Consider the following 56,868-nt stretch of genomic DNA (forward strand, 5'->3'; position numbering starts at 1 on the left):
GCACGGCAACGCGTGCGGTGTCGGGATCGACGCCTCGCCCGTGCGGGCGGTGCAGCGGATGCTCGAGGGTGATCCGCGCGCGATCTTCGGCGGCTCGGTGATGCTGAACGTCGTGGTCGACGAGCAGCTCGCCTCGGTCCTCACCGATCACGCGACCGAGACCAGGCGCCTGCTGGACGTCGTCGTCGCACCGTCGTTCACGGATAAAGCGGTCGAACTGCTCGCACGCAAGCACGGGAAGTGCCGGCTGCTGGCCAACCGCGCGCTCGGGTCGCTCGATCGCGGATCGGTGGACGACGCGACCCGGACGCGGTACGTCCGCGGCGGGCACCTCGAGCAGCCCAACTACACGTTCGTCCTCGATCTCGACGCGCCGGACGTCGAGCGTTCCGGGACGCTCACGGATCAGCACGCCGAGGACCTGTTGCTGGCCTGGGCGATCGGGAGCACCAGCAACTCCAACACCGTCACGCTGGTCCGGGACGGTCAGCTGCTGGGCAACGGTGTCGGGCAACAGGACCGGGTCGGCTGCTGCACCCTCGCGGTGCAGCGCGCGACGACGGCCGGTCACCGGACGGAGGGGTGCGTCGCGTACTCCGACAGCTACTTCCCGTTCCCCGACGGTCCGGAGGTGTTGATCGACGCGGGGGTCTCTGTGGTGTTCTCCACCACCGGATCGGTCCGCGACGAGCTCGTCCGCCAGACCTTCGCCGACGCGAACGTCGCGGTCCGCCAGCTCCCCGACGCCCTCGCGCGGGGATTCTTCGGCCACTGACTCGGCCGCGCGGCGATCGGCGGGCCCCGACTGACGATCGTCTACTGGTGCACCAGCGTCGTTCCGCGGACGGGTTCGGGCGGCAACGGCGTCGCGTCGTCTCTATCGGGGGGGTAGTCAGTAGGAGATGTCCGGGGCGCGGAGGACAGCGCTCTCGACGGGGTCGTTGGGAACCGGGGTCACGGATGCGGTGCGGACGCCACCCGTTCCGGTCCAGGTCACGGTGTCCGCGTTGAGCTCCAGGTGGGCGGGGTCGAGTCCGTAGAGCGCGCCCGTGGGAATCGTGTCGAGCACGCGCGCGCCGCGCGAGTCTGCGAGCCAGACGTCGATCGTTGCGGTTCCGCGACCCGTCTGGGGGACCGGGGCGCCGAACCACGCCACGGCACCCGGGATCAGCCGGGCGGTGATCTTCGGCGCCGGAGGATCGGGCGTACTGGTGGTCTGCGCCGGGGCGGTGTCGGGTGCACCGAGGGCGATGCCCGGGGCGTACGAGAGGACGTTGGGGCGACCAGCGGGGTTGACGGCGGTGGTGTAGCTGCGGGCCTGGGGACTCGAACTGGAGGAGGCTTCCTGGAGCACGGTCGTGCCGGCGGTGCGCGCTGCGAAGTACACGTTGCTCTGGCCGTAGTCGTGCAGCGTCCCGAAGCCGTTCGTCGTCTCGACTGCGGTGTAGTCGCCGATCGTCCGGTCGCACACGACCGTCGTGCCGACGTAGTCGGAGGCGAAGGCGTGCTCCGGGTATTCCACGAGTGACAGCGAGGTGACCGTCGCGGACCCGACCGTTCGCGGAAACGCGCCCTGCGGGGAGGGGCACCGGCCGGGTGTCGGGCGCCCGTGCCGCAGGAAGGTCCGTGCTCCGCCGACCTGCAGGTGCGTGGCGTCGATGATGCGGAGATCGCGTGCCCGCGTAGTCGCGCTGCGCGAGATCCGCAACAGGCGCTGCGGGGTCTGGGTGCGGGGCCAGAGCCAGACCCCCAGGCGCCGGCCTTCGCGCGCCATCCACGCGGCGTCGCCGGCGTCCGACACAGCGATTCGACCGGATTCAGAGGCCCGATGGGTGCTCGTCGGCACCCCGGTGCGGCGCACGCCGATCAGACGGCTTCGACGCTTCTCGCCGACGACGAGCAAGCCGCGGCGTCCGGGTTGCCAGACGCGAAGCGCGATGAACGACCCCGATGCAGAGAGTCCAACAACCCGAGAGCGACCGGTCGCCCCCGGCACGGCCGCAACGGGTTTGGCGTCGTCGCACACCGTGGCGGTGACGATGCGCCCCGACGAGCTGCGGCGCGTCACCACTCGCAGCCCGCGCCGTGCCAGCCCGGTCGGGCGCCCCACGTTCCGCGGCGTCGTGTCGTCCCCGTTCTCGTCGGGATCCTCGAACCCGCTTGCGTACCCGGAGGTCGCCGGCAGCTGCTCGAGCCGGGGCGCGCACCTCGACGAGACCGGGGACGGCGCCGCAACGACCGCTTCCGGCGTCGCAGCCACGGACGACACCGTCCCGACGAAGACAACCACAAGGGCCCGCACACGCCGCACGCTCATCTGGCGACCGTAGCGCGACACACCGCAGCGGGCTCCGATTTGCGCGACCGACGCGCGATGCAAGCGTCTCGTTAGAGGAACGGCAGCCGGACGCGATCGGAACGGGGCGGTGAGCGCCCAACGGCCACCCGTTCCGCCCCGCAGACGATCGGCTATCGGGTCGAGCGTTGCCGCGTGGGGATCGGGGCTGGGAACGTGCCGCCGTCGGGGTCTGCTGAGGACCTTCCGTGGCGCCCGCCGTCAGTCGATCTGCGCGGGCTTCTCGCGCAATAGGGTGTTCTGTCCCGCGGCCAGCCACCAGCGTCCGTCGCGACGGACGAGGACGTAGAGCGCCATCTCGTCGAAGCCCGGTGCGGCCGACGGGTCGAGCGACACGCGACGAACGAGCCCGACGGCGAGGTCCGCGGCCGGCGCCTGCACCCGTACGACCTCGTAGCGAGACCGGCCGCCGTGACCCCGGGCCTGCATCTCACGATGGATCGGGTGCACCGTGGCGTAGCCCTCGACGACCGCCGACACGGCCCCCGACCGGATCAACCTGGCGCAGACCAACCCGAACTACATCACCACCAGCTACGGCGGCACTCCCGGCGCGGTGACATCGATCGCGTTCAACGCCGAGAAGACGGTCTTGACGCTCACCGCCACCGACCCGGCGCTGAAGGGCTACAAGCCCGACTACGTGCACGTCACGACCGCCGAGCGAGGCGGCGGCACCGAGTACAGCACCGCCGACGCCTACCTCGGCCCCGTCGCCCCGAAGACGACGATCCCGTCGAAGGCCCGCCAGCTGACCGCCTCCTCCGCCGGCACGATCAAGGTGCCCCTCAGCGCCCTGGAGGCCAAGGCCGACCGACGGATCATCATCAAGCTCGGCGGCCAGCAGCTGGGACTGAGGTCCCTGCCCGCGAAGTACAGCTCCCGCCGCGAGGCGGTGATCCGGCTGTCGAAGACCGGACTGCGGCGCCTCGGTCGCGGGAACCGCACCGTCGTGCTGCAGGTCGAGACCCGCCTGAAGAACCGCTCCAGCGCGTACGTCCGCAAGACCATCAAGCTCCGGCGACGCTGAGCGACGGGTCGGCCGCGCCGCCCGGCGCGGCCGGCGCTCCGTCGGCTGTCGCGCCTGCGCTGGTGCCGGGCGTGAGAATCTTTTCGAGAACGTGCGTGCGTTCTGGCGGCCCCGGCCGTCTCACCCTCGACGGCGCGAAGAACGCGCCGTCGAACCGTCCCCCAACACCAGAGGTTCCCCATGTTCGCCACCCTCCGCTCGACCCGTGCGTCGAGCGTCGTCCTGACCGGCACGATCGCCCTGGCCGGCCTCGCCGGGCCCGCGGTCGCCGCCGACGCACCCGTCGTCGGGGCCCAGCAGACCTGGACCGGCGCCAAGGCCCCGGTCTCGGTCCCCGGCAACCACCTGCACAAGGGCGACACCATCCCCAAGGGCGCGGTCCTCATCTACCGCCAAGTCACCGTCGAGGGCGCGACGGCCAAGCGCCGCCTCACCCTCACCCTTCCGCGCGGCAAGGGACTGACGGGCATCGCCGTCTCCGAGGGCGGTGCCGTCAGCGTCCAGATCGCCAAGGGCCACGAGCAGTACGAAGGCAAGCGCCGCGCCGTCCTGACCGTCCAGGGACGCACCGGGCACAGCGGCAGCGTGAAGGTCTACGGGTACGGCCGCTGAGCTGCCGATGAGTCCCCGCCCCTCGTCCCGCGACGATGCGCTGCTCGCACGCCTCACCGCGCAGGACGAGGGCGCGTGGGAACAGCTGGACCGTCGGTACCGCCCCGCGCTGCGCCGCTGGGCCGCCTCGTTGTCGCGACCAGGACAGATCGACCCCGACGACATCGTCCAGGACGTCCTGCTCCGCGCGCACCATCGACTCTCGAACGGCTTCGCCCCCGACCACCTCTCCGCGTGGCTGCACCGCATGGTCCGCAACGCCACGATCGACGCGATCCGCGCCCATGCCCACCGCGCGACCGAACCACTGCGCGACGACACCGCACACGTCGACGGTTCACCCGACGTGTTGATCGTCCGAAAGGAACGGCTGCGTCGCCTGATCGACGACGTCGCGAAGCTGCCGGACCCGCAGCGCCGCGCGCTGGTCGCTGTCGCCGTCGACGACCGTCCGGTCGACGACGTCGCCGACGAGCTGGGCATCAGCGGCCCCGCCGTGCGGATGGCCGTCCGGCGCGCACGCGAGAACCTCGTCAGGACGGAGGAGGCGAGGGACGCCACGTGCGACCGGATCCGCACGCTCCTGCACGACGCCCACGACCAGGGCCGACGGCCGTCCGAGCACGCCCGTCTGCACCTGCAGCACTGCGCGGAGTGCCGCGAGTACCGCAAGGCGCTGCGGCGGAGCGATCGGCGCCTGAGGATCCTCGTTCCACCGGTCGTGCCGCTTGCCGGACTGCTCGGCGGTGGAGGTGCCACGATCGGCGTGGTCGGCAAGTCGGTCGTCGCCGGTGTGGTGGTGCTCGCCGTCGCGACCGGAGGGGTCGTCGTCGAGCGTGAGCACCACCGCGGCCCGGGCGACCCGTCACCGGTGACGCTCCCGGCGGGGTTCGTCTCCGACCGCGAGGTCCGTCGTGGAGGGTCGCTTCCTCCCGGGGCGTGGGCCGTCACCGCCCGCGTCCGACTGCCCGCCGGCAGGCCTCCGCCGGGACAGCCACGTGCCGTCGTGCTGCACTGCCCGCGAGGCACGCGAGCGGCCGGATTCATCAACCCGCCGAATCCGAGGTCGTTCACCCTGATGGTCCGCGAGGACCCACGACGCGATCTCGGCGGCCCCGACGTCCGGCTCCGCTTCGAGAACACGCCGCTGCGCCGACCGCAGACCGCGCGCGTTGGTGTGCTCTGCCGCCGTCCCGACCACCAGGGATCCCTCGAGCTGCACCCCCGACGAACCCGCCATGGGGAGACCGCCATGATCACCACGGCGGGCCGTCACTACCTCCACAGCACTCCCGGCGGCGTCTTCAGCGGCACCCTCATGAGCAACCAACCCGTCTCGATGATCCGGACATCGAAGAGCCGCCTCTGGGCCTACGTCGTCTCCGACGCCGACCACCGAGGATGGGTCCGCCGATCCAATCTCCGGCGACCCGCACCCCAACACCCGTGAGCTCCCCCGACGGGACCCGGCGACGGTATTCAGCTGCGGCGTCCTTTCTGAGCCGTGGTACCGGTGTCGGAGGATGACTCGGCCCGGGCCCCGGAGTGGTCAGCAGAGAACGTCGTAGAGGTCGAGGAGTTCGCCCATGCCGCACGTTCGAACACCCTGACGCTGACCGGCTGCGAAGGATACGAGCACTTACCGTTCAGGATCGGACGACTGCCTGCACACCTCGGCGCGGGGTCTTGATTGCCACGGCCACCGGGTCCGGCGGGCCCTCGGCACCCCGCATGTCGACGCTCCGACTGCGGTGACCGGGTTGATCCTTTGCTGGGGCAGGTCCGGGCGGCGGCCTCCTCACGACTCGGCCTCGGCCCGGCGTGCCGAGCCGAGCCGCGACCAATGAACTCGCGGGTGTCGGCGGGCCGAGGATCGCTGTTGTCTCCCGACCGAGCGTCGGATAGAACGCACGACGTGGAGATCCGTCGCGCGATGCCGGTCCTCATCACCGACGATCCGGACGCCGCGCGTGCGTTCTACTGCGGCGTGCTCGGGTTCCGCGTCGCCATGGACGAGGACGGCATGCTCATGCTGGCCTCGACGAGCGCCCCGACGACGCAGATGATCATCGCCTGGGAGAGCCCGACAGCGGTCGACCCCGAACTCCTCGGCGTCGACGTGTCGATCGAGGTCGAGGACGTCGACCGCGCCTACGCGTCCGCCACGTCCGCAGGCCTGGAGATCGTCCGCGAACCACGGGACGAGGTATGGGGCATCCGCCGGTTCTTCGTCCGCGATCCCACCGGGAGCGTCGTCAACGTCGCTAGTCACCAGTAGAGGTACCGCCCGCCCCGAGGCGGGTGTCCGCGAGTCTGCCGGCCACCGTCGCCGAACTACCCAACGACTGGCGGCCCGTTGCTGAAATGCCATCCCGGTAGCCGATCGGCGGATTCTGGCGGTCAGCGCAAGATGAGTGATCCGACCTGCTCGAGGGGCGTCGCGAACGCGAAGCGTTTGCGAGGCCGGTCGTTGAGCTCGTCGGCAACGAATCGCAGATCGGCGGGGGTATGCAGGGAGAGGTCGGTGCCCTTCGGGAAGTACTGCCGCAGGAGCCCGTTGGTGTTCTCGTTGGTGCCGCGCTGCCAGGGGCTGTGCGGGTCGCAGAAGTAGATGTCGATGCCCGCGTCGATGGTGATCTGCTGGTGGTCTCGAAGCTCGGGGCCCTGGTCCCAGGCAAGTGATTTGCGGAGCACCTCGGGGAGGGTTTTGACGCTGTCGATGAGGGCGTCGCAGACCTGTTCGGGCTTGTAGCCATCGGGGAGGTGGACGAGCATCGTGTAGCCCGTTGTGCCTTCCACGAGCGTGCCGATCGCGCTGAGGTTCCGCTTGCCGATGATGAGGTCGCCCTCCCAGTGGCCGGGCACCGCGCGGTCGTCGGCCTCGGCCGGCCGGTCGACGATATTGAGCATGTTCCTGGCGCTGTTCTTGCGTTGCCCGGGCTGCCGGCACGGCTTCCGGAGCGCCCTTCCGGTCCGCAGGCACGTCGTCAGATCGCGTCGAAGAGCACCCCGGGATTGCACGTAGAGGGACTGATAGATCGTCTCGGTCGACACCCACATCTCCTGTCGTGACGGGAACTTCCGTCGCAGTCGTCCGGCGATTTGCTCGGGCGAGAATCGCCGCTTGAGGTCCGCCTCGACGAGGTCGCGGAGCTCGAGGTTCATCGCGAGCTTCGCCGGTTTGGGTCGCGACGCGGTGAAACGCAGAGGCGTGCGCTGAGGTCGCGCGGTAGGTGCCGTTGGCGGCGGTGTTGCGCTGCAGCTCGCGGGTGATCGTCGACGGGCTCCGCCCCAGGCGCGCGGCGATCGAGCACTTCGTCTCGTTGGCGGCGATGCCGATCGCGATCTCTTCGCGTTCCGCGAACGTGAGACAGCGGCCCTTGAGATCGCGCCCGCGCCGGAGCCGCACGCCGCCGGCTTCTTGCACCCATCTGCGCGATCGTCTGCGGTTCGTTCCAGCGGCCGCGGCGGCGTCGGTGAGGAACGCGCCGGCTTGCAGCGCGTCCCAAAACGGTTGGGTCGTCTCGGCGACCATCTGTGGTGAGAACCCGATGGTCATGCGCGCCTGCTCGGTCGGTCCTATGGGCCCCGCGGCGACCGGGACGACGGTGTGGGGGTCGTCGCTCCGGCTCGCCCTACGGGCAAGCCTCCACGACGACCACCACACCGAGCCGCCAAGCGCCTGGCCGCACCCTCGCAGACCTTAGCGTTGCGATCACCGCGAGAACCCAAGGAACGTTCAGCGGGTGCCGTGGCTGGCTATGCGGTTGCGGCTGCGAACGCCAGCTCGAGAATGATGCTCCGCCGAAACGATGCGTCGTCGGACGCCGTCTCGTGAGCGAAGTCAGCGACGTCCTCATCGATCGAGGCAGCTACGAGGACGTCCGCGTTGGTCAGATCACCGCGGATCTGCGACATCAGCAGTCTTCGCGCCGCGAGCAGCCTCGGGTCTGCGTCGTCCGGGACGATGGTGCGAATGTCACCGGCCAGGCTCGCGGGGAAGTACGTCGCGGCGGCAAGAGCCGCTGCCCTCACCGCCGGCTCCGGGGTGCTTCGCGCCCATTGCTCGAGTTTGGGGACGATCGCTTCAACCGCGGCACTGCAGCGCTCGACGGTCTCCCAGGACACGTGGCCTTCCCAGGCCGTGTCGTCGCCGCGGCCGATGTAGACGACGAGCATGAGAAGCGAGGTCCGGTCGGTGACCGACAGATCGTGGAGCTGCGCGAGCGAGAAGAGCGTCGGAACGGCGACCGCCGACGCCTCGTAGATGGTCTCTTGGTGGCAGAGCGCCGACCACAGATCGTTGATCGCTTCGTCGCGGTCCGCCGGTGCCGTCCGAATAAGGTCGAAGAGCGCGGGAAGGTCTCCGGCTGGCCCGTACGCGTGCTGCACGTCGGACCAGTCGATCTCTTCGGGGAGTTCCACTCGCTCGACGGTAACGACAGCGACGGCGACGCCCACGAGATCGCAGCCCGAGCCCACGGCGAAACGACGCCGGTCCGTTGATTGCACCGTCCCGATAGTCAAACGTGTAGCTCTCACGCCCAGCGCGACGCCTCCCGTCCGGGCGTCGCCGACGAGCCGCCGTCCCGAGAGACCCGTCCGAAATGCGTTCCGGGACAGGGGCGTCAGACGGGGCACCGCCGGGACCGCGGCGACCTCACCCCTCGCCGACCAGTGGCAGCCGCAGGCGGAACCGCGCCCCGGGTTGTCCGTCGATCGGCGGCAACAGCTCCAGCGACCCGTCGTGGGCCTCGGCGACCAGTCGGGCGATCGGCAGGCCGAGGCCCGAGCCGCCCGCGGCGCCGCTGGCGCGGTGGAAGCGGTCGAAGACGGCGCCGTGCTGCGCCGGCGGGACACCGGGACCGCGGTCGTGGACCTCGACGACCGCGTCGGGACCGTCGACCGAGAGGTGGACCGCGATCTCACCGCCGTCGGCGCCGTAGCGGATCGCGTTCTCGACGAGGTTCGCGACCGAGCGGCCCAGGAGGCGCTCGTCGCCGCGGACCACGACGTCCGGCGCCGCGGTCAGGGAGAGCTCGGCGCCGGCCTCGCGGGCGCGGTCCTCGTACTCCTCGACGAGCTGCTCGAGCTGGAGGTCCAGGCGCAGCTTCTCGCGCTCCATCCGGCCGCGGCGCGCGTCCAGGCGGGCGAGCTCGAGCATGTCGGCGATCGTGCCCGAGGCGCGCTCGGCGGCCCGTTCGATCGCGCGCAGCGCCGGGCCGGCGGGGCCGTCCTCCCCCAGCTCGCGCAGCCCCTGCTCGGCACGCGCACGGATCACGGCGACGGGGGTCCGCAGCTCGTGCGCGGCGTCGGCCAGGAACGCCTCCTCGCGCTTGGCGACCGCCGCGGCGGGCCGCAGCGCGCGACCGGCGAGGATCCACCCGGCGGCGATCGTCAGAAGCCACAGCCCGAGGACCGCGGCGGCGATCAGGAACCCCGCGGTGCGGACGTCGTGGGCCGCCCCGGCGAGCGGCTCGACGGCGACGATCGCGCCGAGCAACCGGTCTGAGCCGTTGATCGGGTTCGACGCGACACGGACCCCGTCGCCTCCGGAGACGTCGTCGGTGACCCGGAGCAGCCGCCCGTCCTGGATGCGCGCCAGCGCGCGCTTCGCGGCCGCCGCGTCGAGCTTCCCGGCCGGCCCGGCGACGACCTTGCCGTGCTCGTCGACGACGAGGACCGGGGCGCCCGGCCGGCGCGCGGGCCCGAAGTAGCCGTCGGGCTGCCGGTCGACGATCAGCTTGCTCGGATCGCCCTCGGGGTACGCGTAGCCGGACGCCGACAGCGCGGTCCGCTCGACGAGGCGGTCGAGCTGCTCGTGCCGCCGGTCGTGCGCCTGCAGCACCGCGATCACGGCGATCGCGACGAGGACGACGAGCGAGACCGCCGCGTAGGAGGCGGTGAGGCGTCGGCGTAGTCGGCGGAGCTGCTCCTCGCTCATGCGCCGTCCGCCAGCCGGTAGCCCGCGCCGCGCACGGTCTCGATCGCCTTGGAACCGAGCTTGCGGCGCAGCGCCGCGACGTGCACGTCGATGACGTTGGAGCCCGGCTCGTACGCCTGGTCCCAGCACGACTCGAGGATGTCGAAGCGGTCGACGACCTCCCCCGCCCGGTCGGCGAGGAACGCGAGGAGCGCGAACTCCTTCGTCGTCAGCGGCACGATCACGCCGTCGCGCTTGACGCGCCTGCGGGAGACCTCGATCACGAGGTCCCCGGCCTCGACGACCTCCATCCGCCGCGTCGGGCGACGCCGGAGCAGCCCGTGCACGCGTGCGACGAGCTCCTCGGTCGCGAACGGCTTGGTGAGGTAGTCGTCCGCGCCGCCGGAGAAGCCGTCGACGACGTCGCCCGTCTGGTCCATCGCGGTCAGCATCAGGACGGGGAACTCGAGGCCGGCCTTCCGCCACTCGCCGCAGAGCGCGAGGCCCTCGCCGTCGGGCAGCCGGCGGTCGAGCACGACCGCGTCGTACTCGTGGAGGTCCGCCTCGGAGCGCGCCGCCGCGATGGTGCCGGCGACGTCGACGCCGAACGACTCGGCGCGCAGCCGCTCCGCCACCGCCTGGGCGATCTCCGCCTCGTCCTCCACGACGAGGATCCGCATGGCGGCAGCATAGACCCGCTTCCGTCCCTGGGCGAGCGTCGGGTGCGTCGTCATGGCGGTCACCCCTCAGCGCGGCTGGAGCGCCGCGAGCAGCAGGATCGAGCCCGCCGCGTAGTCGATGGCCGGTTCGGAGGTCACGTAGTCGTCGACGCGGTCCTCGTAGGTCGCGCCCGCGGTGCTGAACGGACCACCCCGAGGCGTGCCGACCTGCTGCTCGCGGATGTCCTTCGACGGAGCGGGCCCGCCGACGACCGCACCGACCGGCCGACCGCTGCCGCGGGTCGACGCCCAGTGGTGGATCGCCCGCGGTGCGTGCGGCCCGAAGCCGGCGACGAAGCTCGCGCCGAACGGGTTGCGGCCGAGGAGCCAGTCGCGGGCCGTGACCCCGACGCGCGCGGCGCCCGGGACGGACCCGCGACCGGCCAGCGCGGCCAGCGCGACCGCGCCGCCGTTCTCACCCGTCTGCCCCCACGCGAACGCGCCGGGCGTGCCGAACGCGTGCCTCGCGGCGCGAGCGACCGCGGCACGGCCCTGGGCGTCGAGCGCGCGGCACGCGGAGGCGCGGGCCGCGGCGTCGTCGACCGCCGGCGCGCCGAGGCGCCCGCAGAGGTCCGCGGCCGCGAACCCGGCCAGCGCGTCCCAGCCCAGGCGGCCGTCGGGCGTGGTGCGCCCGAGGAGGCGGACGGCGTCGTCGAGGTAGGCGCGCTCACCCGTGACGCGGTGGAGCGCGGCGGCGCCGGCGGCCAGCGCGTCGTCCTGCGTGTCGCCGTCGTAGAACTCGCCGACGGGCGGCCCGAGCTTCGGCGCGACGACGCCGGAGGCCCGGCCCGCGGCGTACCACTCGCGGGCCTGCCGGACGAGCGCGGCGCGGGCGTCGCCCTCGGGGGTGCGCTCCGCGGCCAGGGCGAGCGCGAGCGCCGCCTTGCCGCCGAGATCGCCGCCCATGTTCGGGTACGCCTTCCGGACCGCGATCCCGTCCTTGCCCGACGCGTCGTCGGTCGCGGGATCGCGGAAGCCGAGATCGTGGTCGCGCTCGTCGCCGACCTGCGCGACGAAGAGGCCAGGTGCGGGGTGCGCCTTCACGAGCCAGCGGACGCCGACGTCCGCGGTCGCGCGCAGGGCGGGGGCGTCGGCGGCGTCGAGCCGCGCGGCGGCCTGGAGCGCCGCGGCGGCGTACGCGGTCGTCTGGGTGAACTTCAGCGTGTCGCCGGCGTCCATCCAGCCGCCGGTGAGGTCGAACCGCTCCCCGGCGTGGGGGCCGGAGGCGATCTCGGCGTCGTGCAGGTGCGCGGGCCCGTGGGCGGGCGACGGCTCCCGTCCGTCGGCGTTCGCCGCGAAGGACCGCAGGATCGTGGTGATCGGCGCGGACGACGGGCGGGCCGCGACCGTCCAGCCGCGGGAGGTCAGCCCGGCGGCCCGCACGCGGTAGACGCCGGGGGCCGTGACGCGCGAGAGGTCGGCGCCGAGCGCGCGCCGCCACGGCGCCGCGGCGCCCGGGAGCTTCCGGAGGCGTCCCCGCAGGACGGTCCTGCCGCGGGCGTCCACGACCGTGAAGCGGGCGCCCCGCAGCGCCTTCGTCGTCCCGACCACCGCGACCTTCGTGTCGGCCGGGGCGGACGGGCCCCCGATGCGGATCGCGTCGGGGACGGCAGTGGGGGGAGCGGTCCTCGCGTTCGCGCCGGAGACGGCCGCCGCGCCGGCGCCCGCGAGGACGACGCCGGACGCGAGGACCGCCGCCGGGGCGCCCGACCGCATCAGCGGGTCTTCCGGAACGTGACCCGACGGACGACGCTCGCGTTGCCGGCGTTGTCGGTCGCCTGCACGGACACGCGGTAGAGGCCGCGGGGCAGCGCCTTCTTCGTCCCGTCGACGAGGCGCAGGTCGAACGACCGCGCGCCCTTCGGGGCCACGCCCGTGGCGGGCGACTGGAACGGGACCGTCTGGACGCGCTGCGCGTTCCACGTCACGCACGAGGGCTTGCGGCGGTTGGAGGCGTTCTCGGGCCGGCACTTGCCGAAGGACTTCCGGCCGACGAAGCGCTTCTCGATCGTCATCCGGATCCGGGCGGTCTCCGAGACGCGGATGCTGAGCGGGACGACCGTCCGCGTGACCCGTCCGCGTCGCTTCGCCGTGAGCACCGGCTTCGTCGTGTCCTTCGTGGTCGTGCCGGTGCCGCCGCCCCCGCCGGTGCCCGGGGCGATCCCGCGGCGCTGCTGGAAGAGCAGGACGGCCGCCTGGGCGTCGACGACGCCGCCGCTGACCGACTTGCCCTGCCACGCCGGGACCTTCCGGGCGCTGTCGACGATCGCGGCCTTGACGTCGGCGGCGGACGCCGTCGGGTCGATGCCGAAGAGGATCGTCGCGACGCCCGCGGCGGTCGGGGCGGCGTAGCTCGTGGCGCAGCCGGTCGGGCCGAAGCCGCCGCCGTTGGTCGTCGTGATGCTGTTCTGCGTCGGGACGGCGACGTCGACGCTCCCCGGGCCGTACGCCCCGCAGTCGAGGCCGTCGTCGGGGGCGGAGGTCGAGACGCAGAGGACGTTCGGGGAGTCCAGGTTGCAGGGCTCCGGGTCCTCCGGGTCGGCGTCGTAGGCGCCGCCGTTGCCGGACGGGATCGTCACGAACAGGGTCTGCGGGTGCTTCTTGATCGCGTCCCGCAGGCCGTCCTCGAGCGGGCCGGAGAGCCAGCTGAAGCTCGCGACCCGTGCGCCGCGGTCCGCGGCCCAGTCGATCGCCGGCGCCTGGACGGACTGGTAGCACTGGTCGCCGTCCCAGCAGGTGCGCAGCGCGACGAAGCGGGCGTTCGGGGCGACGCCGGCGCCACCCTGGCCGTTGTTCCACGCGGCGCCGAGCACGCCGGCGACCGCCGTGCCGTGGCCACTGCCGCCGGCGGGATCGCTCGGGTCGGCGTCGGGCTTCAGGGCGCTCGGGGCGTCCGTGCCGATGAGATCCCAGCCGGCCGCGCCGGCGGAGACGTTCCCGAGATTGCCGACGCCGTCGGCGTCCGGGGCCGGCACCGGCGCGGGGAGCGCGTAGAGCCGCGACGCGATGTCGGGGTGGTCGAGGTCGAGGCCGGTGTCGGCGACGAGCACCGGCACGTCTTGGAGCGGCCGCCCGGCGACGTCGAGCGCCTGGGGCACCTTCATGATGCTCAGCGGTTGCTGGCCGGCGGCCTGGGGGTCGGTGGGCGCCGCGGCGTGGGCGGCTGAAGCCCCGAGCGCGAGGGCGGTCAGGGCGGTGGCGACGGCGGTGGTGGTGACGCGGCGGGTGGACATCGTGGGCTCCTCGGACGACGGGGTCGGTGGGTGAGGAGCACTCTGCCGGGGGCCGCATGAAGCGAACATGAAGCCCCCGGAGCCCGGTGGGTCAGGTGGTCTTGTTCGCGTCCGCGGGCGCCTCCTCGCGGTCCTCGCTGCGCGAGTCCGACGCCTTCGGCGCGGCCCGGACGACCGTCTCGCACGAGCCGTTGGGGTTCTCGGGCGTCGCGTCGGTGATCACGTCGACGAGGTCCAGGTCGGCCCGGTCGGTGCCGTCGCCGCAGGTGATGCGGTCGACCTCGCCGTCGCGGGTGCGGAAGCGGTCGTTCCCGGCGCCGCCGTCGAGGGTGTCGCCGGTCTGGTCGGTCTCGCCGTTCGGGCCGGGGGTGACGTCCTTGCGGGCCAGGGCCCAGAGGGTGTCGTTCCCGGCGCCGCCCCGGATCGTGTCGACGCCGCGGTTGGCGAAGATCGTGTCGTTGCCGGCGCCGCCGTCGACGGTGTCGTCGCCGCTGCCGCCGGCCAGGCGGTCGTTGCCGTTCTCGCCGAGGACGCGGTCGTCGCCGGAACCGCCGAAGACGCGGTCGTGCGAGTCGCCGCCGTAGAGCTGGTCGTCGCCGGAGCCGCCGAAGATGCGGTCGTAGCTCGTGCGGTCGCCGGTGTCGTTCGCGTCGCCGTGGACGACGTCGTTGCCGGCCCCGCCGTTCAGCCAGTCGTTGCCCGGTCCGCCGAGGATCGTGTCGTCGCCGGAGGCGCCGAAGATCCGGTCGTTCCCCGAGCCACCGTCGAGGCGGTCGGAGCCGGCGAGGCCGAAGATGCGGTCCTTGCCGCCGAGGCCCTTGATCGTGTCGACGGAGGACGTGCCGGTCAGGCGGTTGTCGCCCCCGTCGCCGGTGACGGTCGCGGCGGTCGCGGCGGCGGGGACGAGGAGGGCGGCGCAGACGGCGAGGGTGCCGATGCGGCGGGTGGGTCGAGAGCTCATGGGGGATCTCCGTGGTTCGGGGGGATGGTCGTGCCGAGGTGCGACGGCCGCCCCGTACGGGGTCGCCCATCGCTCGGCACCATCAGGAACCCGGACCCCGATCCGGAGTCGCGAACATAAGACAGGTCTCACGGACGCGGCCCGGGACGAGGCGCGTCCGGCGTCGCCGCGGCCCGCGTCTACGCCCGCAGCAGCGCGTACCTCCCGAGCCCGTCGGCCCCCGGGATCACCGGTCCGGCGTCGTGGCCGAGCCACTGCTCCAGCAGCGAGCAGTAGAGCGCGCGGAAGTCCGTCGTGGCGCGCAGGTTGCCGTCGGGGTCGAGCGACCCGAGGCCGGGGTGCTCGCCGATCCGCCCGCCGCGGACCGCGGTGCCCATGAGCATCGCGATGCCGCCCGCGCCGTGGTCGGTGCCGGCGGAGCCGTTCTCCTCCGGCCGGCGGCCGAACTCGCTCCACACGAGCGTCAGCACGCGGTCGGCGATGCCGCGCCGCTCGAGGTCGTCCTGGAACGCCTGCAGCGCCGTCCCCGTCTCGGTGACGTGGCGCTCGAACGTCGCGGCCTGGTTCGCGTGGCTGTCGAAGTCGAGGCCGGAGTCGATCGTGCCGCAGCGGATCGGCAGGCCCGCGCCGAGGAGCCGCGCGAGGTCGGCGAGCCGGTCACCGAGGCGCCCGGCGGGATAGCTGACCGCCGGATCCTGGAAGCCGCCGACGAGCTCGGCGTGGACGTCGGCGGCGTCGCCGTGGACCGCGCGGGCGGCGCCGAGGACGGGGTCGGTCGACGTCAGGCGACCGAGCTCCGTCATGCCGCGCACGAGCTCCGCGTGCCACGCGCCGCCCTCGATGCCGGGCGTGGTGACGCGGTAGTCCGCGGGCCGGTCGGTCGCGGCGACGGCGACCTTCGCGGCCGCGAGCATCGGCGAGATCGTCTCCCCCAGCGTCAGGCCCTGGAGCGGATTGTGGTCGGTGCCGACGAGGTCGAGCCACCGGCCGAGCCAGCCCGTCCGGCCGTCGGGGTCGGTCGCGCCGACCTCGTAGAAGTGCCGGGAGGTGAAGTGCGAGTGGTTCGGCCCGGCGTAGCCGATCGACGGCAGCACGGTCAGCCGGTCGCGGTCGTGGAGCGCCTTCAGCCGCGCGGCGGCGGGGTGCCAGCGCAGGTCGGTGGTGCCCTTCATCGCGAGCGTCGTCGCCGGGTCGACCCACAGCTCGGGCCGCAGGCGGCGCGAGTAGCGGGCGTCGTTCTGCGGTGGCAGCAGGCTGAGCCCGTCGACGCCGCCGGAGAGCGAGACGCAGACGAGGACGCGCTGCCCGGGGGTCGCGGCGGCGACGGCCTCGTCGAGCGCGCCGGGCGCGAGCGCGCGGCCGCCGAACAGGGTCAGGCCGAGGCCGACGCCGCCGAGGACGACGGCCCGGCGCGACATACCGGTGCCGGCGGGGACGGGGTGGCCGGTCTCGGTGGGCCGGCAACAGGCGAAGGAGCGCATCAGGAGACCTGGCAGTCGGGAGCGGTGATCACGAGGTGGCGCAGGACGTCCTGGCGCAGCGCGTTGCGGGCGGCGTCGGAGACCCCGACCATGCGGCCCAGGCGCTGGGCGACCTCGACGAGCGCCTCGGCGGTGTCGGCGCGGATCGGCGGGTCGTCCCAGTGCCGGAGCGCCATCGCGACCGCGTACTGCGGCGACTCGACGGCCGGGTAGGACTCCGACGCGCCGAGCTGGTGCTCCTTCAGGGCGAGGAACGCGAGCTGCCAGCGGGCCCGCCAGGTGGCGGTGTCGAGCCAGCGGTCCTCCCGCCAGCCGGCGATGGTCGGCGGCTGGAAGAGCCGCTGTCCCGCCTGCCGGCCGACCTCGGGCCAGCCGATCGACTCGATCCCCCGCCCGAGCGCACGGAGCATGCCCGCGGCGTAGACGACCGGCGGCTTCACGAGCGCGGGGCCCTCGTAGACGGCGGGGTGCTTGAGGATCGCCTCGACGACGGGCAGGACGGCGTAGTCGCCCTCGACGTACAGCCGCTCGAGCGCCTGGCGCTGGGCGGGCTCCGGCGGGCTCGCGACGAACGCCTGCCAGAGCTTGAGCACGAAGAAGCTCGGGTGCAGCGGGTGCTGGAGGCACGCCTCGACGACCTGGGCGGGCGTGTGGTCCTTCCGCGTGCCGAAGAGCTCCTTCTGCCCGTCGTCGTGGCGTGCGGGGTCGTAGCGGAAGTCCTCGTAGCCCCGCTGCGGGTGGTATGACGAGACGTACCCGGTCAGGCCGCGGGCGGCCTCGCGGACGTCCCGCTCGGTGTAGGCGCCGCGATCGGGCCCGAGCGCATAGAGCTCCATGAGCTCGCGGGCGTAGTTCTCGTTCGGGGCGCCCTTGGCGCTGTCGTCGCCGTCGAGGCGCACGAGCATCGCACCGTCGCCGGTGACCGCGAGCAGCAGGTCGCGGAACGAGCCTCGACCGATCCGCCGGAACAGCTCGATGTGCTCCCGCATCAGGGGCCACGACCCGACGACCTCGTCGGAGACCCCGAACCAGTCGTGGAACAGCAGCGCCATCCGCTCCACGAACGGCTGGTCGGAGCGCACCATCCGGTCCAGCCAGACGAGGTGGTCGTACGGGAAGCGCGACGGGTCGATCGGCTCGGAGAGCTCGGTCCGCGGCGCGGGCCCGACGAGGCGCGCCGTCCCGGACACCCGCGTGAGCGCCGCGACCGCCCCGTCGAGCCCGAGCGCGGCGACCTGCGCGGCCTGCCCGCGGAGCGGCCCGAAGCCGGCCCGCCAGAGGAGCCGCTCGGCCTGCCGGACGCCGAACGGCCCGGTGTAGCGGGCGACGCCGGCGGGCGGCGGGTCCGTGGGCGGCGGATCGGTCGGGGGCGGGTCCGCGGGAGGCGGGTCGCCGGGACCGCCACCGCCGACCGGCGGCGGGACGACGATCACGGGCGGCCGGACGACGGGTGGCAGACCGGGGACCTGGACGCCCGGCGGGAGCGTCGGCAACGACGGCGACCCGGGCTTCGCGGGCCGCTTCGGCGTCGGGCGCTTCGCCGGCGTCTTCGGCGTGCACACGCGCTTCCGGACGACCTTGCCGCCTTTCCCCTTCACGCGCTTCGTGCGGCAGACGACCTGCTTCTTCGCCTTCTTCCGCCGGGCCTTCGCCGTCGTCATCGGGACCTCGGGGTGTCGCGTCGGACCATGCGGCGATCCTGCGCGCGCTCCCGGGGCGCCACATCGGGGACCTCCCCCACCGCGCGTCCAGGGGACCTCCGGCTACGACGGGCGTCCAGGCGGGTCCGTCAGCCCGCCGCGGCGTCCCCCGCCCCGTCCGCGACCACCGCCATCCCCGGCCCCGGCAGCAGGTCGACGTCGCCCGCGTGCATCGGCTCGCCGCAGTGGTCGCAGCGCAGGTCGACGTCGGCGATCCGCCCGCAGGCGCGGTGGCGGTAGAGGATCGGCGGGCCGGCCTCCCCCGCCGTCCAGCGGTCGCCCCAGCCCTTCATGACCATGAGGAGGTCGACGAGCTCGGTGCCCTTGACGGTCAGGTGGTACTCGAACCGGGGGCGGTTGTCGTACGGCCGGCGCTCGAGGACGCCCTCGTCGACGAGGTGGTTCAGCCGCTCGGTGAGGACCTTGCGCGACACGCCGAGGTCGCCCTGGATCTCGTCGAAGCGCCGCATCCCGACCCAGACGTCGCGCAGGATCAGCGGCGACCACGGCTCGCCGATCACGTCGAGCGTGCGGGCGATCGAGCAGGCCATGTCGCTGAAGGTCGTGCGCTGCATGGACCGAGCCTAGCAATTGGAGTTCCCTTACGGAACTCCACGTGCTACGGTCGTGGAGTCTCCTGAAGGAACCCCACGAAAGGACGCCCGATGAGCAAGGTCATCAGCGCACTGTCGGTCTCGGTCGACGGCTACATCACGGGTCGCGACAGCGGACCGGGCAACGGCCTCGGCGACGGCGGCCACCTGTTCGACTGGTACTTCGACGGCGAGGTCGAGAGCCGCGTCTTCAAGGGGTTCCGGCTCTCCGCCACGAGCGCCCCGATCTTCGACCGGCTCGCCGGGAACGTCGGCGCGAGCGTCGCGGGTCGGAAGACGTACGAGGACTCCGGCCGCTTCGGCGACGACGGCGGCCCGCACCCGACCGCCCCGCTCGTCGTGCTCAGCCACCGGCCCGCTCCGGACATGTCCGGCCGGCAGACGCTGGTCACGACCGGGATCGAGGACGCCGTGGCCGCCGGGAAGGACACCGCGGGCGAGCAGGACGTCGCACTCATGGGCGGCGTCCTCGTCACCGAGGCCCTGAAGGCCGGGCTCGTCGACGAGCTGGTCCTCCACCAGGTGCCGGTGCTGCTCGGCGGCGGCCGTCCCTTCTTCCACGACCTGCCGGAGCACGTCGCGCTGCGACTGCTGGAGGCCGTGGCGGCACCCGGCGTCACCCACCTGCACTACGCGGTCGTCCGATGACCCCCGTTGCCACCCCCGCCACCACCCGGCACGCTGCCTCCGACACCGACCGCACGCCCGACCACACCGACGACACCCAGGAGTCCCCCACCATGCTCGAGCTCGACCCCGCCGTCCGCGAGGTGCTCTCCGGCACCTCGATCGCCCACCTCGCCACCGTCCTGCCCGACGGCGCCCCGCACAGCGTCCCGCTGTGGGTCGGCCTCGAGGGCGAGCACCTCGCGATCCTCACCGGTCCCGGCAGTCGGAAGGCGAGGAACCTGCGCCGCGATCCGCGCGTGGCCCTCTCGATCACGCCCGTCGACGACCCGTTCACGCCGGTGACCCTGCGCGGGAAGGTCGTCGCGGAGCTCGAGGGCGACCGGGCGTGGGAGATCATCGACCGGATCGCCAAGGTCCACGTCGGCGGGCCGTACCCGCGGGAGCAGGAGCGGGTCGTCTTCCTGATCGAGCCGGAGACGCAGCACGTCGGGATCGGCTGAGCGCTTCGTCGATCGACCACACGCCGTCCGCCACGCATGCGAACATGTGTTCGTATGCGGTGGGACCACCTGACCAGAGACCCGAACGCCGAGACGGCGCAGCTCCCGGGGATGAAGGACCCCGCGATCGTGCGCCGCTTCGACGCGCCGGAGGCCCTCGACACGCGCTTCTACGAGATCGAGGCGAAGACCGTCCTCAACAAGGTCCCGGCGCGGACGGACCTCCCGTTCGGCTGGACGGTCAACCCGTACCGGGGCTGCTCGCACGCGTGCACGTACTGCCTCGACCCGGCGACGCCCGTCCTCATGGCGGACGGCCGGACGAGGCCGATCGGCGAGCTCGAGCCGGGCGACGCGATCTACGGAACGCGGCGGGACCGGACGGGACGCCGGTACGTGAGGACGGTCGTCCGCGACCGGTGGTCCACGCGGAAGCCCGCCTGGCTCGTGCGTCTGCAGGACGGGACCGAGATCATCGCGAGCGGCGACCACCGGTTCCTGACGCCGCGGGGTTGGCGCCACGTGACCGCCGGGGCCCCGGACGTCGCGCACCCGGGCGGCCGTCCGGGCCTCCGCGTCGGGCACCGCCTGCTCGGCCCGGGTGTCCAGGGGCCGGTGGGGTCCGGGCCGGACCGCCGCGTCCCGACCGCCCGGCCGCTCGTCGCCGCCGGGGCGGCGCCCGCCCTCGCACCGGCCGACCACGGGACGGACCGCCCGGACCACGGTCGCACCTCCGTCAGGGGTCCGGCATCACCGCGGACGCGCGTGGGGCGGAGCCTCCTCGGCCGCGAGGTCAAGGGTCCTGCCGGCCTCCGCGTCGTCGCGATCGAACCCCTCGGGGTCCGCGACCTCGTCGACATCACCACCGGCACCGGGGACTTCGTCGCCGCCGGCGTGATCAGCCACAACTGCTTCGCGCGCCCCACCCACGAGTACCTGAACTTCGGCCCGGGGCGCGACTTCGAGCGCGAGATCGTCGTCAAGGTCAACGCGCCCGAGCGCCTGCGGGTCGACCTCGCCAAGCGGGCGCGCACGGCGGCCTACGGCGACACCGTCGCGTTGGGGACGAACACCGACCCGTACCAGTGGGTCGAGTCGAAGTACAAGCTGATGCCCGGGATCTGGGAGGCCCTGCGCGACGCCCGGGTGCCCGGGTCGGTGCTGACGAAGTCGCCGCTCCTGCTGCGTGACCAGGCGCTGATGCTCGAGATCCAGGCGAACGCCGGGTTCGAGGCCGCGCTGTCGGTGCCGAGCCTCGACACCAAGGCGTGGCGCTCGACCGAGCCGCACACGCCCCACCCCCGGGCGCGGCTGGCGGCGGTCGCCGAGCTCAACCGCATCGGCATCCCGACGGCGGTCCTGGCGGCGCCGATCATGCCCGGCATCAACGACTCGCCGGAGCAGATCGAGGCCCTGCTGACCGCGTGCACCGAGGCCGGCGCGATCGGCGTGCGCGGCATCGGGCTGCACCTGCGTGGCAGCACCCGGGACGTCTTCCTCGAGTGGCTGGCGGACGCCCGGCCGGACCTCGTCGAGCTCTACGACGAGCTCTACCGGGACGGCCCGCACCTCCCGCGCAAGGAGGCCGTCCGCCTCGCGAAGCTCGTCGAGCGCGGCGAGCGCTGGGGCGAGCGGGTCGTCCGAACGGACCCGCCGGTCCGGCCCGGACGGTTCGCGCCCGGCTCCCGCGCGCTGTCGGGCGGCCCCGCCGAGCCGGAGCCGAAGGTGACCCGCAGGCCCGGCACGCGGCCCGGGCCGCCGAAGGCCCCGCCGTCCGACCAGCTCTCGCTGTTCTGAGCGCGTCGGGCCGATCCGGTCCGACGCTCCGCGATCCGTGAACTGCTCCCCCGTTCGGCGCGATCCGTCCCCCGCCGGTGGTGAGTTGTGGCGCGCCCGCATCCGTGCCCCGACACCCGTCGCTTGCAGGGGCAACAGCATCACCAGGGCGCCGGTGCGCCCGGGAGCAGGAGAGCATGCGCATGACCTCACGCAGGACCACGACCCGTCGCGGCGTCGCGACGGCAGGCACCGTCGGCGCCTCCGGCCCGGACCCGTCGACGGTCGCCGCCGGGTGACCGGCAGGACCGCCCAGGACCCGGACGGCCGCGGCGTCCCCGAGCACCGGCCGCGGGCGGGCGCGGACGTCGTGCCCGTGCGCCTCCACACCCGGCGGGGTGGCGAGCTGCGGTGGCAGGACCGTGGCCGCGCGTTCCTCCCGCGGGACATCGTCGCGGCCGGCGCAGGATCGATCCGGTACGACGGGGTCGCGTACGAGCTCGAGGACGTGTTCGACGACGGCCGGACCGTGGCGGTCTGGGTCCGGTCGTCGCGCGCGGCCTGAGGACGGCGCCGCGCGCGGCGCCCGATCCCTCGGGCCACCACGCGGGGCGGGCGGACCCGGGGCACCCGGTCCCCGGGCGCGCCCTCCGCTACTCGGTCGGGTCGGTCGGCTTCGGCGCCGGGTCGATCGGACCGTCGCTCGCGAACGCCTCGCCGATCGCGGTGAGGACCTTCCCGATCGACCGGTCGAGGACGAGCTTCGCGGAGACGATCTTCGTCACCTGCGCCTTGCCGACCTTGCGCTTCTTGACGACCGAGAGGAGCTGCTTGTCGAGCTTCTCGGCCGCGGCCGCCATCGCGGTGAGCTTCGGCAGCACCGCGTCGCGGGCGGCGACGCCCTTGTCGGTGGTGCCGTCGTCGTCCCGGACCTCGGTGCGGAACGCGTCGGTGGTGCGGAAGATCCCGCTCGCGTCCTTCGACGCCGACTTCGCGCGGCTCAGGCTCGGGGACGCCTGCAGCGTCTTCAGGGTCTTCGCGAGCGCCTTCTCGCGCTTGTCGAGCTGCTGGGCCCGCTCGGTGATCGTCTTCGCGAGGCTGGCGTCGTCGGCCGACGCGAGGCCCGCGCCCGGGCCGAGCAGCAGCGCGGTCGTGCACGCACCCGCGACGACGACCCGCGCGAGTGGAGTGCGGTGGTGGGGGGAGGACATCGGCCGAACGATACGCGCGGGACGGACGCCCGCGCGCCGGGCCGCTCAGCGTCCGCGGGCGGTGATCAGCCAGGGCCCGACGCGCTCGGCGGTCGGCCCCGCGACGAGGACGACGGTGCGCATCGCGACCGCCTCGGCGTCGAAGGTCGAGAGCGTCGAGAGGTCGACGTGCTGGTCGGCCCGCCCGACGTCGGTGGCGAGCGCGACCGGCGTGGCCGGATCGCGGTGCTCGAGGAGGAGCTCGCGGACGCGGTCCAGCTGCCAGGTCCGGGTCCGGGACCGCGGGTTGTACAGCGTGAGCGCCAGGTCGGTCGCGGCCAGTGCCGACAGCCGCGACTCGACCTGCTCCCAGGGGACGAGGACGTCGGACAGCGAGACGGTGGCGAAGTCCCCGAGGGGCGCGCCGAGCAGCGCCGCGGCCGCGGTCCCCGCCGTCACGCCCGGCACGACCTCGACCGCGGGCCGCTCGTCCTCGGGGACGGCGGCGGCGGCGCGGAGCGCGAGGGCCGCCATGCCGAAGATGCCGGTGTCGCCCGACGAGACCAGGGCGACGCGGCGCCCCTCCAGCGCCAGGGCGACGGCGCGGTCGGCGCGGTCCTCCTCGCGGCCCATCGTGCTGCGCTCGACGAGCTGGTGCTCGCCGAGCAGGTCGGCGCACTGGTCGATGTACGGGCCGTAGCCGACGACGGCGTCGGCGTCCCGGACCGCGGAGGTCGCACGGCCGGTGCGCAGCTCCGCTCCCCCGGGGCCGAGACCGACGATCCACAGGGCTCCGGGCACCCGCGGGATCCTAGGGCGCGGTCGTCGTCGTGGTCGTGGCGTCCGGGGACGTGGTGGTCGTGGGGGTGTCCGGGGCCGTGGTCGTGCTCGGGTCGTCCGGCGCGGTGGTGGCCGTCGGGCCGTCGGGGCCCGTCGTGGTCGTGGGCGCGTCCGGGGCGGTGGTGGTCGTCGGCGCGTCCGGGCCGGTCGTCGATCCGGGTGCGTCGTCCGGACCGGTGCCGGGCGTCGGGTCCGGGACCGTCGGGTCCGGCGTCGGGACGGCGGGCGGTGCGGTCGTGAGGTCCTCGGGGGTGCCGCCGATCGGCTCGTCGGCCTCCGGCACGTGGACGACGACCGCGGCATCGGCGGTCGTCGGCGCGTCGCTCCCCGCCGGCGTCGTGTCGGGCGGGATCGGGACGCCGACGTTCCCGCCGTCCGTCGGGCTCGAGGTGCCCGCGGTCGTCGGCACCGGCACGAGCACCTCGACCGGCTCCGCCGTCGTCGAGGGCGCCGTCCCGGTGTCGCCGGGATCGCCCGGGCCAGGGCCCGTACCGGGCTCTCCCGACGGATCGGCCGTGCCGATCGGCGTGGTCACGGAGACCACGTTGCTGACGCCGTCGGCGGTCCGTGCGCCGTCCGCGACCGCGGCACGGGTGGCCTGCGCGGGTGCCAGCTGCATGCGCACCCGCACGCGGTAGGGGCCGGCGGCGGTGGCGTCGGGACCGTCGACGAGGTCCACGAGCGCCCGCAGCGCGACCGGTCCCGAGGTGGTCGACGCGGTCCTCCCGAGCGCCGCGACGGCCGCGTCGTCGAGCCGGATCCGCACGTCGAGCCTGCCGGGCAGCGTCGCGTCGTCCGCCGCACCGCCGTCGTCGGACGACGCCGGGTCGCCGGTCGCGGCGGGATCGTCCGCGGCGCTCGGCCCGGTGCCGTCGGACGCCCCGGCGTCGTCGGTCCTGCCCGTGTCGCCGGTCGTCGCGGGGTCGTCCGTCGTCGCGTCGCCGTCCGCGGCGCCGGCCCCGTGGGTCTCGCCGACGGCGTCCAGCCCCATCCTGGCGGCCACGCTCAGGCGATCGCCGATCGTCGCGGTGCTCGAGGCGTCCGCCCCGGTCGAGGTCGTGATCCGGCGCGCGGAGAGCCGCACCCGGACCTCGCTGCCGGCCTTCAGCGTGCCCGAGTCGGTGCCGGTGACGCTGAGGTCGGTGACGCGCAGCCGGACCCCGGCCGTCGTGACCGCCCCGTCGCCACCGCCGGGCGGTGCGTCGCCGCCGGCCCCGCCCCCGGTGGCCCCACCGCCGGCGGCCCCACCGTCCGGGGCGCCGTCGTCGGTGCCGGCGTCGGACCCGGTGCCGCCCGCGGCGCTCGCGCCGATCCCGGTGTCGCCGGCCGCGTCGGAGCCTGATCCGCTGCCCGTCGTGCCCGCACCGGCACCGCCCGCGCCGGATCCCGCCGTCGGGGTCGGGCCGGAGGTCGCGGTCGCCCCGGCAGGGGTCCCGCCGTCGGTGGTCGCCCCGCCGGATCCCGCCGTCCGTCGGCCGTCGGCGCGGTCGCCGCCGGCCACGACCAGCGCCCCGCCCCGGTCGCCGCCCGAGCCGCCCTCCACGGTCGACGAGCCCGCGGGCGTGAAGACGTGGCCGACCCCGAGGGTCGCCACCACGAGCGACGCCCCGATCACGGAGGCGACGCCCACGTCTCGTCGGGTCCGGCGGTCCATGGGGTTCCGATCGACCGATCTCCGGGCGACCTTTACCCCTCGACGCCCGCGTCGCACGTGTACGCCCGCTCCGTGAGGGTGCACCCCGGTTTCCTGGCCGAACGTACGACGGACCGGACGTTCCACCGACGCCGGGAGCGTCCGGCGCTCGGACGCCCGCCGACCCGGGGACGTTGGCCGCCCCGGCCTTCCGGGTACGGCGTACAGCATGGCCGACCCCGAGTCCCCTCCGCCGCTCGTCCCGCTCGGAGACACGACAGGCGAGCTCGAGATCCGGAAGGAGTCCTGGCGCGAGCAGGTCCACGAGTTCGTCGCGGCCGACGGTCCGGTCGCCCGGATCGACTACTCCGTGTGGAGCGGCAGGGCGCGAGCCGAGAGCGCCGGGGGGGCCTGGGGCTTCTCGCGGGTGAAGGGCCTCACGAGCTCGCGGGTGGAGATCACCGAGGGCGAGTCCGGCGCCGAGGTCGCCCGGATGGACAAGCGGACCTGGACGCGCGGCGGCACCGTCGAGCTCGGCGGGAGCAGCTACGAGCTCAAGGCGCACGGCTGGCTGCGCACGACCTGGACGTGGGAGCGGGACGGGACGACCGTCGTCGAGGTCGACCTCCCCGGGTCCCTCGGCAAGCGCAAGGGCACCGCGCAGGTGACCGACGCCGGACGGAGCGACCCCAACGCATCGCTCCTGCTGCTGCTCACCCTGCACGTGCACACGTCCGACAGCAGCTCCGCGGCCACGGCGGCGACGGCGGGAGCCGCGGTCAGCACCTGATCGCTCCGCGGGGGACCGTCCGGCCCCGGCTCTCCGGTACCGTGCCGCCGGTGACGGTCCACCTCATCGGGGCGGGGCCGGGCGATCCGGACCTCCTCACCGTCCGCGCCGCCGAGCTCGTCCGGACCGCCGACGTCGTCGTCAGCGACCGCCCCTCCTCGGACCCCGTCGTCGCCCTCGCCCCGCCCGGCGCCGAGCGCGTCCTCGTCGGCAAGGTCCCCGCCGACCCCGGGCCGCCCGCCGTGGCCGCCCGGCGCGCGCTGCCGCAGGACGAGGTCTGCCGGCTGCTCGTCGACCTCGGGCGGTCCGGCCGCGAGGTCGTGCGCCTGAAGAGCGGGGACCCGTTCGTCGCGGCCCGCGGCGGCGAGGAGGCGCTCGCGCTCCAGGAGGCGGGCGTGCCGTTCACGGTCGTCCCGGGGATCAGCGCGGGCATCGCGGCGCCCGCGTTCGCCGGGATCCCGGTCCACGTCCGGCAGCTCTCGCGCGTCGTGACCGTCCTGGCCGGCAACACCGACCCGGAGTACCCGGGCGAGGTCGACTGGGACGCCCTGGCGCGCCTGGACGGCACGATCGTCGTCCTCACCGGCCGGTCGCGGATCCGCCGGATCGCCGGCCACCTGCTCGCGGCCGGGATGCCGGACGACACCCCGGTCGCCGCGATCAGCGCCGCGGGCCGGGCCGGTGCGCAGGAGACGATCCGCGGCACGCTGACCGCGCTGCCACCCCGGCTCCCCGCCCCGGTGACCTTCGTGATCGGGGCCGTCGCCGGTCTCGACCTCGCGTGGTTCGCGGACGGCCGCTCGTCGACCGTGGCTGAGTCCGGCTCGGTCGCCCCGGTGCGCCCCGCCGACGGCGACGCCGGGGCGCCGGACGCCGCCACGCGCGGCCGACGCACGCCCCGCCCCGCCGGTCACCGGTCCACCGACGACGCCGCGGAGGAGGCCCAGGATGCACATCCCTGAGGGCTTCCTCACCGGCACGACGACCGCGATCGGCGCCGGCGTCGCCGTCGCCGGCCTCGCGGTCGCGATCCGCAGGGCCGACATGCACGCCGACAACGGCAAGCTGCCGCTGGCCGGCCTGGCGGGCGCGTTCTTCCTCGTCGGCGACACGCCGTTCCTGCCGATCGGCATCGGCACCCAGGGGCACCTGCTCGGCGGCACCCTGGCGATCGCGCTGCTCGGACCGTGGCTCGGGATGATCACGATCTCGGTCGTCACGGTCGTCCAGGCGCTCGTGCAGGGCGACGGCGGCATCACCGTCCTCGGCCTGAACATCGTCAACGCGGCGCTCGTGCCCGCGTTCATCGGCTGGCCGATCCTGCGCGGCGTCCAGGCGGTGATCCGCCGGTGGCAGGGCCGCAGCACCACGGGGGGCCTCGCGGCCGCGTGCGCCGTGGCGGCGTACGTCAACGTCGTGCTGGCCGCCTGCCTCTTCGTCGTCGAGTTCCACCTGGGGCACAAGGGCTCGGTCCAGCTCGGTCCGGTCGTCGGCGGCACGATCGGCACCTACGCGCTGATCGGGATCGTCGAGGCGCTCGTGACCGCGGGCATCGTGCGCGCGCTGCTGGCCCGCAGGCCGGACCTCGTGCTGATCGCGCCCCCCGAGCTGCGGCGCTCCGCGAAGCCGCCGGTCCGACGGCGGCCGGCGCCCGCGGGACCGCGCGTCCCGCCGCCCCCGGGGACGGAGCCGCAGGGCCCGCGCCGGCCGGCGACCGTCGGGAGCCGGCCGCCGGAGGACGTCGCGGCCCGGGCCGGTGACGCCGGCGCGTCGCCGCCCCCGCCGCCGGGCTGCGAGCCGCAGGGTCCGCGACCGGCCGCGCCCCCGCCGCCCGCGCCCGCCGCGGACGACCCGCCCGGTGCCCGGGACCGATCCGCGTGACCACGACCGCCGCCCGTCCCACCACCGGAGGACCCGCATGACCGACGAGCCGACCACCCCCGAGCCCGCCGGCACCACTCCGCCCGGCGCGAACCCGGACGAGGGCGCGACCGCCCTGGACCCGACCGTCGCCCCGGGCCCCGAGGCCGCGGAACGGCACAAGGACGCCGACCTGCCCCACACGCCCGACGACAAGGGCTCCGAGGAGGCCGTCCGCCGCAAGAAGCGCGACCTGCCGCTCGTCGCCGTCGTCACCGGCAAGGGCAAAGGCAAGTCGACGTCGTCGTTCGGGATGCTGCAGCGCTCCTGGGCGCGGGGCTACCGGTGCGGGGTCTTCCAGTTCGTGAAGGGCGGCAAGTGGAAGGTCGGCGAGCGCAAGGCCGCCGAGGCCCTGTCGGCCTCCGGCGCCGGCGGCACGATCGAGTGGGAGATCCAGGGCAAGGGCTGGACCTGGATCCAGAAGGACATGACCGAGTCCGAGGACATCGCCAAGGCCGGATGGGAGGAGGTCAAGCGCCGCATCGCCGCCGAGCGGTACGAGTTCCTGCTGCTGGACGAGATCACCTACCCGATCTCCTGGGGCTGGATCGACGTCGAGGACGTGATCGAGACCCTCGCCGCGCGCCCGGGCTTCCAGCACGTCGTCCTGACCGGCCGCAACGCCCACGAGCGCCTGGTCGAGACCGCCGACCTGGTCTCCGAGGTCGTCAACGTGAAGCACCCGATGGCCGCCGGCATCCGCGCCCAGCAGGGGATCGACTGGTGACCCCCTCCGGCGGCTCCCTCCCCGGCGACGTCTGGGACGACCCGGACGACGTCGGCGAGCCGGCCGCCGACCGCAGCACCCGCGGGCAGCGCATCCTCGTGATCCCGGACGGCCTCGCCGAGACGCCCGGCCCCCGCGGCACCACGCTGTCGTCGTTCACGCCGATGGCCCTGAACGCGATCGCGAAGCGCGGGGCCGTCCGCCGTGTGGCCACCACGCCCCCCGGCCTGTTGCCGGGCAGCGAGGTCGGCCTGCCGCTGCTCCTCGGTTGGACGCCGACGCGGACCGTGTCGCGCGGCCGGGTCGACGCCGCCGCCAGCGGCCTGACCGAGCCGGCCGGAGCGGTCGTCCACCGGGTCGACGTCCGCCACGACGACGGCCGTCCCTGGCCCGAGCTCGCCCCGACGGCGCTGTCGCTGCTCCACGGCCTGGACGAGGCGCTCCACGTCCAGCACCTCGCCGCCCACCGCATGCTCGTCTGGGGCCACCGCACCCCGACGCTGCCGCGGCGCCTGGACCTCGACGACCTCGGCGCCGCGAACGGGGTCGAGGGCACCCACGAGCCGGGTGACCTCCCCCGCTTCCAGCTCTGGCCCGACGGCGAGACCCCTGGACCGATCCTCGACGAGGACACCGCCGTGGTCTGCGCCCCGCGGTCGACGATGGCGGGCGTCGCGCGCCTGATGGGCGCCGCGACGATCCACCCGAGCGGCGCGACCGGTCGACCGGGCACCGACGTCGCGGCCAAGTGCCGCGCCGCCACGACGCTCCTGCGCGACGGGTTCCACACGGTCGTCGTCCACGTCGGCAGCCCGGACGAGGCGTCCCACGCCCGCGACCCGCAGGCCAAGCGCCTGGAGGCCCAGCGGATCGACCGCGACCTGCTCGCGCCGCTCGCCGCCCTCGCGCTCGACCTCGGCGCGACGCTGGCGGTCTGCCCCGACCACGGCACCGACCCGCGGACGGGTGATCACCTGGCCGACCCGGTCCCGGCCGTCGTCTGGGGCCCGGGCATCCGGCCGACCGGCCCCGACCGCCTGACGGAGGACGCGGTCGCGGGAGCACCGGTGGTCGCGTCCCCCTGGACGCCCTGACGGCGGCGCGGTCCGCCGCGGACGCGCCCACCGCCTCCGCCACCGCGTCGACGCCGTACTCGCGGGCGGCGCCGTCGGGACGCCGGACGCGGTCCGCGCGGCGGCCCCTCCACCCGGTCGGACGGGGGTTCCGCGGCCCCGCTGTGCGATCGTCCGGAGGCATCGCACAGGACTCGTTCCCCGACCGTTCCACGGCGTTATGCTCGCGGCGATGTCGCCCGTGACCCTCCACGCACCAGCACGCGTCACGCGACGCCCGCCCACGGGCCGTCCCCGTCACCGCGCCCTCGCCGGGCCCCGCTGAGGATGCTCGGCACCGACGACGAGGAGGTCCAGCCCCTCCCCCGCCCGGCCGTCGCCGCGGCGCCGACCGCGAAGGACGGGCCCCCGTCCCGTTGGACGTCGGGCCACGTCCCCGGCGAGGTCGGCCTCTGGATCTTCATCCTCGGGGACATGCTCGTCTTCGGGCTGTTCTTCGGGATCTTCATCGTGCAGCGCGGCGACGGGCTCGAGGAGTTCCGGGCCGGCCGGGAGACCCTGAGCACGGAGTTCGGCGTCGCCAACACCGTGCTGCTGCTCACCGGCTCGATCCTCGTCGTGCTCGGCATGCGCGCGGTGCGGGAGAACCGCCGCCGGCTCGCCTCGCAGCTCCTGCTCGGGGCGATGGCGACGGGCACGATGTTCGCCATCGACAAGGCGATCGAGTGGGGCGAGAAGTTCGGCGACGGCCTGAACCCCGGGACGAACGACTTCTACACCCTGTACTTCGCGTTCACGGGGATCCACCTCGTGCACCTGCTGATCGGCATGGTCGCCCTCGGCGTCATGGTGCGCCTGACCCGCCGACCGACGCCCGGCGAGCACGACCAGGCGCTCCTCGAGAGCGGGGCCACGTTCTGGCACCTCGTGGACCTGCTCTGGCTCGTCCTCTTCCCGCTCTTCTACCTGGTGGCCTGACCGTGCAGCAGATCGTCCGCAACAGCCGCGCATCGGTCGTCATCTGGGCGGCGCTCGTCGTCGCCACGCTCGCGTCGTGGTGGCTCGGCATCCACGAGGGCGGCGCACCCGGCGACGGCGCGACGGTCGGCGGCGTCGCCGTCCTCGTCATCACGTTCGTGAAGGTCTGGTTCGTCGGCCGGCACTTCATGGACATCCGCGAGTCGACCCTCCTCCTGCGCACCATCTTCGACGCTTATGTCGTGCTGCTCTGCACCGCCCTCTGCGTCCTGTACCTCGTGACCTCCTGACCGGCCGCGACCGCATCCCCGACCCGACACCCGAAAGCGAAGCCCGATGAGCACGCTCACCCCGTCCGCCGACGCGCCCCCCACCGGCGCGTCGCCCCCCACGTCCGTCCAAGGATCGTTCGGGCTCTCGACCCGCACGCAGATCGCCTGCGCCTGGGCGGGGATCTACCTGATCGTGCTCGTCGTGGGCGGCTGGCTGGTCATGACCCGCTTCATCCCGCCGATGGGGGCCAACGACAGCGCCCAGCAGATCGCCGATCACTACCGCGACAACACGGACGTGATCCGCGCGGGCCTCGTCATCGGCTTCTGCGGCTGGGCCGGCTGGGGCGCCCTGACCGCGGTGATCGCCGTGCAGATGAACCGCATGCACCCCAAGCGCCCGGTGCTCGCGATGATCCAGCTGATCTCCGGTGCCGGCGGGTGGATCTTCCTCTCCGCCGCGACGATCATCCTGATCGTCGCCTCGTTCCGGCCGGAGCGGTCGCCCGAGCTGACGCAGACCCTGCACGACCTCGGGTGGATCATGCTGTTCATCACGGTCCCGATCTTCTCGTTCCAGGCGCTCGTGATCGGGGTCGCGACCCTCAAGCGCGACGTCGCGCGGCAGGTCTACCCGCGGTGGTTCGGCTTCCTGAACATCTGGGTCGCGATCCTCTTCGTCCCCGCGCTGTTCCTCCCGTTCTTCAAGACCGGGCCGTTCTCGTGGCAGGGCGCCGCGGTCTACTGGCTCGCGTTCGTCGTCTTCTTCACCTGGATCCTCGCGATGTGGGTGGTCATCCGCGCGGCGGCGAAGGAGGAGCTGCAGGAGCACGTCGAGGCCGCCGCGGCGCAGGCCTGAACGCGCGGGCGGGGCGGCGACGCCCCGCCGTCGGAGCGCTCCCCCGAAAGGCCGGAGGACCTGCGAGGTCCGGCGCTCAGGGACCCCGCCGCCGCCGGACCGAGGGGGCCGGGAGCGACCCGATACGGTCCGCCGCGTGACCGCCCGCATCGTCATCGCCGGTACGACCTCGGGCGCGGGCAAGACGACCGTCGCGTCCGGCCTGATGGCGGCGTTCTCGGCGCGCGGGCTGACGGTGCAGGGCGCCAAGGTCGGCCCCGACTTCATCGACCCCAGCTACCACGCCCTGGCGACGGGCCGGCCCGCACGGAACCTCGACGCGTTCCTGTCGGGCCCCGAGCTGATCGCCCCGCTCCTGGCCCACGCGACCGCCCACGCGGCGGGGACCGGCGCGGCGTCCCGCCCCGCGGACCTCGCGGTGATCGAGGGCGTGATGGGCCTCTACGACGGCGCGACCGGGCGGGGGGAGCTCGCGTCGACCGCCCACGTCGCGAAGCTCACGCGGTCCCCGGTGCTCCTGGTGGTCGACGCCGCGTCGATGGCCCGCTCGGTCGCCGCGCTCGTCCTCGGGTACCGCAACTTCGACCTCGGGGTCCACGTCGCCGGGGTGATCCTCAACAAGGTCGGCTCGCCGATCCACGCCGAGCTGCTGCGCGAGGCGCTCGAGCCGATCGGCGTCCCGGTCCTCGGCGCCCTTCCCCGCGACGACCGCGTCGAGGCGCCGTCGCGGCACCTGGGCCTCGTGCCCGTCGGCGAGCGGGACGAGCGCGCCCGTGCGGCGCAGGCGGTGCTCGCCGAGCGGGTCGCCGCGTCATGCGACCTCGAGGGGATCGAGCGACTCGCCCGTTCGGCGCCGCCGCTCGGGGCGTTCGCGTGGAGCGCCGCGGCCGCGCTCGCGGGGGCCGGGACCACGGGCGCCGCAGGCCGTGCGGACCACGGGGACGCTCCGGATGCCGCGGCGGGTCCCCGTGGCGCGGGCGGCCCCGGTGCCGCGCACGCCCCGGGCGCCGCGGAGGCCCCCGGGACGAGCGGGCCCCCGCGTCTCGCCGCCGTCCCCGACCTCACCACCACCCCGGCGCCCGACCCGGCCGACGCACCGGGCCACCGGCGCCCGGTCGTCGCCTACGCGGCCGGCGCCGCGTTCACGTTCCGGTACGCCGAGAACCTGGAGCTCCTCCGCGCCGCGGGCGCGGACCTCGTGCCGTTCGACCCGCTGGCCGACGACGGCCCGCCCGCGGGCACCGACGGCCTGTACCTCGGCGGCGGGTTCCCCGAGGAGCACGGCGCCGCCCTCGCGGAGAACGGCGCGGCGCGGTCGGCGGTCGCGGCGCTGGCCGGGCGCGGCGCCCCGGTGGTGGCGGAGTGCGGCGGGCTGCTCTACCTGGGGACCACGCTCGACGGGCACGAGATGTGCGGCGTGCTGCCCGGCGTCGGCCACCTGGGCAAGCGCCTCACGCTCGGGTACCGCGAGGCGACCGCCGCTGCGGACTCGCCGCTGTGGGCGGCCGGCGCCGACGTCCGGGGCCACGAGTTCCACTACTCCACGCTGACCCCCGAGGCGACCGACCCGCCCGCCTGGGTCCTGCGCTCGCGGGCGCGCGAACGGGCGGAGGGCGTCGCCACGCCGACGGTCCACGCGAGCTACCTGCACACGCACTGGGCGGCGTTCCCGCAGGCCGCGGCGCGCTTCGTCGCCGCCTGCCGCTGACCGCCCTCAGCGCTCGGCGAGCAGCCGGGCCATCGCGAAGAGGTCCTCGACGAAGGTCTCCTGGTGTCCGCCCTGGACGTACGCGCGGGCGCGCGCCTCGGCCGGCGGCACCCCGGTGGTCGTCGTCCCGGGGACGCCGACCGCGTCGAGCCGGCGCAGCACGTCGACGGTGCGCTCCTCGAACGCCTCGGCGAACGAGGCCTCCGGCGGCGGGGCGGTGTCCTGCCCGCCGACCGGGACCATCACCCGGTCGCCCGCGAGCCAGGCCCGGGCGTCGGAGGCGAGGTCGATGACGTCCGATGCGAGGTCGTGGTCCACGGGACAAACCTAAGCGGCGTGTGGGCTCCCGCGGGATTCGTGCCCGGGACCGGGGAGGTCCCGGAGGGGGTTGCACAGGGGCAGCACCGCCCCCGTGCCCGCCCTCGCCCGCCGCCGCTCAGTCCGCCGCGCCGCCGCGGACCGTGACCCGGGCGCGGACCGTCCGCCGCGCGCCGGGCGCGAGCACCGCCGCCGTCACGAGGACCCCGAGGATCGCGACCCCCATCACCAGGCCGGTGGCCGGCCGCAGGGCGTCGATGATGCCCGCCGCCTGGTCGCCCGGGACGGCGTTGGCCGAGACGACCGCCGTCACGAGGGCGAGGACGACGGCCCCGCCGACCTGGAAGCTCGTGTTGACCAGACCGGACGCGAGCCCCTGCTCGTGGTCCTCGATCCCGGCCGTCGCCTGCATGTTCAGGGCCGGGAAGCAGAGCGCGAAGCCGACGCCGAGGAGCAGCATCGTCGGCAGGATCGTCGTCGCGTACGTCGGGGTCGCGTCCGCCCGGAAGAACAGGGCGTACCCGACCGCGAAGGCCGTCAGGCCGACGAGGATCACCGGCGCGGTGCCGATCCGGTCGACCAGCGCGCCGGTGCGCGGCGCGCCGAAGGCGACGAGCAGCCCGGCGGGCAGGAACGCCAGCGCGGTCTGCAGCGGCGACCAGTCCAGCGCGTCCTGCAGGTACAGGGTCGCGAGGAACTGGAAGCCGACGTACGACCCGAAGACGACCATCGCCCCGATGTTCGCGTGGACGATGTGCCGCGAGCGGAACACGCCGAGGCGGACGAGCGGGTGCTGGACGCGGCGCTCGATCGCGACGAACGCCGCCAGCAGGCCGGCGCTCACCGCGAACGCGGCGAGGGTCACCGGGTCGAGCCAGCCGCGCCCCGGGGCCTCGACGACCGCGTAGACGAGCAGCAGCATCGAGCCCGTGACCGTCGCCGCGCCGGCGAGGTCGTAGGAGCGATGCCCGGCGTCGTCCGGCTCGTCCTTGGCGATGAACCGGCGGGCGGCGATCAGGAGCGCGATCGCGATCGGGGCCGGCAGCAGGAAGGTGTAGCGCCAGCCGGCCTCCGTCAGGACGCCACCGAAGACGAGTCCGAGCGAGAAGCCGCTCGCGCCGCACGCGGCGTAGATCGAGAGCGCGCGGTTGCGGGCCGGGCCCTCGCGGAACGTCGTCGTGATGATCGACAGGCCGGCGGGTGCGGTGAACGCGGCGGCGACGCCCTTGATGAAGCGCGTGGCGATGAGGAGCGTGCCGTCGTCCACGAGCGCCCCGAGGAGCGACGCGACCGCGAACACCCCCAGTGCGATGAGGAACACCCGGCGTCGCCCGAGCAGGTCCGCCGCCCGTCCGCCGAGGAGCAGGAGCCCGCCGTAGCCGAGGACGTAGCCGGAGACGACCCACTGCAGGGTGCCGGCCGAGAGGCCGAGGTCGGAGCCGATGGACGGCAGCGCGACACCGACCATCGAGACGTCCAGGCCGTCGAGGAACAGCGCGCCGCAGAGGACGATCAGGGCGCCCCAGATGCGGGCGTCCCAGCGGTCGTCGCCGGCGCCGTCGGCTGGCCCGCCGCCGGGCGCCGGCGTGCCCGCGTCGGGGCTGCGGGAGCGGCGGTCCACGGTGGCCGGGTCGTCGGCATCCTGGGCGGCGTCGGCCGACGCGGCGACCGCGACGGCCGTCCCGCCGGCGTCGCCGGACGACGCGTCCGCCGTGGAGGACGCGTCGACGACGGACGACGGGCCGCCCGACGCGGCAGCCGCGACAGCGGCGCCACGCGGGGTGCCGGAGCCGTCGATCGACACGACGCCCCCGGCGGAGGACGAGGTGCTGGCGGTGCGCTGGGCCGCGAACCAGGCGGCGGGGCCGCCGACCGGGCTGACCGACGGCGGGGTGAAGAAGGACCGGGAGGCCCGGGAGGACGTGCCGCGGGCGATGCCCGCAGCGGCATGGGAAGAAGCCATGGCGAAAGTATATGCACATGCATTTTATGCACTCGCAGCATCTGCCGGTGCATGGACAGGCCGCCGCGGTGCTACGCTCGATGACGAGATGAGCCCCGAACCCACGGTCGAGCGCTGGCGGACCATCCTCGCCTCCCACGCCGCGATCACCTGCGACCTCGAGCGCGAGCTGCAGGCGGGGCACGGCCTGTCGGTCAGCGAGTTCGAGGTGCTGGAGCGCCTCGTCGAGGGCGAGTGCCGCGACCAGCGGATCCAGGAGCTCGCCGACGCGGTCCACCTGAGCCAGAGCGCCACGACCCGCGTCGTCGGCCGGCTTGAGAAGGACGGTCTGGTCTGCCGCAACATGTGCGCGTCGGACCGCCGCGGCGTCTTCGCCTGCATCACCGACGAGGGCCGAGAGCGGCACGCCGCCGCTCGCCCGACGCAGCGCCGGGTGCTCGACGAGCACCTCGCACCCGTCGCCTGAGGGACGGCACGCCCGGGCCGGCGTGCGCGTCAGTCGCCGGGACGCGGCAGGGGCCCACCGGACGCCGGGCTCGGCATCCGGATGCCCGGCGGCGGGAAGCAGTCGCCGTCCGGCACCGGGCGGTCGGTGCGGGCCGTGACCGTGCACTCGAGGCCGCCGCGGTACGTCACCCGCACGGACGACCACCGCTCCATCGAACGCAGGACGAACAGGTAGGCGCCGCTGTCGTCGCGGCCGGGCACGACCGCCCGGCGATCGCTCCCGAGGAGCTCGACCTTCACGGCCTCCGCGCCCCCGAAGCCGTAGATCAGGGTGCGCGCCGTCCCCCTGCCGCACACCGGGAGGCCCCGGAGCCGACGGCGGGTCTGCGGGGACTGCGTCGCCGGGTCGACCCGTTCGACGCACCCGCCGACGGCCCCGCCGGGTCTGCCGGAGTAGCCGCTGGCCGGGATGCCCGACTGCAGCCCGGAGCTATAGAGCTGCCCGCCGTCGAGCAGGCCGCCGCAGCTGCCGGACTGCTGCCGATCCGCGGGATTCGGGTGGAACCGGCCGTCGTCCCGGAACGCGCCGTCCCGGCCGACCACGCCGAGCTCGCCGCGCTGGACCCGGCCGAACTGCTCGCACGCCAGGCCGTCGCGGGTGCGGAAGATCCGGAGGCCCCACGGCGGTCCGCCGTCCGGGTCGGCGGCCCGGACCTTCATGACGCGGGTGCTCCCGGGCGAGATCGACGCGAGTCCCCCGGCGAACGGCCGGACGGACCGAGGCACGGGCTCGCCGCGCTCCAAGAGACCGGTCGCGGCGACGGCCGCCCCGGTCCCCCCGAGCCCCGCGAGCACGACGAGGACGCCCAGGGGCGTGCGCCAGAACCGTCGGGGGGCCGGGGTCGGGGCGGCGGGCGCGGGGACACCGTCGTGCGCCCGCTGCGCGGCGTCGCGAAGTGCCTGCTCGAGCGTCGGGAGGCGGCTCATCGGAGCTCCTGGAGTCGGGTGCGGAGCGTGCGGAGGCCGCGGCTGACGCGCTGCCGCGCGAGGCTCTCGGAGCACCGGAGCGCCGCGGCGAGCTCGCGGTACTCCTGCTCGTCGACGACGCGACCGGCGACGGCGAGCCGCAACTCCTCGGGCAGGGCGGCGAGGGCGTCCAGCGCAGCGGTCCCGGTCAGCGCGTCGACGCGGGCGAGCTCCTGGTCGGTGAGCACGACGCGCTGCATCCCGAGCGTCCGGCGCGCGGCGTCGTCGACGCGACCCCGCTCGAGGCTCTGGGCGAGCAGGTGCCGGGCGATCCCGAACAGCCAGCCGCGGACCTCGCCGCGGTCCGGATCGAAGCCGCAGCGCCCGGCCAGGGCGGCGGCGAACGTCTCGGCCGCCAGGTCAGCCGCGATCTCGGCCGACGGCACCCGCCTGCGGAAGTACCCGAGGATCGCGTCCTCGTGGCGCGTGTACAGGGCGGCGAAGGCGTCGCCGTCGCCGGCGAGGAGTTCGGCGTCCGACCGCGCGGCGGTGCGTCTCAGGACCATCACCACCTACTTGGGTCGACGGCCCGATCTGTGACAGATCGCGCCGCAGACGTGCCCCGGAACGCCCGCCCGGACCACCCGGGGTGAGTCTTGACACCGTCCACCGGGCGAGCCTAGAGTCCGCACCCCTTGAGCGACCCACCGGCGCAGCTGATCGTCGTCGACGACGATCCCATCAACCGCCGGCTGCTCGCGAGCTACCTGGAGCGGGAGGGCCACGCCGTCGCCACCGCGAACGACGGCCGGGCCGGCTGGGAGCTCGTGCGGAGCAGGCCGTTCGACGTCGTCCTCCTCGACGTGCTGATGCCGGAGATGGACGGCTACCAGGTGCTCGAGCGCATCCGCGGCGACGAGGACCTGCGCCACCTGCCGGTGATCATGATCTCGAGCGTCGAGGACATGCAGAGCGTCGTGCGCTGCATCGAGCTCGGCGCCGACGACTACCTCCCCAAGCCGTTCAACCCGGTCCTGCTGCGGGCGCGCATCGCCGCCGGGCTGTCCCGCAAGCGCCTGCACGACCTCGAGCGCGAGTACCTCGAGCAGGTCGAGCACGTCGTGACCGCCGCATCGGCGGTCGAGGCCGGCACGTTCGCACCGGACGCGCTGGACGGCGTCGCCGGGCGCGACGACGCGCTGGGCACCCTCGCCCGCGTCTTCTCGCACATGGCCGCCGAGGTCCAGGCCCGCGAGCGCGCCCTGAAGCGGCAGGTCCAGGAGCTGCGGATCGAGATCGACCGGACCCGCGCGGACCGCCAGGTCGAGGAGATCACGGGCACCGACGCGTTCCGCGACCTCCAGCGCCGCGCGGCGGAGCTCCGGTCCCGATGAGCCGCGTCGTCGCGGTCCACTCCTTCCGCGGAGGCACCGGCAAGTCGAACACCACCGCGAACGTCGCCGTGATGGCCGCCCGTCGCGGGCTGCGGGTCGGCGTCGTCGACACCGACATCCAGTCGCCCGGCATCCACGTCCTCTTCGGCATCGACCAGGCCACGATCGGCCGGACGCTGAACGACCACCTCTGGGGGCGCTGCGCCATCACCGAGGCCGCGGTGGACGTCACCGCGGGGCTCGACCCGACCCTCGAGGGCCGCGTCTTCCTCGTCCCGTCGAGCATCGACGCCGGCGACATCGCCCGCGTCATGCACGACGGGTACGACGTCGCGCTGCTGCACGAGGGCATCCGGACGCTCGTGGACGAGCTGCGGCTCGACCTGCTGCTGCTCGACACCCACCCAGGCCTCAACGAGGAGACCCTGCTGTCGATCGCGGTCTCCGACACCGTCGTCGTGGTGCTCCGCCCCGACCAGCAGGACTACGAGGGCACGAGCGTCACCGTCTCCGTCGCCCGCCGGCTCCAGGTCCCCCACATGCTGCTGGTCGTCAACAAGACCCCCGCCGTCTTCGACCACGCCGACGTCGAGGAGCGCGTCCGCGCGGCGTACGACTGCGAGGTCGCCGCGGTCCTCCCCCACTCCGACGACCTGATGGCGTACTCCAGCCAGGGCGTGTTCTCCCTGAGCCGGCCCGACCACCCGGTCGCGGCGATGTACGACGCCCTCGCGGCGCGCATCGTCGGCTGAGCGCGCCGTGCCCGCCGACGCGTTCGACGAGCTCTTCGACCGCGAGCGCCTGCTCTCCGGCCTGCCCGAGCGCCGGGCCGCGACGGTCCTCTTCCTGATCGAGGGACGCACCGCGCGGCTCGCCGCCCGGTCGCGGCAGGCGATGCGGCGCCTCGCCGGGCGGGAGGCGGCGGAACGCCGGGAGCTCGCCTACGTCGAGGCCTTCGCCCTCGGCCGCGAGCCCCCGCGCCGGCCGACGGTCCAGGACCTCGAGCTCCACGCACGGGAGTGGGCGGCGCTCGTGCCGCGCAACCCGCGCGTGCAGGCAGCGCTCGCCCACCGGCTGGGGGAGAAGCACCCGCTGCCCCGCGAGCGCGTGCCCGGGATCCGGACGGCCCTCGGGCTCGACGACCCGCGCGTGGCCGACGCCTTCGCGGCCCTGTACGACCGGCCGGTCGACTCCGTCTTCGCCCCGCGGACGAGCATCCGCGAGCGCCGGCGGTGGGTCGCGGCCGCGACGACCGCGCGCTTCGACCGGCTCTCTCCGTTCTGGACCGCCTACGCCCTGACGCTGACCGAGACGGTCGGCTCGACGATCGTCGCGCTCCCGATCGCGGTGGCCGCCGTCGGGCCGATGCCGGCGATCGGGATCCTCGTCGTCCTCGGGCTGGTCAACGTCCTCACGGTGGCGCTGATGGCCGACGCCCTGACGCGGACGAGGACGATGCGCTTCGGCGACGCCTACATCGGCCGGGTGGTGACCGACCTGCTCGGCCGGACCGGCGCGTTCGTGCTGACCGCAGGCCTCGTGGCGATCTGCCTGCTCGGGATGGAGGCCGACTACATCGGGGTCTCCAGCACGCTCTCGAGCGCGTTCGGGGCGCACGAGCTCGTCTGGGTCACCCTGATGTTCGCGGTCGAGCTCTGGTACCTCCGCCGTGGGTCGATCGACGCGACCGTGACGTCCGCGCTGGTGGTCGGCGCGATCAACATCGCCCTGATCCTCGCGATCAGCGGGCTCGCGTTCTGGCACCTCGACCCGGGGAACCTCTCGCACGTCGACCTGCCGTTCGTGAGCGGGAACGGGTCGGACGTCACGTCGCTCGGGCTCGTCTTCGGCGTGACCTTCACGGCGTACTTCGGGCACCTCTCCGTGAGCAACTGCGCCCGCGTCGTGCTCGCACGGGACCCGAGCGGCGGGTCCTTGATGCGCGGGGTCGTCGCCGCGCAGCTGACCGCGATCGTGCTTTACGTCCTGTTCGTGCTGGCCGTGACCGGCGCGGTGTCGCCGGGGACGCTGGCGCGCGAGACCGGCACGGCGCTGGAGCCGCTGTCGGACCAGGCCGGCCCGGCGGTCCTCGCGTTCGGCGGGATCCTCGTCGTCCTCGGGATGGGCATGGCGTCGATCCACTCGGGCCTGGCGCTGTTCTACCTCGTGCAGGAGCGGCTCCCGGCGCGCGGTCCCCGGACGCTCGTCCTGCCCCGCCGGGGTGCGCGCGCCGTGCTCGCCGGGCGCGGGGCCGACAGGACGCGGATCGCGCTGACCTACGAGGGTCGCTCGTCGGCCGGTGCGCGCTTCCGGGTCGAGGCCGAGGGCGCCGACGGCCGCGTCCGCAGCGGCGTGGCGACGGCAGGCACGCGGTGGTCCCCACTGACGGCAGCCCCGCTCGCGGAGCTCGGCTCCGGCGCCGCGCTCGAGCTGACGATCCTCGCGGCGACGGAGCACGACGTCCGGTTCGAGGTCCGGACCACCATGCGGCTCCGCTACGACGGCGCGTACGACACGTCGGCCGCATCCCTGACCGACCTGCTCGCCGCGACGGACGAGGACGCCGCGATCGTCGCCTGGCTGCTGCGGCACCCGGAGTCGACGGTGGCCGACGTCGCCGCGCACGAGGGCGTCGAGCCGTCCGTGGCCGCGGAGCGGCTGGAGCGGCTGACGGACGCCGGTCTGATCACGACCTGGGGGGCCGGCGACGGTCGGCGGTTCGGGGCGCGGCCGGGGCGCAGACGCCCGGCGCGGCTGCCGGTCGAGCTCCTGGGACTCCTCGACGGTCCGGGCGACGAGGCGGAGGGACCCGCGCGGCCGGCGGCCGGAGCGGCGCCCCCGACCGGCCTCCCCGCCCCCGGCCGACGCGGCGCGCTCGCGGAGGCGGTCCGGGACCGGCTGTCCGGCGATCGCGCCCGTCTGGCGGCCGGTGTCGCCCCCGTGGTCGTGGTCTTCGCCGGCGCCGTCTGGCAGTCGCTCGCCGGCGAGATCTCGCTGGCCGACGTCCTGAGCGTCCTCGGCGTCGTCGTGGTCGCCCTGCTGGCCGGGGTGTTCCCGGTGCTCCTGAACCTCGCCGGCCGCAACCGGGGCGAGCTCCTCGGGTGGGGCTACCGGGTGCCCGCGCAGCGCTGGGTGCTCGGTGCGGTCTACGGCTTCTCGCTGGCGGCGGTGGCGCTGCACGGGCTCGTGCTCTGGGACGACCTCCCGCGCCGGATCACCGCGCTGGGCGTCGTCGCGCTCGCCCTCGTCATGACGTGGTCGATGGTCCGTGGCGGCGCGTTCCGACCCGGGGCGACGATCGAGCTCCGGCACGACGACGCATCGGGTACCACGACGTTCCACGCCGTCGACGCCGGACGGCCCGGGAACGTCGCCGTCGCGCTCGACTACGCCGACGGGACGTCGGTCCACCTCGAGGGGGCGCAGGGGCCGGTCGCGGACCTCGACGGCCTGCGGCGGGCCACGTTCATGCCCGGCGGCCCCGCCGAGGCGGGCCGGCGGGCGTCGTCGGAGCTCGCCGTCTGGGTCCACCGGATCACCGAGGAGGACGACTCGGTGGCGCTGGACGCGCACCTCGAGACGCCGGGCGACGCCGTGGACGGCGTGCCGCTGGACGAGGACGGCGTCGCCCGGGTGCCGGGCGACGGCGCCGTCGTGTCGGTCGTCTTCCCGGGCTGATCGGACGCCGGCCCGCGCCTACCCGCGGGCCCGCCCCTTCGCCAGCCCGTCGTCGATCATCTGCTGGTAGTGCTCGACGACCGAGTCGCGTGCCGGCCGGAACGCGACGCCGAGCTCCCGCACGGTGCGGGAGCTGTCGAACGCGAGCGGACGGCCGATGTTCCTCTTCACGAACTCGCGCGTGAGGCCGGCGGCCGGGGCGGCCAGCTCGATGACCTTCTTCGGCGCCTGGAACAGCGGGAACGACGGGCGCGGACCGAACGCGGACCGCAGGATCCTCCCGATCTGCAGCAGGCTGAGCGTGTCCGCGTTGACGATGTAGCGGCCGGTCGCCTCCGGCGTGTCCCCGGCCCGCACGTGGGCCTGCGCGACGTCCCGCACGTCGACGACGCCGAGCGTCAGGCCCGGGGCGCCGAAGGTCAGCGAGAAGTCCACGAAGTGCCGCATCGTGGTCATCGACCCGGACTTGCTGGCCGTCGTCAGCGACGGCCCCAGCACCAGGCCGGGGTGGATCGTCACGAGGTCCCAGCGGTCCTGCTTCCCGGCGATCTCCCAGGCGGCCCGCTCGGCGACCGTCTTGGAGTACGAGTACTGCTGGTGGGTCTCGCTGCTGGTCGTGTTCCAGTCCTGGTCGGTGAACGGGCCGCGGCCACGCATCTCGACGTTGTCGCCGTAGATCGCGGCGACGCTGCTGGTCAGGACCACGCGCCGCACCGACGGCGTGGCGTCGACGCTCGCCAGCACGTTCCGCGTGCCCTCGAGCGCGGGGCGGATCAGCTGCTCCTGCGGGTCCTTCACCTTGCCGACCAGGAACGGGGACGCCGTGTGGATCACGAGCTGGCAGCCCTCCATCCCGACGGTGAAGCTCCCGTCGGCCAGCAGGTCGGCGGCGTGGAGGGTGAGCTTCCCGGGGTGGGCGGCCGAGAGCTCGTGCAGGTGCTCGAGGCCGCTCGCCTTGTCCGGGTCGCGGACGGTCGCCCGCACGGTCCGTCCCTGCTCCAGCAGGTCCTTCACGATCCAGCTGGCGACGTACCCGCTGGCCCCGGTCACGAGCACCGGTGCGTCGGCGTCGATCTGCGTCATGTCGTTCCTCGTCCGTCGGTCGTGTCCGCCGAGAAGCTACCGGGAGTCGCGTCGGCCGCCCTCGACCTCCGCGACCACCTCGTCCAGCGCGACGCCGAGCTCGTCGAGCAGCTCGGCGAAGCGCGGCCACTCCTCCGACCCCAGGGCCGCGAGGCTCTCGAGCTGCTGGGCGCGGTCGGCGAGGTGCCCCGCCCCGACCGCGCGCGCGGCGCCGCGGACGCGGTGGGCCCGTGCGCGGACGTCGACCGCCTCGCGTGCGGCGAGCGATCCACGCATCGCCTCGAGGTCGTCGCGCGTGGTCACCAGGAACTCGCGGAGGACGTCGGCGGCGAGCTCCTCGTCACCGCCGGTGAGCTCGGCCAGGACGCTCGGGTCGATCGGGCCCGCCGGGCCGGCCTGCTCGCCGCCGTCCCCCGTCGCCGGGTCGTCGTCGGGTGCCTCCGCGGCCGTCCAGTCGAGCGCCGGCAGCCACTCGCGCAGCTTGCCCGCGAGGAACGGGATCGTCGTCGGCTTCGCGGCGAAGTCGTCCATCCCCGCCGCCCGCGCCCGCTCCGGCTCGCCGGTCATCACGCTGGCGGTCAGTGCGACGATCGGCGTGCGCCCCGCACCCGCCGCGGCTTCGTCCTCGCGGATCGCGACCGCGAGCGCGAGCCCGTCCATCCGCGGCATGTTCAGGTCGGTGAGGACGAGCGCGTAGCCCCCGTCACGGAAGCGCTCGAGGCCCTCCTGCCCGTCGACGGCGACGTCCGCCCGGAAGCCGATCGTCTCCAGCTGGTGGACGAGCACCGTGCGGTTGACCGGGTGGTCCTCGACGAGCAGCAGCAGGCTGCCCTCCTGCAACGCGGCCTCGCGGGACGGCAGCGCCCGGCTCGTCGGTGCGCCCGCCACCGGGCCGCCGGCCGTGTGCTCGACGAGCGCCGGGTCCCCCAGCGCGAGCGGGACGACGAGCCGCATCGTCGTGCCCTCGCCGGGGGCGCTCTCCATCGTGACGTCGCCGCCCATCAGGACCGCGAGGCGCTTGGCGATGACCAGGCCGAGGCCCGTCCCGCCGTAGCGGCGGCTCGTCGAGCTCTCGGCCTGCGCGAACTCCGCGAACAGCCGCTGCTGCTGCTCGGCGTCGATCCCGATGCCGGTGTCGCTGACGGCGACCTCGACGGTCTGGACGCCCGGCTCCGCGCCGGTCACGCGGACGTGGACCTCGATCCCGCCGACCTGCGTGAACTTCACCGCGTTGGAGAGGAAGTTCCCGATGATCTGCCGCAGCCGCAGCGGATCCGCGACGTGCGCCGGGGCGAGCCGCTCCTCGACGTCGCCGGTCAGCAGCAGGCCCTTCGACGAGGCGGTGTGGACGAACGTGTCGACGCAGGCGCGGACGATCTCGCGCACGTCGACCGTCGCGGGGTCGAGCTCCAGCCGCTCGGCCTCGATCTTCGACAGGTCGAGGATGTCGCCGACGATCTGCAGCAGCGACCGCGCCGAGCTGTCGGCCGTGGCGACCATCTGGCGCTGTGACGGCGTCAGGTCGCCGCGGGAGAGCACCTCGAGCATGCCCGTCACGCCGATCATCGGGGTCCGCAGCTCGTGGCTCATCGCGGCGAGGAACGTCGACTTCGCGCGGTTGGCGTGGTCGGCGGACTCGCGGGCCAGCACGGCCTCCTGCTCGGCGCGCTCCCGGGCCCCGACGTCCGCCTCGATCGCGACGGCCATGGCGTTGAACGACCCCGCGACGCGCTCGAGGTCCGAGACGCCGTGGACCTCGGCGCGGTGCGCGTAGTCGCCGCCGGCGATCCGCCGGGTCGCGCCCGCCAGGCGGTCGAGCGGGCGCAGGACGAGCCGGGTCAGCAGGACCAGCGCCGCCGCACCGACGAGGACGAGCAGGACGAGCACGAGGATCTCGATGCCGACCAGGCGCTCGTTGTGGTCCCGCGCCCGGTCGACCTCGCGCGTCGTCCGTGCCGCCACGAGGTCCGTGAAGCGGCGGATCGACCGCATGATCCTGCCCTTGGCACGGAGGTACGCCGGGTCGATCAGCCGCTGGTACTGCGGCTGGACGTCTGAGCGGTACCCGGCGTCGACGCCGCGCGCGATCCGCCGGCCGACCCGCGTCATCACGGAGCCCTCGGTCCGGGCGAGGACCTCGGAGGCGTCGAGCGAGGCCTGCAGCGCGCGGAACTCGGCGGGCGCGAACTCCGCGGCGCGCAGCTGCGAGGTCAGGGACTGCTTCGGCCCGTAGCGCACGAACCCGGTCCCCTCCGCGAGGACCCGGTCCCAGAACGAGCTGTCGTAGTCGAGCGGCCGCGGGGCGGTGCCCGCCCGGATCCGGAGGATGTCCTCGTAGTAGGCGCGATAGCGGGGCCGGCCGCTCGCGACGTACAGCCGCACCATGTTCGTGAGGTCGTTCGAGCTCTGGCGGACGCCGTCGGCCAGCACGAACGACTGCGTGCGCCGGTTCTCCGCACGGGTCTGGGAGCTGGCGCCGCGGAGCTGCATCGACGCGACGACGATGAGCGCCGCGACGAGCAGGGCCAGCGCGCCGAGGAGGAGCGCGAGCAGCCGCCGGAGCGACGGGAGCGTGCGGTCGCGGCGCGGAGGGTGCGCGGCCTCGGCGGCGCCGGCGGTGTCGTCCACGGGGGGAGCATCCCAGCCGGATCGCCCGTCGTCCGCCGCGGGCCGCGATTCACCCGGGGTGATCCGGACGGCCGGTCGTGGGCGCCACCACGCACGCTCTGCGGGTCGCGGGACCGCGGGCCGGAGCGACTCCCGGCGCCGCTCAGCCCTCCCCCGCCACCCGCGCCCGGTCGAGGTGGGCGGCCAGCAGCGCGACCGCCCGGTCGACGTCGCGGGCGTCGACCGCGTCGACGATCGCCTCGTGCTCGTCGACCAGCTCCGCGGGCAGGCCGCCACCGCGCCGCATCGTCGCGACGGTGACGCGGTCCTGACGGTCCCTGAGGCCGTCGAAGAAGCGCAGGAGCACCTGGTTGCCCGCCGCCGCGACCCACGCGCGGTGGAGCCGGCGGTCCGCCTCCGCCGCCGCGACGAGGTCGTCCGAGGCCTGCAGGTGCCGCTGCTCGGCCACGATGCCGCGCAGGTCGGCGAGCAGGGCGGCGTCGCGCGGCCGGGCGAGCACCGTGCGCACCGCGTCGCCCTCGACGAGGGCCCGGGCGTCGTACATGTCTCGGGCCTCGCGGGCGCCGACGGGCAGCACGAGCGCCCCGCGCTTCGGGTACAGCGCGAGGAGGCCCTCGCCCTCGAGCAGCAGGAACGCCTCGCGGACCGGGGTGCGGCTGACGCCGACCTCGTCCGCGACCGCCCCCTCGCTGAGGAGGACGCCGTCCTCCAGGGACCCGTCGACCAGCCGCCGCTTGACGTGCTCGTAGACCCGGCGGGAGGCCGAGGGGGTGATGCCGGTCGTCTCCACCATGCTTAGATACATCATAGATGCAACAAGCGGTCCGCACGTCCACGCCCGACTCCGGGCCACCCGCCCTTCGCCGCGCGTGGATCGTCTTCGTCGTCGGGTCGTCCGCGTACCTGATCGCGATGCTGCACCGGATGGCCCTCGGGGTCGCCGGCAGCGACGCGGCCGAGCGCTTCGGCGTCGCGGTCGGCGCACTCGGGGTCTTCACCTCGCTGCAGCTCGTCCTCTACCTCGTGATGCAGGTGCCGGCGGGACTGCTCGCCGACCGCTTCGGCCCGCGGCGCACCCTGGCGATCGGACTGTGGATCATGGCGCTGGGCGAGATCCTGTTCGCGGTCGCCCACTCGATGCCGCTGGGGCTCGTCGGGCGTGGCCTCGTCGGGATCGGCGACGCCCTGACGTTCCTGAACGTCCTGCGCCTCGCCCACGCGTGGTTCCCGTCGCGCATGCAGACGATGCTGACGGCGCTGATCGGCTTCGCCGGAGCGGTCGGACAGCTCGTGTCGACCGTGCCGCTGGAGCTCGGGCTGCGTCACCTGGGGTGGGCGGGGACGTTCCTCGTGGTCGGCGGGCTCACGGCGGTCCTGGCGCTCGTGCCGCTCGCCCTGGTGCGGGACCGTCCGCCGGTCCCGCCGGACGGGGCCGGCGACGACCGCCCCCCGTCGGCGTCCGGGGGCATCGCCGACGACGCCGCGGGGCCCGCCACGCCCCGTCACGAACCGGTGCTCGCGACCCTCGCGGCGGCGTGGCGGCGCCCCGCCACCCGACAGGGGTTCTTCCTGCACATGGGCGCGCTCTCCCCGTTCCTCATCATGGCCGCGATCTGGGGCGTGCCGTACATGACCGACGCGCAGGCGATGAGCAAGGCGACGGCCGCGAGCTACCTCCTGGGCGGCTCGATCGCGTTCGCGGTCAGCGGTCCGCTGATCGCGCTCGCGGTGGGCTCCGACGCTCGACGCCAGCGCGTCGCGGCGCTCCTGTGCCCCGCGGCCGCCACCACGGCGTGGGCGGTCCTCCTCCTCTGGCCCGGCGCCGAGCTCCCGCGCGGCGTCCTCCTCGCCTGCCTGCTCGTGACGGGCTTCGCGGCCGGCGGGGCCATGCTGGCGTTCGAGATCGCGCGCCGCGCCGCGCCCGCCGCCGCCAGCGCCAGCGCAGGGGCCCTCGTCAACTGCGGCGGATTCTCGGCGGCGGTGATCGGCTCCCTCCTGATCGGCCGCCTCCTCGGCGACGGCGACCACGGGGCCGTCGCCACCCAGCACGCGATGCTCCCCGTCCTGGCCTTCGCGGCGATCGGGCTGATCGGGCTGCTCCTGACCCGCGATCCGGGGCAGCCGGTCGCGCGGGCGCACGGGTCGTCGGTCGGGGCGACGGGCGACTGACCGGCGGGGCGGACAGCCGCGGGCGGCGACGGGCCGCGCACGGACCGACCGATGCGGCGTCGGCCCGTCATGCGGGCCATTCGCGCATCACCGGCGGGTCCCGCGCCGACCGATGCGGCGTCGGCCCGACATGCGGGCCATTCGCGCATCACCGGCGGGTCCCGCGCCCACCGATGCGGCGTCGACCCGTCGGACGGGCCATCGGCGCATCGCTCCGGGCTCCCGGGCGTGGCCCACGACGCCCGCGCCCCGACCGTCCACGTGGGAGTCGGCGCCCATCCGTTGTGTGACGCTCGACCGGAACGGCGCGGGATCCGTAGCATCGCGAGCATGGAACGAGGACGACGCCGCAGCACCGCGTTCGCCCGCACCTCGATCGCCGCGGTGTCGGCGGTCGTCGCGGCCGGTGGGATCGCCGGCTGCGGGGGCGGCAAGGACGACTCATCGAAGCCGGCGGCCGTGGTGAAGCGCGAGACGCCGAACCTCGTGGCCGTCTCCCGGCCCGACGACGCGGAGGCCGGCGAGGCCTCCCCGCTGCCCGAGGGCCAGCAGCGCGGCCCAGCCGCCCCGACGCCCGAGACGGCCGGCGAGAAGAACGCCAAGAAGTCCCAGGCGGCGCAGGCCGAGAACGCGGAGAACGGCATCTCCCCCGGCGCCCCGTCCGACGCGGAGATCCGCGCCGAGCTGGGCGAGATGAAGCAGGTCCAGAAGGAGGCCGCGAAGGCCGCCGCGAAGGCCGGGCCGTCCGGCCCGCTCGACCTGACGCCCGGCGGCAACGCGAAGACGCCGGCCAACGCCCCGGCCGCCGTCGCCGCGATCATCGGCAGCGCCAACGCGATCGCCCGCTTCCCGTACGTCTACGGCGGCGGCCACGGCTCGTTCGTCGACACCGCCTACGACTGCTCCGGCTCGGTCAGCTACGCCCTGGCGGGTGCCGGTCTCGTCGACGCACCCATGACGTCGGGCGAGCTCGCGAAGTGGGGCGAGCCCGGCCCGGGCCGCTGGGTCACGATCTTCGCCAACGAGGGCCACGTCTTCATGTACGTCGCGGGCACCCGGTACGACACCAGCGGCCGGTCCGGCGTCTTCGGCAGCCGCTGGAACGCGAACCTCCGCGGCACCGGCGGCTTCACCGTCCGCCACCCGCCGGGCCTGTAGGGGCCGGCGCGGGCCGGCGGTAGGCCTGTAGGGCCGGCGCGGGCGGGCGGTAGGCCTGTAGGGCCGGCGCGGGCGGGCGGTAGGCCTGTAGGGCCGGCGCGGGCGGGCGGCGGGACCGCCCGCCGTCCGCTCGCGGCCTCGCGTGTCGCTGCGGATCGTCGCCTTCCGGCGGCAGGGATCCGCGGCACCCTCCCCCGCCGGGGCCCGCCCCGCCTACCGCCCGCCCCACCGCCGCGCCAGCGCGTCCGGCAGCCACCAGTTCGCGCGGCCGAAGAGCGTCACGAGCGCCGGGACGACGAACGCCCGGACCACGGTCGCGTCGAGCAGGATGCCCGCCGCCAGGCCGGTGGCGAGGATCCGGATCTCGGTGTTCGGCGCCGCGCCGAGGGCGACGAACGCGAGGAAGAGGATCAGCGCGGCGCTCGTCACCAGGCGTCCCGTCCGGCCCAGCCCGGCGACGACGGCCTCGTCGGTTGAGCCGGTGCGGTCGCACTCCTCGCGGATCCGGCTGAGGATGAAGACCTCGTAGTCCATCGAGAGGCCGTAGAGGAACGCGAAGATCGCCAGCGGCACCCAGGTCGTGATCGACCCGGTCGCCGGGACCGAGCCGATGAGCTCCGACCCCCAGCCGTGCTGCCAGACGAGCACCACGATCCCGAACGACGAGCCGACCGAGAGCACGTTCAGGAGGATCGCCTTCAATGGCAGCAGGACCGAGCGCAACGCCCGCGCCAGCAGCACGAACGTGATCACCGCGATCAGCAGCACCATCAGCGGGAACGATGAGTAGATCGCCTCGGTCAGGTCCCGGTCCTGGGCGGCGGGCCCGCCGACGCGGCCGTCGATCGCCCCCGAGTCCTTCGCGGCGTCGCGGACGCGGTCGAGCGTGGCGCGGCCCTCGTCCGACGCCGAGTCGCCCTTCGGGAGCGCCACCGTCATCGCGGTGTCGCCCTTCTGCCACGACGGGTCGACCGGGGTCAGCACCCCGCGGATCCCGTCGATCCCGCGCAGCTCCTGCGCGACGCCGCTCTGTGCCTCGGCGCTCGAGACGACCTCGATCGGCGTCAGGGCGCCCGAGCCGAGGCCGGAGCGCTCGAGCTGCCGGAGCGCCGTCCGGGCGTCGCCGCCGGCCGACAGCGCGTCGACCGACGGCTGTCCCGGCCGCAGAGTCGTCGCGACGCCCGCCAGGATCCCGAGGACGAGCAGCCCGGCGAGCGCTGCCGGCCAGCGACGGCGCACGACGAAGGTCGCCCAGCGCGTCCAGCCGGGCGAGACGGTCGGGTCCCCCGCGTCGCCGGCCGCGTGCCGGCCGGCCCACCGCCGGTCGAGCCGCTCCCCCACCCCGGTCAGCAGCACGGGCAGCAGGGTCAGCGCCGCGACGACGGAGACGATCGGGATCAGCAGCCCGCCGAAGCCGATCGAGCGGATGAACGGCACGGGGACGACGACGAGCGCGAGCAGGCCGATCGCGACCGTGATGCCCGACACCGCGACCGCCCGGCCCGCGGTCCCCATCGCCGCGCGCACGGCGTCCTCGCCGTCGCGGCCGGCGGCGCGCTCCTCCCGCCAGCGGAAGACGACGAGCAGCGAGTAGTCGATCGCCACGCCCAGCCCGATCAGGCCGACGAGGAACTGCACGACGAACGAGACCTCGGTCAGTGCGGCGAGGATCCGGAGCAGCAGGAACGTCGTGAGGATCGAGACCGCGGCGACGAGCAGCGGCACGAACGCGAGCGCCGAGCCGAAGACCCACGCGAGCACGAGCAGCGCGCCGAGCCCGCCGACGAGCGTCTCCACGAGGAGGCCCGCGCCACCGCCGCCGGAGTCGTCCGACAGCGCCTCGGTCCCGGTGACGAGCAGCGGCCGGCCGCCGACCTCGGTCTTCGCGGCGACCCGGCGGACCGCCGCGAGCGCCTGCGGGTTCTCGTCGGGCTTCTGCCGGCTGACGGGCGGGAAGACGTAGGCCACCGACGCCCGGCCGTCCGCGGCGTCCAGGCCCTCCCCCGTCGCCCCCGAGCTCGCGACGACCCGGGCCCGCGGGACGGCGCGCTTCACGCGGTCGACCGCCTCGCGGAGCTCGTCCCGGACGTCCGGGTCGGTCACCGCGCGCCCCTGCTCGGGCCGCGCGACGAGCACGATCGCCGGGACCGTCCCGCCGTTGCCGTACTCCTGCACGATCTGCCGGTTGGCCTGGAACGACGGCTTCCCGGGCGCGTCGGACTTCTGCGACAGCGCGTCGCCGATCCCGCTCGCGGCCCAGACCCCGGCGAGGGTCAGGACGACCCAGACGGCGGCGACGACCCGCCGGCGGGCCAGGACGAGGTCGCTCAGGCGCCTCATGCGCGGGCCGCCGGGGTGGGCATGCATGTCGGGCCGGTCGAGGCGGCGTACGCGGCGGGGCGGGTCATCGCGGCGGGGCCGGGAGCCGCGGCGAGATCGGGGACCGCGGCGGGTGAAGGACTCGCGGGGCGGAGCACGTTGCCACCTTGCCCGATCCGGGCCGGTTCATGCCGCACGGCGGCATCGCCCCGTCCGCCCGGCGGTGGCGCGCACCACACCGGACGGCGGCCGCACCACGCGCCCGACGGCCCGTTCCCCCTTCGGCGGACACGACGACGGGCGCGGTCGCACCGTCTGGCACGATCGGCCGATGGCCTTCCGCACCGTCTGCGTCTACGCTGGCTCCAACCCGGGGACGGACCCGTCGCACGCCGACGCCGCGCGGGCGCTCGGTGGGCTGCTGGCCGCGCAGGGGACGGGGCTCGTCTACGGCGGCGGGCGGACCGGGCTGATGGGCGTCGTCGCCGACGCGGTCCTCGAGGCCGGTGGCGAGGCGGTCGGGATCATCCCCGGCGGGCTCGAGCGGCGCGAGGTCGCCCACCGCGGCCTGACGGAGCTCGTCGTCGTCGACACGATGCACGAGCGCAAGACCCTGATGGCCGAGCGCGCCGACGCGTTCGTCGCGCTCCCCGGCGGGCTCGGCACGATCGAGGAGCTCGTCGAGGTCGCGACGTGGACTCAGCTCGGGATCCACCACAAGCCGGTCGGGCTGCTCGACAGCGCCGGCTACTGGGGCCCGTTCGACGCGTTCCTCGACCACGCCGTCGTGGCCGGCTTCCTCCGCGCCGAGAACCGCGCGGCGATCGTGCTGGACCCCGACCCGGCCGCCCTGCTCGAGCGGCTGGTGGCCTGGCGGCCGACGTCGGTCCAGAAGTGGCTGGAGCTCGACGAGCGCTGAGCGGCGCGCGCGGGTCGCCGTCGGTGGTCGGTCGCGTCGCCCCGCGGCGCGAGAGGCACCAGGCCGGGGGCCCCGTCGCCCGCCGGCCATCCACCACGCACCGCCGCACGCCCACCGCCCGCCGTCCGGGCCAGGCCGTCCGTCAGGATGGCCCCCATGAGCGGCCTCCTGATCGGCATCGGCGTGGGTCCCGGCGACCCCGAGCACCTGACCCTGAAGGCCCTGAAGGCGCTCGAGCGGGCGGACCGCGTGTTCGTCCCCGTGACCGAGGCGGCGGGCGAGACCGGGCGCGCCGAGCACGTGGTCGCGCCCCACGTCGACCCGGCGAAGATCGAGCGGCTCGGGTTCTCGATGCGCGACGCGTCGCTCCGCCAGGAGAACTGGGACCGCGCGGGCGCGGCGATCGCGGCGATCGTCGGCGAGGGCGGCACCGCCGCGTTCTGCACCCTGGGCGACCCGAACGTGTACTCGACGTTCACGTACATGGCCCACACGGTCCGCGGGCTGCTCCCGGACGTCGTCGTCGAGACGATCCCGGGGATCACCGCGATGCAGGACCTGGCCGCGCGGTCCGGGGCGATCCTCACCGAGGGCAACGAGTCGCTGACGCTGCTGCCGCTGACCGCCGGGGAGGAGGTCCTCCGCGCGGCGTTGCGGGGCTCCGACACCGTCGTCGCGTACAAGGGCGGCCGCCACATGCCGCGCGTCCGGGAGATCCTCGCCGACGAGGGCCGCTTGGAGCAGGCGATCTACGGCGAGCACCTCGGCGTCGACGGCCAGGAGGTCCAGGCCGCGGGCACCGACGCCGAGCGCCGCGGCCCGTACCTGTCGACGGTCATCGTCCCGCCGGCCCGCACGACCGAGCGCGGCGGCCGCCTGAAGGACGAGACCGGCCGCGCGATCTGACCGCCGGTTGGGGCGGGTGGGCGCCCTGGTCGGCCGCCGAGGTCGTTGCTGGTCGGATACCGACCATCCGTGACCCCCGACCGGGCACGACCCGCGACCCGCCGACCACCACGGTCACCCCCGGTCGGATACCGACCATCCGCGACCTCCGACCCGGCACGACCCGCCGCCCACCGACCACCACGGTCACCCCCGGTCGGATACCGACCATCCGCGACCCCCGACCGTCCGCGACCTCCGACCCTCCGCGAACGCCGGACCGGCATGCGGCGGACGCGGCCCGGCCAGCCAGACCGCCGGACCCAACCCGGCCCCGCCCGTCGCCGAGTCCGGGCGCCCCGCCCGTCAGCGCCGGATGGTGATCCGCCGCGTCGAGCGCACCGCGGGCGCGTCGGCGGCCGTCACGCTGATCGTGGCCAGGGTCGCGCGGCCGCGGCGGGCGCGGCGGGTGACCTGGAGCCCGAAGCGCTTGCTCATCACGCGGGAGAGCGAGGAGTTCGTCCAGCAGAGCTGACCGCCCGCCGCGCGCCCGCCGCCCCGCGAGGAGATCGCGATGCCCTTGCCGGGGCGGATGCAGGTCGTGAGGCCGTGGGCGAGCACGCCGCCGGTGTTCCGGATCACGAGCTTGACGGCGAGGCTGGTGCGGCGCCGGGCCTTCGAGGCCGCGCTGACCCGGGTGCTCAGGCGCGGGCGCGGTCCCTGGGCGATCCCGGGGGTGGAGCGGGTCGGGGGCGTCCTGCCGGCCCCGCCCGCGGTGGTGGCGATCACGCTGCAGGAGACCGTCGCCCCGAGGTCCGCCTGCTGCAGCTTGTAGCTCCCAGTGGCGCCGTACTGCAGCACCCGGCCGTTGCGGGTGTCCACGAACCCGATCGCGTACGCCGGGGCCCCCGACCACGTGCCGGGGTTGCAGACGAGCGTGTCGCCCGTCTTCGGGGTCGCGCTCAGGGCGGTCATGCGGACGTCCTGGCCGCCGCGGGGCGCCACGGGCGGCGCGTCGCTGCCCTGCACGAAGGCGAGGATCTCCGGCGCCGCGATGTTCGTGTAGTAGCTCGGCGACCCCGCGCCGCACCGCGGGCCGCTGGAGACGACGCCGACCACGCGGCCGTTCTGGACCAGCGGCCCGCCGGAGTCGCCCTGACAGGTCGAGCCGATCGGGCTGAGCGAGACCGCGTAGACCGCGTTCAGCGAGCCGGCGCCGCCCGCGTCCTCCGACGAGGCGGCGTCGATCAGCGGGGTGTCCAGCAGGTACAGCGACCCGTCGGGCGTGCCGCCGTCGGACTGGAGCCCGAATCCGGAGATCCGGGCGGGACCGACGGGGCTCTGCGCCGGGTCGGGCAGCGCGATCGGGGCGGCGTTCGCGTCGTACGTCAGCGGCTTGGACAGCGTCAGGACGGCGACGTCGTCGTCCAGCGACTCAAGGGTCCCGGTGCCGTCGGCGGACGGCTGGTAGCCGGGGTGGCGGCGGACCGAGGCGACCCGGACGGCCTGCGGCGTGTCCCCGGCCAGGGGCTTCGGGTTCGACCCGGACCCGGAGGTGTTGTCGAAGCGCGAGAAGCCCGCGTTGACGAGGTAGGACTGCGCCGGGATCGGGGTCGCGCCCTCGAAGGTGCAGTGCGCCGCGGTGAGGATCTGGGTCGGGCTGATGATCGCGCCGCCGCAGCTCGAGAACCCGTACGCGCCGGCGGTGCCCCACGGCTTGCCGTCGTCCCGGCCCCGGATCCGCACCTGGTACGGCACGGCCGCGATCGTCGTGGCGGTCCCGCCGACGATGCGCGGCGCGGCGGGCGACGACGCGGAGGACGGCGCGGCGCCGAGCGAGAGCCCACGTGTCGACGCGGCCTGCGCCCCCGCGGGGACGACCGCACCGACGGCCACCACGCCCGCGACCAGGACGAGGGCGCGCCGCCGCCGTGGCCCGGTCGGGGTCGTCCCGCGCAGCCGGCGCGCGGACGGGATGACTGATGGCGCGACCTCGGGCACCCGACCACCGTAGTGCGCGGCGCGGCGCCGGCGGGGGATCCCTCACGATCCCCTCACCGGACCCGCCCCTCCGACGCTCCGGGAAGGCCTCCGCGTCGAGGCGCGTGCGGACGGGCGCGGACGCGCCCGTCGCCCTGGTCCGTGGCAAGTGGCGCGTGCGGACGGCGCGCGCCCGCGCCCGTCGCCCCGGATCGCGGCCGGCCCGGATCGCGGCCGGCCCGGGCGTCCTCCTGCCGCGCGTCATGATGGGCGCGATGGGAACCAGCGAGAGCGCCGTCCACGTCGTCGGGCTCGCCGGCGACCGGCCGGCCACCCCCGAGGGCGCCGCCGCGCTGGCCGCGGCGACCCTCGTGGCGGGCGGCGCCCTGCCCCTCGCGGCGTTCCGCGACCGCGCCGGGGACGCTCCGGTGCCGGAGACCGTGCTCCTCGGCGCTCCGCTGCAGCCGACCCTGGAGCGGATCGCCGCCCACGCGGGCCCGGTCGCCGTGCTCGCGTCGGGCGACCCGGGGTGGTTCGGCATCGTCCGGACCCTCGCCCGCAGCGTCGACGCGGCCCGGATCGTCGTCCACCCCGCGCCGTCGTCGGTCGCCCGGGCGTTCTCGCGGGTCGCGCTGCCGTGGGACGACGCCCGCGTGGTGTCCGCCCACGCCCGCGGCACCGGCGGCATCACCGCCGTCCTCGGCGCGCTGCTCGCCGGCCCGAAGGTCGCCGTGCTGACCGCACCGGACTGCGACCCGTCGTTCCTCGCCTGCGCCTACGACCGCATCCCCGGCGCCCCCGAGCGGACGCTCGCGGTCTGCGAGCGCCTCGACGCCCCCGACCAGCGGGTCACGATCGGCTCGCCGGCCGAGATCGCCGCCGGCACCTTCGCCGACCCGAACGTCCTGCTCGCGTGGCGCCCCGGCCATCCGGTCGCCGCCGAGCGCACTGCGATCCAGCCCCCGCGGGCCGCGACGTCGTGGGCGCTCCCCGAGGACGCGTTCGAGCACCGCGCGGGGATGATCACCAAGCGCGAGGTCCGTGCCGCGGCGCTCGCCGCCCTGGGTCCCGGTCCGGGCGACCTCGTGTGGGACGTCGGCTGCGGCAGCGGCTCGGTCGCCGTCGAGTGCGCCCGTCTCGGCGCCGGCGTGATCGCGCTGGACCACGACGAGGACGCGGTCGCGCTCACCCGTCGCAACGCCGCCGCGCACGACGTCGAGCTCGCCGCCGTCCACGCCTCCGCGCCGGACGGGCTGACGGGGCTCCCCGACCCGGACGTCGCGTTCGTCGGCGGTGGCGGGGCCGACCTCGACCGGGTGGTCGACGTCGCCGCGGCCCGGGCCCGGCGCGCGGTCGTCGTGACGCTCGCGACGGTGGAGCGGATCGGCCCGGTCCTCGAGCGCCTGGAGGCCGCGGGCCTGCGGGCCGAGGGCACG

Annotated in this window: 50 protein-coding genes and 1 pseudogene (2 of these 51 running past the window's edge); 27 read left to right on the forward strand and 24 right to left on the reverse strand. The window is 74.9% G+C overall.

Translation table 11 applies throughout. The annotated features are described in order from the left end of the window. A protein-coding gene (locus tag PATMI_RS26345) for a hypothetical protein (protein WP_084269445.1) crosses the window boundary here: on the forward strand, window positions 1-775 show its 3' portion. Its footprint begins 242 nt before the window's first position; 775 of the gene's 1,017 nt are visible here — the last part of the coding sequence; its start codon lies off the left edge, out of view; it ends in the stop codon at window positions 773-775. A 117-nt stretch (window positions 776-892) separates the two neighbouring features. Here PATMI_RS26345 and PATMI_RS36325 read toward each other — a convergent pair whose 3' ends face one another. Beyond that, window positions 893-2,380 (reverse strand): hypothetical protein, encoded by a 1,488-nt coding sequence (locus tag PATMI_RS36325; protein WP_157260553.1) that lies wholly within the window; start codon window positions 2,378-2,380, stop codon window positions 893-895. A gap of 177 nt (window positions 2,381-2,557) precedes the next feature. After that, window positions 2,558-2,836, reverse strand: a complete 279-nt coding sequence (locus PATMI_RS26350) for a hypothetical protein (protein WP_051470908.1) — start codon at window positions 2,834-2,836, stop codon at window positions 2,558-2,560. Between the two features lie 76 nt (window positions 2,837-2,912). Between PATMI_RS26350 and PATMI_RS0101095 the strand changes: the two genes are divergently transcribed. From PATMI_RS0101095 to PATMI_RS0101110, 4 genes are all read left to right on the forward strand, one after another. Further along, window positions 2,913-3,386: a hypothetical protein gene (locus PATMI_RS0101095; protein ID WP_026909523.1), complete on the forward strand. Its 474-nt coding sequence runs from the start codon at window positions 2,913-2,915 to the stop codon at window positions 3,384-3,386. Between the two features lie 180 nt (window positions 3,387-3,566). Further along, a complete protein-coding gene (locus tag PATMI_RS0101100) occupies window positions 3,567-3,998 on the forward strand; it encodes a hypothetical protein (RefSeq protein WP_026909524.1) in 432 nt (143 codons plus the stop codon). Window positions 3,999-4,005: 7 nt separating this feature from the next. Then, a complete protein-coding gene (locus PATMI_RS0101105) occupies window positions 4,006-5,448 on the forward strand; it encodes a sigma-70 family RNA polymerase sigma factor (protein WP_026909525.1) in 1,443 nt (480 codons plus the stop codon). Window positions 5,449-5,913: 465 nt separating this feature from the next. Then, window positions 5,914-6,276: a VOC family protein gene (locus tag PATMI_RS0101110; protein ID WP_026909526.1), complete on the forward strand. Its 363-nt coding sequence runs from the start codon at window positions 5,914-5,916 to the stop codon at window positions 6,274-6,276. Between the two features lie 122 nt (window positions 6,277-6,398). On the opposite strand, the pseudogene PATMI_RS26355 reads toward PATMI_RS0101110, so the two are convergent. The 10 genes and pseudogenes from PATMI_RS26355 to PATMI_RS0101160 form a co-directional block, all read right to left on the reverse strand. Continuing rightward, window positions 6,399-7,557, reverse strand: a pseudogene (locus tag PATMI_RS26355) (IS30 family transposase). Window positions 7,558-7,757: 200 nt separating this feature from the next. Continuing rightward, window positions 7,758-8,423 carry a hypothetical protein gene (locus tag PATMI_RS0101120; protein ID WP_157260554.1) on the reverse strand — a complete coding sequence of 222 codons (666 nt, stop codon included), beginning with the start codon at window positions 8,421-8,423 and terminating at the stop codon, window positions 7,758-7,760. Between the two features lie 235 nt (window positions 8,424-8,658). Beyond that, window positions 8,659-9,942: a sensor histidine kinase gene (locus PATMI_RS0101125; protein WP_026909528.1), complete on the reverse strand. Its 1,284-nt coding sequence runs from the start codon at window positions 9,940-9,942 to the stop codon at window positions 8,659-8,661. Then, on the reverse strand, window positions 9,939-10,655 hold the full coding sequence (locus PATMI_RS0101130) for a response regulator transcription factor (protein WP_245604041.1): 717 nt from the start codon (window positions 10,653-10,655) through the stop codon (window positions 9,939-9,941). Before PATMI_RS0101130 ends, PATMI_RS0101125 begins: the two co-directional genes overlap by 4 nt. A gap of 12 nt (window positions 10,656-10,667) precedes the next feature. Continuing rightward, window positions 10,668-12,356, reverse strand: coding sequence for a glycoside hydrolase family 9 protein (locus tag PATMI_RS0101135; protein WP_026909530.1), 1,689 nt, complete (start codon window positions 12,354-12,356; stop codon window positions 10,668-10,670). Next, on the reverse strand, window positions 12,356-13,873 hold the full coding sequence (locus PATMI_RS0101140; protein ID WP_026909531.1) for a S8 family serine peptidase: 1,518 nt from the start codon (window positions 13,871-13,873) through the stop codon (window positions 12,356-12,358). The genes PATMI_RS0101135 and PATMI_RS0101140 overlap by 1 nt, the downstream gene beginning before the upstream one ends. Window positions 13,874-13,964: 91 nt before the next feature. Beyond that, window positions 13,965-14,834, reverse strand: coding sequence for a calcium-binding protein (locus PATMI_RS26360; RefSeq protein WP_051470909.1), 870 nt, complete (start codon window positions 14,832-14,834; stop codon window positions 13,965-13,967). Between the two features lie 179 nt (window positions 14,835-15,013). After that, the gene (locus tag PATMI_RS0101150) at window positions 15,014-16,315 is read right to left on the reverse strand and encodes a DUF1501 domain-containing protein (protein WP_157260555.1); all 1,302 of its coding nucleotides are present in this window, start codon (window positions 16,313-16,315) and stop codon (window positions 15,014-15,016) included. Further along, entirely contained in the window at window positions 16,315-17,976 is a 1,662-nt protein-coding gene (locus PATMI_RS33555; protein ID WP_026909533.1) for a DUF1800 domain-containing protein, read from the reverse strand. The genes PATMI_RS0101150 and PATMI_RS33555 overlap by 1 nt, the downstream gene beginning before the upstream one ends. A 128-nt stretch (window positions 17,977-18,104) precedes the next feature. Next, window positions 18,105-18,590, reverse strand: coding sequence for a winged helix-turn-helix transcriptional regulator (locus tag PATMI_RS0101160; RefSeq protein WP_026909534.1), 486 nt, complete (start codon window positions 18,588-18,590; stop codon window positions 18,105-18,107). Window positions 18,591-18,680: 90 nt separating this feature from the next. Here PATMI_RS0101160 and PATMI_RS0101165 point away from each other — a divergent pair, with 90 nt between their 5' ends. The 4 genes from PATMI_RS0101165 to PATMI_RS0101185 all read left to right on the forward strand — a co-directional run bounded on the left by PATMI_RS0101165 (window position 18,681) and on the right by PATMI_RS0101185 (window position 22,100). Beyond that, window positions 18,681-19,277, forward strand: a complete 597-nt coding sequence (locus PATMI_RS0101165; RefSeq protein WP_026909535.1) for a dihydrofolate reductase family protein — start codon at window positions 18,681-18,683, stop codon at window positions 19,275-19,277. 92 nt (window positions 19,278-19,369) lie between these two features. Continuing rightward, a complete protein-coding gene (locus PATMI_RS0101170; RefSeq protein ID WP_026909536.1) occupies window positions 19,370-19,759 on the forward strand; it encodes a TIGR03618 family F420-dependent PPOX class oxidoreductase in 390 nt (129 codons plus the stop codon). Between the two features lie 54 nt (window positions 19,760-19,813). After that, window positions 19,814-21,556, forward strand: coding sequence for a hypothetical protein (locus PATMI_RS26370; RefSeq protein WP_051470910.1), 1,743 nt, complete (start codon window positions 19,814-19,816; stop codon window positions 21,554-21,556). Between the two features lie 274 nt (window positions 21,557-21,830). Next, window positions 21,831-22,100 (forward strand): hypothetical protein, encoded by a 270-nt coding sequence (locus tag PATMI_RS0101185; RefSeq protein WP_026909537.1) that lies wholly within the window; start codon window positions 21,831-21,833, stop codon window positions 22,098-22,100. Between the two features lie 88 nt (window positions 22,101-22,188). Here the strand turns inward: PATMI_RS0101185 and PATMI_RS0101190 are convergent, their stop codons facing one another. The 3 genes from PATMI_RS0101190 to PATMI_RS37095 are packed head-to-tail and all read right to left on the reverse strand — an operon-like array spanning window position 22,189 to window position 25,195. Next, window positions 22,189-22,746: a hypothetical protein gene (locus tag PATMI_RS0101190; protein WP_026909538.1), complete on the reverse strand. Its 558-nt coding sequence runs from the start codon at window positions 22,744-22,746 to the stop codon at window positions 22,189-22,191. A gap of 45 nt (window positions 22,747-22,791) precedes the next feature. Continuing rightward, on the reverse strand, window positions 22,792-23,526 hold the full coding sequence (cobJ, locus tag PATMI_RS26375; RefSeq protein ID WP_051470911.1) for a precorrin-3B C(17)-methyltransferase: 735 nt from the start codon (window positions 23,524-23,526) through the stop codon (window positions 22,792-22,794). A gap of 10 nt (window positions 23,527-23,536) precedes the next feature. Then, entirely contained in the window at window positions 23,537-25,195 is a 1,659-nt protein-coding gene (locus tag PATMI_RS37095) for a hypothetical protein (protein ID WP_169738305.1), read from the reverse strand. A gap of 232 nt (window positions 25,196-25,427) precedes the next feature. On the opposite strand from PATMI_RS37095, the gene PATMI_RS0101205 reads away from it, so the two are divergent. The 9 genes from PATMI_RS0101205 (at window position 25,428) to PATMI_RS0101245 (ending at window position 33,525) form a co-directional block, all read left to right on the forward strand. Beyond that, window positions 25,428-25,988, forward strand: a complete 561-nt coding sequence (locus PATMI_RS0101205) for a hypothetical protein (RefSeq protein ID WP_026909540.1) — start codon at window positions 25,428-25,430, stop codon at window positions 25,986-25,988. A gap of 50 nt (window positions 25,989-26,038) precedes the next feature. Then, the gene (cobA, locus tag PATMI_RS26390) at window positions 26,039-26,950 is read left to right on the forward strand and encodes a uroporphyrinogen-III C-methyltransferase (protein WP_084269453.1); all 912 of its coding nucleotides are present in this window, start codon (window positions 26,039-26,041) and stop codon (window positions 26,948-26,950) included. Continuing rightward, window positions 26,937-27,869, forward strand: a complete 933-nt coding sequence (locus tag PATMI_RS26395) for an energy-coupling factor ABC transporter permease (RefSeq protein WP_051470912.1) — start codon at window positions 26,937-26,939, stop codon at window positions 27,867-27,869. Before cobA ends, PATMI_RS26395 begins: the two co-directional genes overlap by 14 nt. Before the next feature lie 37 nt (window positions 27,870-27,906). Next, the gene (gene cobO, locus PATMI_RS26400; protein ID WP_084270266.1) at window positions 27,907-28,635 is read left to right on the forward strand and encodes a cob(I)yrinic acid a,c-diamide adenosyltransferase; all 729 of its coding nucleotides are present in this window, start codon (window positions 27,907-27,909) and stop codon (window positions 28,633-28,635) included. Next, on the forward strand, window positions 28,632-29,729 hold the full coding sequence (locus PATMI_RS0101225; protein WP_026909541.1) for an alkaline phosphatase family protein: 1,098 nt from the start codon (window positions 28,632-28,634) through the stop codon (window positions 29,727-29,729). Before cobO ends, PATMI_RS0101225 begins: the two co-directional genes overlap by 4 nt. A 306-nt stretch (window positions 29,730-30,035) precedes the next feature. Further along, window positions 30,036-30,686 carry a cytochrome c oxidase subunit 3 family protein gene (locus PATMI_RS26405; protein WP_084269455.1) on the forward strand — a complete coding sequence of 217 codons (651 nt, stop codon included), beginning with the start codon at window positions 30,036-30,038 and terminating at the stop codon, window positions 30,684-30,686. Window positions 30,687-30,688: 2 nt separating this feature from the next. Next, window positions 30,689-30,976, forward strand: coding sequence for a cytochrome C oxidase subunit IV family protein (locus tag PATMI_RS37100; protein ID WP_051470913.1), 288 nt, complete (start codon window positions 30,689-30,691; stop codon window positions 30,974-30,976). A 46-nt stretch (window positions 30,977-31,022) separates the two neighbouring features. Next, window positions 31,023-31,817 (forward strand): hypothetical protein, encoded by a 795-nt coding sequence (locus PATMI_RS0101240; protein WP_026909543.1) that lies wholly within the window; start codon window positions 31,023-31,025, stop codon window positions 31,815-31,817. A 136-nt stretch (window positions 31,818-31,953) separates the two neighbouring features. After that, window positions 31,954-33,525: a cobyrinic acid a,c-diamide synthase CobB gene (locus tag PATMI_RS0101245; RefSeq protein ID WP_026909544.1), complete on the forward strand. Its 1,572-nt coding sequence runs from the start codon at window positions 31,954-31,956 to the stop codon at window positions 33,523-33,525. A 6-nt stretch (window positions 33,526-33,531) separates the two neighbouring features. Here the strand turns inward: PATMI_RS0101245 and PATMI_RS0101250 are convergent, their stop codons facing one another. Together PATMI_RS0101250 and PATMI_RS26410 are read right to left on the reverse strand one after the other, a co-directional pair. Next, a complete protein-coding gene (locus PATMI_RS0101250; RefSeq protein WP_026909545.1) occupies window positions 33,532-33,843 on the reverse strand; it encodes a hypothetical protein in 312 nt (103 codons plus the stop codon). 118 nt (window positions 33,844-33,961) lie between these two features. Continuing rightward, a complete protein-coding gene (locus PATMI_RS26410) occupies window positions 33,962-35,806 on the reverse strand; it encodes an MFS transporter (protein ID WP_157260557.1) in 1,845 nt (614 codons plus the stop codon). 88 nt (window positions 35,807-35,894) lie between these two features. On the opposite strand from PATMI_RS26410, the gene PATMI_RS0101260 reads away from it, so the two are divergent. Continuing rightward, window positions 35,895-36,272 (forward strand): MarR family winged helix-turn-helix transcriptional regulator, encoded by a 378-nt coding sequence (locus PATMI_RS0101260; protein WP_026909546.1) that lies wholly within the window; start codon window positions 35,895-35,897, stop codon window positions 36,270-36,272. 29 nt (window positions 36,273-36,301) lie between these two features. Here PATMI_RS0101260 and PATMI_RS0101265 read toward each other — a convergent pair whose 3' ends face one another. Together PATMI_RS0101265 and PATMI_RS33565 are read right to left on the reverse strand one after the other, a co-directional pair. Continuing rightward, window positions 36,302-37,240, reverse strand: coding sequence for a hypothetical protein (locus PATMI_RS0101265; protein WP_026909547.1), 939 nt, complete (start codon window positions 37,238-37,240; stop codon window positions 36,302-36,304). Continuing rightward, window positions 37,237-37,785: an RNA polymerase sigma factor gene (locus PATMI_RS33565; protein WP_157260558.1), complete on the reverse strand. Its 549-nt coding sequence runs from the start codon at window positions 37,783-37,785 to the stop codon at window positions 37,237-37,239. Before PATMI_RS33565 ends, PATMI_RS0101265 begins: the two co-directional genes overlap by 4 nt. Before the next feature lie 129 nt (window positions 37,786-37,914). Between PATMI_RS33565 and PATMI_RS0101275 the strand changes: the two genes are divergently transcribed. The 3 genes from PATMI_RS0101275 to PATMI_RS36335 are packed head-to-tail and all read left to right on the forward strand — an operon-like array spanning window position 37,915 to window position 42,291. Then, window positions 37,915-38,613, forward strand: a complete 699-nt coding sequence (locus PATMI_RS0101275) for a response regulator (RefSeq protein ID WP_026909549.1) — start codon at window positions 37,915-37,917, stop codon at window positions 38,611-38,613. Beyond that, the gene (locus tag PATMI_RS0101280; protein ID WP_026909550.1) at window positions 38,610-39,365 is read left to right on the forward strand and encodes a MinD/ParA family ATP-binding protein; all 756 of its coding nucleotides are present in this window, start codon (window positions 38,610-38,612) and stop codon (window positions 39,363-39,365) included. Before PATMI_RS0101275 ends, PATMI_RS0101280 begins: the two co-directional genes overlap by 4 nt. 7 nt (window positions 39,366-39,372) lie before the next feature. Beyond that, the gene (locus PATMI_RS36335) at window positions 39,373-42,291 is read left to right on the forward strand and encodes a hypothetical protein (RefSeq protein WP_026909551.1); all 2,919 of its coding nucleotides are present in this window, start codon (window positions 39,373-39,375) and stop codon (window positions 42,289-42,291) included. 18 nt (window positions 42,292-42,309) lie between these two features. Here the strand turns inward: PATMI_RS36335 and PATMI_RS0101290 are convergent, their stop codons facing one another. The 3 genes from PATMI_RS0101290 to PATMI_RS0101300 form a co-directional block, all read right to left on the reverse strand. Beyond that, on the reverse strand, window positions 42,310-43,365 hold the full coding sequence (locus PATMI_RS0101290; protein ID WP_026909552.1) for an NAD-dependent epimerase/dehydratase family protein: 1,056 nt from the start codon (window positions 43,363-43,365) through the stop codon (window positions 42,310-42,312). A 45-nt stretch (window positions 43,366-43,410) separates the two neighbouring features. Next, complete coding sequence (locus PATMI_RS33575) at window positions 43,411-46,002, reverse strand: ATP-binding protein (protein ID WP_026909553.1); 2,592 nt, start codon at window positions 46,000-46,002, stop codon at window positions 43,411-43,413. A 142-nt stretch (window positions 46,003-46,144) separates the two neighbouring features. Next, the gene (locus PATMI_RS0101300) at window positions 46,145-46,795 is read right to left on the reverse strand and encodes a GntR family transcriptional regulator (protein ID WP_026909554.1); all 651 of its coding nucleotides are present in this window, start codon (window positions 46,793-46,795) and stop codon (window positions 46,145-46,147) included. Between the two features lie 17 nt (window positions 46,796-46,812). On the opposite strand from PATMI_RS0101300, the gene PATMI_RS26430 reads away from it, so the two are divergent. Next, complete coding sequence (locus PATMI_RS26430) at window positions 46,813-48,171, forward strand: MFS transporter (RefSeq protein WP_051470914.1); 1,359 nt, start codon at window positions 46,813-46,815, stop codon at window positions 48,169-48,171. A 330-nt stretch (window positions 48,172-48,501) separates the two neighbouring features. After that, entirely contained in the window at window positions 48,502-49,329 is an 828-nt protein-coding gene (locus tag PATMI_RS36340) for a C40 family peptidase (protein WP_051470915.1), read from the forward strand. A 213-nt stretch (window positions 49,330-49,542) separates the two neighbouring features. Here the strand turns inward: PATMI_RS36340 and PATMI_RS0101315 are convergent, their stop codons facing one another. Continuing rightward, window positions 49,543-51,669, reverse strand: a complete 2,127-nt coding sequence (locus PATMI_RS0101315; protein ID WP_026909555.1) for an MMPL family transporter — start codon at window positions 51,667-51,669, stop codon at window positions 49,543-49,545. A gap of 310 nt (window positions 51,670-51,979) precedes the next feature. On the opposite strand from PATMI_RS0101315, the gene PATMI_RS0101320 reads away from it, so the two are divergent. Further along, the gene (locus PATMI_RS0101320) at window positions 51,980-52,567 is read left to right on the forward strand and encodes an LOG family protein (RefSeq protein ID WP_026909556.1); all 588 of its coding nucleotides are present in this window, start codon (window positions 51,980-51,982) and stop codon (window positions 52,565-52,567) included. Between the two features lie 156 nt (window positions 52,568-52,723). Next, complete coding sequence (cobI, locus tag PATMI_RS0101325; protein ID WP_026909557.1) at window positions 52,724-53,473, forward strand: precorrin-2 C(20)-methyltransferase; 750 nt, start codon at window positions 52,724-52,726, stop codon at window positions 53,471-53,473. Window positions 53,474-53,818: 345 nt separating this feature from the next. Here cobI and PATMI_RS0101330 read toward each other — a convergent pair whose 3' ends face one another. Next, window positions 53,819-55,453, reverse strand: coding sequence for a serine protease (locus PATMI_RS0101330; RefSeq protein WP_026909558.1), 1,635 nt, complete (start codon window positions 55,451-55,453; stop codon window positions 53,819-53,821). 254 nt (window positions 55,454-55,707) lie between these two features. Between PATMI_RS0101330 and PATMI_RS0101335 the strand changes: the two genes are divergently transcribed. Further along, window positions 55,708-56,868, forward strand: partial view of a bifunctional cobalt-precorrin-7 (C(5))-methyltransferase/cobalt-precorrin-6B (C(15))-methyltransferase gene (locus PATMI_RS0101335; RefSeq protein WP_036726603.1) — the 5' portion only. Its footprint extends 93 nt past the window's final position; only the first 1,161 of its 1,254 coding nucleotides appear in the window; it begins with the start codon at window positions 55,708-55,710; the stop codon falls past the right edge of the window.

It is taken from the genome of Patulibacter minatonensis DSM 18081 (assembly GCF_000519325.1).
Classification (GTDB): Bacteria; Actinomycetota; Thermoleophilia; order Solirubrobacterales; family Solirubrobacteraceae; genus Patulibacter; species Patulibacter minatonensis.

Coding starts and splice junctions, on each gene's coding strand:
- PATMI_RS0101125 (WP_026909528.1), bottom strand. CDS start 9,942: ATGAGCGAGGAGCAGCTCCGCCGACTACGCCGACGCCTCACCGCCTCC.
- PATMI_RS0101140 (WP_026909531.1), bottom strand. CDS start 13,873: ATGTCCACCCGCCGCGTCACCACCACCGCCGTCGCCACCGCCCTGACC.
- PATMI_RS26370 (WP_051470910.1), top strand. CDS start 19,814: ATGCGGTGGGACCACCTGACCAGAGACCCGAACGCCGAGACGGCGCAG.
- PATMI_RS26430 (WP_051470914.1), top strand. CDS start 46,813: ATGCAACAAGCGGTCCGCACGTCCACGCCCGACTCCGGGCCACCCGCC.
- PATMI_RS26405 (WP_084269455.1), top strand. CDS start 30,036: ATGCTCGGCACCGACGACGAGGAGGTCCAGCCCCTCCCCCGCCCGGCC.
- PATMI_RS0101135 (WP_026909530.1), bottom strand. CDS start 12,356: ATGCGGTCGGGCGCCCCGGCGGCGGTCCTCGCGTCCGGCGTCGTCCTC.
- PATMI_RS26410 (WP_157260557.1), bottom strand. CDS start 35,806: ATGGCTTCTTCCCATGCCGCTGCGGGCATCGCCCGCGGCACGTCCTCC.
- PATMI_RS0101300 (WP_026909554.1), bottom strand. CDS start 46,795: ATGGTGGAGACGACCGGCATCACCCCCTCGGCCTCCCGCCGGGTCTAC.
- PATMI_RS0101190 (WP_026909538.1), bottom strand. CDS start 22,746: ATGTCCTCCCCCCACCACCGCACTCCACTCGCGCGGGTCGTCGTCGCG.
- PATMI_RS0101150 (WP_157260555.1), bottom strand. CDS start 16,315: ATGCGCTCCTTCGCCTGTTGCCGGCCCACCGAGACCGGCCACCCCGTC.
- PATMI_RS0101160 (WP_026909534.1), bottom strand. CDS start 18,590: ATGCAGCGCACGACCTTCAGCGACATGGCCTGCTCGATCGCCCGCACG.
- PATMI_RS0101205 (WP_026909540.1), top strand. CDS start 25,428: ATGGCCGACCCCGAGTCCCCTCCGCCGCTCGTCCCGCTCGGAGACACG.
- cobO (WP_084270266.1), top strand. CDS start 27,907: ATGACCGACGAGCCGACCACCCCCGAGCCCGCCGGCACCACTCCGCCC.
- PATMI_RS0101165 (WP_026909535.1), top strand. CDS start 18,681: ATGAGCAAGGTCATCAGCGCACTGTCGGTCTCGGTCGACGGCTACATC.
- PATMI_RS26360 (WP_051470909.1), bottom strand. CDS start 14,834: ATGAGCTCTCGACCCACCCGCCGCATCGGCACCCTCGCCGTCTGCGCC.
- cobI (WP_026909557.1), top strand. CDS start 52,724: ATGAGCGGCCTCCTGATCGGCATCGGCGTGGGTCCCGGCGACCCCGAG.
- PATMI_RS0101315 (WP_026909555.1), bottom strand. CDS start 51,669: ATGAGGCGCCTGAGCGACCTCGTCCTGGCCCGCCGGCGGGTCGTCGCC.
- PATMI_RS0101265 (WP_026909547.1), bottom strand. CDS start 37,240: ATGAGCCGCCTCCCGACGCTCGAGCAGGCACTTCGCGACGCCGCGCAG.
- PATMI_RS36340 (WP_051470915.1), top strand. CDS start 48,502: ATGGAACGAGGACGACGCCGCAGCACCGCGTTCGCCCGCACCTCGATC.
- PATMI_RS33565 (WP_157260558.1), bottom strand. CDS start 37,785: ATGGTCCTGAGACGCACCGCCGCGCGGTCGGACGCCGAACTCCTCGCC.
- PATMI_RS0101320 (WP_026909556.1), top strand. CDS start 51,980: ATGGCCTTCCGCACCGTCTGCGTCTACGCTGGCTCCAACCCGGGGACG.
- PATMI_RS0101280 (WP_026909550.1), top strand. CDS start 38,610: ATGAGCCGCGTCGTCGCGGTCCACTCCTTCCGCGGAGGCACCGGCAAG.
- PATMI_RS0101100 (WP_026909524.1), top strand. CDS start 3,567: ATGTTCGCCACCCTCCGCTCGACCCGTGCGTCGAGCGTCGTCCTGACC.
- PATMI_RS33555 (WP_026909533.1), bottom strand. CDS start 17,976: ATGACGACGGCGAAGGCCCGGCGGAAGAAGGCGAAGAAGCAGGTCGTC.
- PATMI_RS26395 (WP_051470912.1), top strand. CDS start 26,937: ATGCACATCCCTGAGGGCTTCCTCACCGGCACGACGACCGCGATCGGC.
- PATMI_RS0101105 (WP_026909525.1), top strand. CDS start 4,006: ATGAGTCCCCGCCCCTCGTCCCGCGACGATGCGCTGCTCGCACGCCTC.
- PATMI_RS0101170 (WP_026909536.1), top strand. CDS start 19,370: ATGCTCGAGCTCGACCCCGCCGTCCGCGAGGTGCTCTCCGGCACCTCG.
- PATMI_RS0101130 (WP_245604041.1), bottom strand. CDS start 10,655: ATGACGACGCACCCGACGCTCGCCCAGGGACGGAAGCGGGTCTATGCT.
- PATMI_RS0101240 (WP_026909543.1), top strand. CDS start 31,023: ATGAGCACGCTCACCCCGTCCGCCGACGCGCCCCCCACCGGCGCGTCG.
- PATMI_RS0101260 (WP_026909546.1), top strand. CDS start 35,895: ATGAGCCCCGAACCCACGGTCGAGCGCTGGCGGACCATCCTCGCCTCC.